The 43,430-nt window shown below is 70.9% G+C and carries 40 protein-coding genes; 9 read left to right on the forward strand and 31 right to left on the reverse strand.

What is annotated here, in order from left to right; all coding sequences use genetic code 11:
* Together ACFE76_RS17600 and thiD are read left to right on the forward strand one after the other, a co-directional pair.
* Positions 1-340: thiamine phosphate synthase (locus tag ACFE76_RS17600; RefSeq protein ID WP_375433080.1), on the forward strand; the 340-nt coding region annotated here is incomplete at its 5' end.
* A 5-nt stretch (positions 341-345) separates the two neighbouring features.
* Positions 346-1,167, forward strand: a complete 822-nt coding sequence (thiD, locus tag ACFE76_RS17605; RefSeq protein ID WP_375433081.1) for a bifunctional hydroxymethylpyrimidine kinase/phosphomethylpyrimidine kinase — start codon at positions 346-348, stop codon at positions 1,165-1,167.
* A gap of 1 nt (position 1,168) precedes the next feature.
* On the opposite strand, the gene ACFE76_RS17610 is transcribed toward thiD, so the two are convergent.
* The 3 genes from ACFE76_RS17610 to ACFE76_RS17620 are packed head-to-tail and all read right to left on the reverse strand — an operon-like array spanning position 1,169 to position 2,465.
* A complete protein-coding gene (locus tag ACFE76_RS17610) occupies positions 1,169-1,498 on the reverse strand; it encodes a 4Fe-4S binding protein (protein WP_375433082.1) in 330 nt (109 codons plus the stop codon).
* Complete coding sequence (locus ACFE76_RS17615; RefSeq protein ID WP_375433083.1) at positions 1,495-2,064, reverse strand: NADH-quinone oxidoreductase subunit C; 570 nt, start codon at positions 2,062-2,064, stop codon at positions 1,495-1,497. The genes ACFE76_RS17610 and ACFE76_RS17615 overlap by 4 nt, the downstream gene beginning before the upstream one ends.
* The gene (locus ACFE76_RS17620) at positions 2,061-2,465 is read right to left on the reverse strand and encodes an NADH-quinone oxidoreductase subunit B (RefSeq protein ID WP_375433084.1); all 405 of its coding nucleotides are present in this window, start codon (positions 2,463-2,465) and stop codon (positions 2,061-2,063) included. The genes ACFE76_RS17615 and ACFE76_RS17620 overlap by 4 nt, the downstream gene beginning before the upstream one ends.
* A gap of 227 nt (positions 2,466-2,692) precedes the next feature.
* On the opposite strand from ACFE76_RS17620, the gene ACFE76_RS17625 reads away from it, so the two are divergent.
* The 3 genes from ACFE76_RS17625 (at position 2,693) to argE (ending at position 7,222) form a co-directional block, all read left to right on the forward strand.
* A complete protein-coding gene (locus ACFE76_RS17625; RefSeq protein WP_375433085.1) occupies positions 2,693-4,603 on the forward strand; it encodes a 2-oxoacid:acceptor oxidoreductase subunit alpha in 1,911 nt (636 codons plus the stop codon).
* The gene (locus ACFE76_RS17630) at positions 4,600-5,709 is read left to right on the forward strand and encodes a 2-oxoacid:ferredoxin oxidoreductase subunit beta (protein WP_375433086.1); all 1,110 of its coding nucleotides are present in this window, start codon (positions 4,600-4,602) and stop codon (positions 5,707-5,709) included. Before ACFE76_RS17625 ends, ACFE76_RS17630 begins: the two co-directional genes overlap by 4 nt.
* 340 nt (positions 5,710-6,049) lie before the next feature.
* Positions 6,050-7,222 carry an acetylornithine deacetylase gene (gene argE, locus ACFE76_RS17635; RefSeq protein WP_375433087.1) on the forward strand — a complete coding sequence of 391 codons (1,173 nt, stop codon included), beginning with the start codon at positions 6,050-6,052 and terminating at the stop codon, positions 7,220-7,222.
* 75 nt (positions 7,223-7,297) lie between these two features.
* Here argE and ACFE76_RS17640 read toward each other — a convergent pair whose 3' ends face one another.
* On the reverse strand, positions 7,298-7,861 hold the full coding sequence (locus tag ACFE76_RS17640; RefSeq protein ID WP_375433088.1) for a cysteine hydrolase family protein: 564 nt from the start codon (positions 7,859-7,861) through the stop codon (positions 7,298-7,300).
* Entirely contained in the window at positions 7,858-9,327 is a 1,470-nt protein-coding gene (locus ACFE76_RS17645; protein ID WP_375433089.1) for a purine-cytosine permease family protein, read from the reverse strand. Before ACFE76_RS17645 ends, ACFE76_RS17640 begins: the two co-directional genes overlap by 4 nt.
* A 121-nt stretch (positions 9,328-9,448) precedes the next feature.
* Between ACFE76_RS17645 and ACFE76_RS17650 the strand changes: the two genes are divergently transcribed.
* Positions 9,449-9,799, forward strand: coding sequence for a VOC family protein (locus tag ACFE76_RS17650; RefSeq protein WP_375433090.1), 351 nt, complete (start codon positions 9,449-9,451; stop codon positions 9,797-9,799).
* Between the two features lie 104 nt (positions 9,800-9,903).
* A complete protein-coding gene (gene rarD, locus ACFE76_RS17655) occupies positions 9,904-10,818 on the forward strand; it encodes an EamA family transporter RarD (RefSeq protein WP_375433091.1) in 915 nt (304 codons plus the stop codon).
* A gap of 232 nt (positions 10,819-11,050) precedes the next feature.
* On the opposite strand, the gene ACFE76_RS17660 is transcribed toward rarD, so the two are convergent.
* The 8 genes from ACFE76_RS17660 to ACFE76_RS17695 form a co-directional block, all read right to left on the reverse strand.
* Positions 11,051-11,224 (reverse strand): hypothetical protein, encoded by a 174-nt coding sequence (locus tag ACFE76_RS17660; RefSeq protein WP_375433092.1) that lies wholly within the window; start codon positions 11,222-11,224, stop codon positions 11,051-11,053.
* Positions 11,224-11,652 (reverse strand): hypothetical protein, encoded by a 429-nt coding sequence (locus ACFE76_RS17665; protein WP_375433093.1) that lies wholly within the window; start codon positions 11,650-11,652, stop codon positions 11,224-11,226. The genes ACFE76_RS17660 and ACFE76_RS17665 overlap by 1 nt, the downstream gene beginning before the upstream one ends.
* Positions 11,653-11,665: 13 nt before the next feature.
* Complete coding sequence (locus ACFE76_RS17670) at positions 11,666-12,301, reverse strand: TetR family transcriptional regulator (protein WP_375433094.1); 636 nt, start codon at positions 12,299-12,301, stop codon at positions 11,666-11,668.
* Positions 12,302-13,555, reverse strand: a complete 1,254-nt coding sequence (locus ACFE76_RS17675; RefSeq protein WP_375433095.1) for an FAD-dependent oxidoreductase — start codon at positions 13,553-13,555, stop codon at positions 12,302-12,304.
* Between the two features lie 106 nt (positions 13,556-13,661).
* Positions 13,662-14,549 carry an ABC transporter permease gene (locus ACFE76_RS17680; protein WP_375433096.1) on the reverse strand — a complete coding sequence of 296 codons (888 nt, stop codon included), beginning with the start codon at positions 14,547-14,549 and terminating at the stop codon, positions 13,662-13,664.
* Entirely contained in the window at positions 14,546-15,406 is an 861-nt protein-coding gene (locus ACFE76_RS17685; RefSeq protein WP_375433097.1) for an ABC transporter permease, read from the reverse strand. Before ACFE76_RS17685 ends, ACFE76_RS17680 begins: the two co-directional genes overlap by 4 nt.
* Positions 15,403-16,293, reverse strand: a complete 891-nt coding sequence (locus tag ACFE76_RS17690) for an ABC transporter ATP-binding protein (RefSeq protein WP_375433098.1) — start codon at positions 16,291-16,293, stop codon at positions 15,403-15,405. Before ACFE76_RS17690 ends, ACFE76_RS17685 begins: the two co-directional genes overlap by 4 nt.
* Positions 16,294-16,296: 3 nt before the next feature.
* Positions 16,297-17,436 carry an ABC transporter substrate-binding protein gene (locus ACFE76_RS17695; protein WP_375433099.1) on the reverse strand — a complete coding sequence of 380 codons (1,140 nt, stop codon included), beginning with the start codon at positions 17,434-17,436 and terminating at the stop codon, positions 16,297-16,299.
* A 322-nt stretch (positions 17,437-17,758) separates the two neighbouring features.
* Between ACFE76_RS17695 and ACFE76_RS17700 the strand changes: the two genes are divergently transcribed.
* Positions 17,759-19,735, forward strand: coding sequence for a M13 family metallopeptidase (locus tag ACFE76_RS17700; protein ID WP_375433100.1), 1,977 nt, complete (start codon positions 17,759-17,761; stop codon positions 19,733-19,735).
* 210 nt (positions 19,736-19,945) lie between these two features.
* Here the strand turns inward: ACFE76_RS17700 and ACFE76_RS17705 are convergent, their stop codons facing one another.
* The 18 genes from ACFE76_RS17705 to ACFE76_RS17790 all read right to left on the reverse strand — a co-directional run bounded on the left by ACFE76_RS17705 (position 19,946) and on the right by ACFE76_RS17790 (position 41,676).
* Positions 19,946-20,926 carry a polyprenyl synthetase family protein gene (locus ACFE76_RS17705; protein ID WP_375433101.1) on the reverse strand — a complete coding sequence of 327 codons (981 nt, stop codon included), beginning with the start codon at positions 20,924-20,926 and terminating at the stop codon, positions 19,946-19,948.
* Between the two features lie 44 nt (positions 20,927-20,970).
* Positions 20,971-22,629 carry an NADH-quinone oxidoreductase subunit NuoN gene (nuoN, locus tag ACFE76_RS17710; RefSeq protein WP_375433102.1) on the reverse strand — a complete coding sequence of 553 codons (1,659 nt, stop codon included), beginning with the start codon at positions 22,627-22,629 and terminating at the stop codon, positions 20,971-20,973.
* On the reverse strand, positions 22,629-24,227 hold the full coding sequence (locus ACFE76_RS17715) for an NADH-quinone oxidoreductase subunit M (RefSeq protein WP_375433103.1): 1,599 nt from the start codon (positions 24,225-24,227) through the stop codon (positions 22,629-22,631). The genes nuoN and ACFE76_RS17715 overlap by 1 nt, the downstream gene beginning before the upstream one ends.
* Positions 24,228-24,238: 11 nt before the next feature.
* Positions 24,239-26,179 carry an NADH-quinone oxidoreductase subunit L gene (gene nuoL / locus ACFE76_RS17720; RefSeq protein ID WP_375433116.1) on the reverse strand — a complete coding sequence of 647 codons (1,941 nt, stop codon included), beginning with the start codon at positions 26,177-26,179 and terminating at the stop codon, positions 24,239-24,241.
* Between the two features lie 31 nt (positions 26,180-26,210).
* Positions 26,211-26,510: an NADH-quinone oxidoreductase subunit NuoK gene (nuoK, locus tag ACFE76_RS17725; RefSeq protein ID WP_375433104.1), complete on the reverse strand. Its 300-nt coding sequence runs from the start codon at positions 26,508-26,510 to the stop codon at positions 26,211-26,213.
* The gene (locus tag ACFE76_RS17730) at positions 26,507-27,292 is read right to left on the reverse strand and encodes an NADH-quinone oxidoreductase subunit J (protein WP_375433117.1); all 786 of its coding nucleotides are present in this window, start codon (positions 27,290-27,292) and stop codon (positions 26,507-26,509) included. Before ACFE76_RS17730 ends, nuoK begins: the two co-directional genes overlap by 4 nt.
* A 20-nt stretch (positions 27,293-27,312) precedes the next feature.
* On the reverse strand, positions 27,313-27,924 hold the full coding sequence (gene nuoI / locus ACFE76_RS17735) for an NADH-quinone oxidoreductase subunit NuoI (RefSeq protein ID WP_375433105.1): 612 nt from the start codon (positions 27,922-27,924) through the stop codon (positions 27,313-27,315).
* Positions 27,924-29,258, reverse strand: a complete 1,335-nt coding sequence (gene nuoH, locus ACFE76_RS17740) for an NADH-quinone oxidoreductase subunit NuoH (protein ID WP_375433118.1) — start codon at positions 29,256-29,258, stop codon at positions 27,924-27,926. The genes nuoI and nuoH overlap by 1 nt, the downstream gene beginning before the upstream one ends.
* A gap of 14 nt (positions 29,259-29,272) precedes the next feature.
* Positions 29,273-31,756, reverse strand: coding sequence for an NADH-quinone oxidoreductase subunit G (locus tag ACFE76_RS17745; protein ID WP_375433106.1), 2,484 nt, complete (start codon positions 31,754-31,756; stop codon positions 29,273-29,275).
* Complete coding sequence (nuoF, locus tag ACFE76_RS17750; protein WP_375433107.1) at positions 31,753-33,072, reverse strand: NADH-quinone oxidoreductase subunit NuoF; 1,320 nt, start codon at positions 33,070-33,072, stop codon at positions 31,753-31,755. Before nuoF ends, ACFE76_RS17745 begins: the two co-directional genes overlap by 4 nt.
* 13 nt (positions 33,073-33,085) lie before the next feature.
* Complete coding sequence (nuoE, locus tag ACFE76_RS17755) at positions 33,086-33,796, reverse strand: NADH-quinone oxidoreductase subunit NuoE (protein WP_375433119.1); 711 nt, start codon at positions 33,794-33,796, stop codon at positions 33,086-33,088.
* Between the two features lie 166 nt (positions 33,797-33,962).
* Positions 33,963-35,321, reverse strand: a complete 1,359-nt coding sequence (locus tag ACFE76_RS17760) for an NADH-quinone oxidoreductase subunit D (RefSeq protein WP_375433108.1) — start codon at positions 35,319-35,321, stop codon at positions 33,963-33,965.
* Between the two features lie 52 nt (positions 35,322-35,373).
* Complete coding sequence (locus ACFE76_RS17765) at positions 35,374-36,174, reverse strand: NADH-quinone oxidoreductase subunit C (RefSeq protein WP_375433109.1); 801 nt, start codon at positions 36,172-36,174, stop codon at positions 35,374-35,376.
* Complete coding sequence (locus ACFE76_RS17770) at positions 36,171-36,725, reverse strand: NuoB/complex I 20 kDa subunit family protein (protein WP_375433110.1); 555 nt, start codon at positions 36,723-36,725, stop codon at positions 36,171-36,173. The genes ACFE76_RS17765 and ACFE76_RS17770 overlap by 4 nt, the downstream gene beginning before the upstream one ends.
* 57 nt (positions 36,726-36,782) lie before the next feature.
* Positions 36,783-37,142 (reverse strand): NADH-quinone oxidoreductase subunit A, encoded by a 360-nt coding sequence (locus tag ACFE76_RS17775; RefSeq protein WP_375433111.1) that lies wholly within the window; start codon positions 37,140-37,142, stop codon positions 36,783-36,785.
* Between the two features lie 34 nt (positions 37,143-37,176).
* The gene (locus tag ACFE76_RS17780) at positions 37,177-38,502 is read right to left on the reverse strand and encodes a geranylgeranyl reductase family protein (RefSeq protein WP_375433112.1); all 1,326 of its coding nucleotides are present in this window, start codon (positions 38,500-38,502) and stop codon (positions 37,177-37,179) included.
* 292 nt (positions 38,503-38,794) lie between these two features.
* Positions 38,795-39,967 carry an NTP transferase domain-containing protein gene (locus ACFE76_RS17785; protein WP_375433113.1) on the reverse strand — a complete coding sequence of 391 codons (1,173 nt, stop codon included), beginning with the start codon at positions 39,965-39,967 and terminating at the stop codon, positions 38,795-38,797.
* Between the two features lie 407 nt (positions 39,968-40,374).
* Complete coding sequence (locus ACFE76_RS17790) at positions 40,375-41,676, reverse strand: isochorismate synthase MenF (RefSeq protein WP_375433114.1); 1,302 nt, start codon at positions 41,674-41,676, stop codon at positions 40,375-40,377.
* Positions 41,677-41,756: 80 nt separating this feature from the next.
* Between ACFE76_RS17790 and ACFE76_RS17795 the strand changes: the two genes are divergently transcribed.
* Positions 41,757-43,322, forward strand: coding sequence for a molybdopterin-dependent oxidoreductase (locus ACFE76_RS17795; RefSeq protein ID WP_375433115.1), 1,566 nt, complete (start codon positions 41,757-41,759; stop codon positions 43,320-43,322).
* Positions 43,323-43,430: the final 108 nt, after the last annotated feature.

A 43,430-nucleotide genomic window follows, 5' to 3' on the forward strand; every position in this document is an offset into this window, starting at 1 on the left:
CGCACGCCGGCTCGCCGGCCCGGGCTTCCTCATCGGGCTGTCGGTCTCCACCCGCGAGCAGGTCGCGCAGGCGTCCGCCCTGCCACCCGGCACGGTGGACCACCTCGGCGTCGGCCCGGTCTTCGCCACAGCCACCAAACCCGAGGCCGCATCGCCGCTCGGGCTGGCCGGGACGGCTGAGCTGGTGGGGCTGAGCCGCCTGCCCTGCGTCGCCATCGGCGGCATCCAGACAGCGAACGCGGCCGACGTCAGGACTACCGGCGTGGCCGGCATCGCCGTCGTCTCGGCCGTCTGCGCCGCCCCGGACCCCGCAGCGGCAGCGGTCGCGCTGTGTCGGTGACGGCCGTGATCCCCACCGTCCTCACCATCGCGGGAACCGACCCGAGCGGTGGAGCCGGGGTGGCGGCCGACCTCAAGACCTTCGCCGCCCTCGGCGCCTACGGCACGCTCGTGGTCACCGCGGTCACCGCTCAGAGCACCCGCGGGGTGGACGCTGTGCACCAGCTGGACGGGGCGTTCGTCGAGCAGCAGCTGGAGACGCTGCTCGCCGACGTCCGCGTCGATGCGGTGAAGATCGGGATGCTCGGCAGCGCCGGAGTGAACCGGGCCGTCGCCGCCGTGCTGCGCCGGCACCGGCTGCCCTACGTCGTCCTCGACCCCGTCATGGTGGCGACCAGCGGTGACCGGCTGCTGGACGCCGATGCTGTGGCGGCGCTGCGTGAGGAGCTGCTGCCGCTGGCGGACCTCATCACCCCCAACGTGCCCGAGGCCGCCGACCTGCTCGGCATCGCCGAGGCGCGGGACGAGGACGAGATGGCCGTCCAGGCGCGCGACCTGGCCGGACATACCACCCGCGTGCTGCTCAAGGGTGGGCACCTCGGCGGGAGCGAGAGCGTCGACCTGCTCGTCGAGGGCGACACCCTCCTCCGGCTGGCCGCGGAACGCGTCGACACCACCAGCACCCACGGCACCGGCTGCACGCTCTCGGCGGCGATCGCCGCGCTCCGACCGGGCGCACCGGACTGGGCGACCGCCGTCCGCGGCGCCAAGGACTACCTGACCGGCGCGCTCCGGGCGGCCGACCAGCTGCACATCGGGTCCGGTCACGGTCCCCTGCACCACGCCTACGCGCAGCAGGCCCACGCCCGCTGGCCGACCTCGGGCTGACTCACCGCGTCAGGTCGGCGATGCCGTGGCGCAGGATCGACGCGCTCGACGCGGCTGCGGTGTGCTGCGGCTCCCAGGCGAGGGCGTCGAAGGGGCACTCATCCACACAGATGCCGCAGTACATGCACAGGCTCCAGTCGATCTCGAACCGGTCCAGCACGTTCTGCGTACGCACCCGCGTACCGGCCGGCAGGCCGGGCACCGGCTCGGTGTGGGAGTCGATGGTGATGCACCAGCTGGGGCACTCGCGGGCGCACACTATGCAGGAGGTGCAGCTGGCCTCGATCAGCCGGATGGAGCCGTGGTCCGGCGCGAGGCTGGGCTCCGTCACGGACGCCGCCGGCGGGCCCGGCCCCCGACCACCGACTCGGCCACCTCGACCGGGGACGCGGTAGGCGTCTCGGCGTCCCGGTCTCCCCAGACCGCCGGGTCCGGTACGCCGGCGGGCACCATCCGCCGCCGCCCCGGGTTGGCGTCGCTCTCCCCCGGCTCCTTGGCGCCCGGCCACGCGAGCCCGGTCCGGGCGGCCAGCACCTCGTCCTTGCGCATCGGCGTGCCCTCGAGCTCGACGGGCAGCAGCAGCCGCCGCGGGTCGCCGCCGACGAAGTCGACCCCGAACATCTCCGCGGCCTCGCGCTCGTGCCAGCCGGCCCCGGCGTAGAGGTCGCGCACGCTGGCCAGCTGCGGTGCGTCTCGGTCGAGGTCGGTGCTGAGGGTGTAGGTCTGCTGCGGCGCGTCCAGCCGGCGCAGCACCAGCACCACCCGGATCACGTCCTGCCGGCCGATCTCGTCGACCGCCGCGAGCCACTCGAAGAAGGCGAAACCCGCCGCCCGAGCCGCCGCCACCCGCGGTCGCCAGTCCGCCGCCGGTACGGCCTCCACGCCGGGACCGGTCACGCGGCCACCCGCAGCTCGTCCAGCGCCGCCTGCAGCGCGGCCGGCGGCGGCGGGCAGCCGGGGACGTAGACGTCGACGGGCAGCAGCGCGTCCACACCTTTGGTCACCGCGTAGGAGTCCCAGTACGGGCCGCCGGACGAGGCGCAGGCGCCGAGCGAGACCACCGCGGGCGGACGTCCGGAGCGGACGGCGCAAGCGTCGACCAGCGCAACCACCGCGGGTGCGAGCCGGTCGGTGACGGTACCCGACACCACTACGGCCACCCGCGCGCCGTCGGGCAGGTCGGCGACGAGCTCGGCGCCGACCGCCCAGGCCGCGGCCTCGAGCTCGAGGACGCAGCAGGCGAGCCCGACCTCCAGGACGTGCAACGACCCGTCGCCGTACCAGTCCCGCCAGCGCATGGGGAACACCGTAGCCCCGTCCGCGGTTGGGCCAGACGTCACCGACCTTTCTCAGCCGATGGAAGATCCTGGCCGGGGGTAAGGGCAGCCTTATCATGGAGCGCTGAGGGTGGAGCCGTACGTCTCACCACGTTCAGCATCCGGCGGCGCTCCCCGCTCCGAACCATGCTCGGTCGTCGCGCTCGGTACTCACCGTGACGCCCACGTCAAGCGAAAGGCACGTTGTAGTGAAGCAGGTCCACACCCTCGACCGCGTCGTCATCCGGTTCGCCGGGGACTCCGGGGACGGGATGCAGCTGACCGGCGACCGGTTCACCGCCGACTCCGCCGTCTTCGGCAACGACATCTCGACGCTGCCGAACTTCCCGGCCGAGATCCGAGCCCCCCAGGGCACGCTGCCCGGGGTGTCGAGCTTTCAGCTGCACTTCGCCAACTACGACATCATGACCCCGGGCGACCGGCCGGACGTGCTGGTGGCCATGAACCCGGCCGCCCTCAAGGCCAACCTCGCTGACCTGCCGCGGGGCGGCGTGATCATCGCCGACACCGCCGACTTCTCCAAGCGCAACCTCGCCAAGGTCGGCTACGCCGCCAACCCGCTCGAGGACGGCTCGCTGACCGACTACCAGCTGCACGCGCTCGACCTGACCGGCATGACCGTCGAGGCGGTCAAGGAGTTCGGGCTGAGCCGCAAGGACGCCTCCCGGGCCAAGAACATGTTCGCGCTCGGCCTGCTGTCGTGGCTCTACCACCGCCCGACCGAGGGCACGCTCAGCTTCCTGACCCGCAAGTTCGCCTCCAAGCCGGCCATCCGCGACGCCAACGTGACCGCGTTCAAGACCGGTTACGCCTTCGGTGAGACGACCGAGGTGTTCGCCGTCCGCTACGAGGTGGCCCCCGCGCCGATGCCGGCCGGCCGCTACCGCCAGATCAACGGCAACCTCGCCATGGCGTACGGATTGGTCACCGCCGCCCGTAAGGCCGACCTGCCGCTGTTCCTCGGCGCATACCCGATCACGCCCGCCTCGGACGTGCTGCACGAGCTGAGCAAGCACAAGCGGTTCGGCGTGACGACCTTCCAGGCCGAGGACGAGATCGCTGGGGTCGGCGCCGCGCTGGGCGCGAGCTTTGCCGGCCACCTCGGCGTCACGACCAGCTCGGGGCCCGGGATCGCGCTCAAGGCCGAGACCATCGGGCTGGCGGTGATGACCGAGCTGCCGCTGGTCATCGTTGACGTGCAGCGTGCCGGCCCGAGCACGGGGATGCCGACCAAGACCGAGCAGTCGGACCTGCTGCAGGTGATGTTCGGCCGCAACGGCGAGGCGCCCGTCCCGGTGCTCGCCGCCCAGTCACCCTCGGACTGCTTCGACACCGCGATCGAGGGTGTCCGGATCGCCATCAAGTACCGCACGCCGGTGTTCCTGCTCTCCGACGGCTACATCGCGAACGGCGCCGAGCCCTGGCACGTACCCGACCTGAGCGCCATCCCGCCGATCGACCCCGGTTTCGCGACCGAGGCCAACGGCGTGGACGCCAAAGGTCAGCCCGTCTTCCTGCCCTACCTCCGCGATCCCGAGACCCTGGCCCGCCCGTGGGCCAAGCCCGGCACCACCGGGATGCAGCACCGGATCGGCGGCATCGAGAAGGCCAAAGACACCGGCGCCGTCTCCTACGACCCGGCCAACCACGAAGAGATGGTCCGGACCCGCCAGGCCAAGGTCGACGGCATCGTCCGCGACATCCCCGACCTGGTCGTCGACGACCCTTCCGGTGAGGCCCGCGTCCTGGTGCTCGGCTGGGGCTCCACGTACGGTCCGATCACCGCCGCGGCCCGTAGGGTGCGGACGGGCGGCCGCGCCGTCGCCCAGACCCACCTGCGTCACCTGAACCCGTTCCCAGCCAACCTGGGAGAGATCCTGCGTGGCTACGACCGGGTGATCGTCCCCGAGATGAACCTCGGTCAGCTCGCCATGCTGCTGCGGGCGAAGTACCTGGTGGACGTCCAGAGCTACAGCCGCGTCCGCGGTCTGCCCATCTCGCTCAGCGAGCTGGCGCGCGACCTCGAGTCCGAGATCGACGCCCTCGTCCCCGCCAGCACCAGCCCTGCCCTCGCTCGCCCTGAAGGAGCTCTCGCGTGACCGCCCTCGACCACTCGCCGACCGAGATCGGCAGCGCGCCTCGTTCCGGGATCGCCGGCGTGCCGCTGGCGCTGGAGCCGCTGACCCGCAAGGACTTCACCTCCGACCAGGAGGTGCGCTGGTGCCCCGGTTGCGGGGACTACGCCGTGCTGGCCGCGTTCCAGGGCTTCATGCCCGAGCTGGGCATCCGCAAGGAGAACACGGTGATCGTCTCGGGCATCGGCTGCTCGTCGCGGTTCCCGTACTACGTCGACTCCTACGGGATGCACTCGATCCACGGCCGGGCCACCGCGATCGCCACCGGGGTGGCGACGGCCCGCGAGGACGCGGCGGTGTTCGTGATCACCGGCGACGGCGACGCGTTGTCGATCGGCGGCAACCATCTCATCCACCTGCTGCGGCGCAACGTCAACGTGACGGTCCTGCTCTTCAACAACCGGATCTACGGCCTGACCAAGGGCCAGTACTCCCCCACCTCCGAGATCGGCAAGGTCACCAAGTCGACACCGCTGGGCTCGCTGGACAACCCGTTCAACCCGGTCTCGCTCGCGCTCGGCGCCGAGGCGACCTTCGTCGCGCGCACCATCGACTCCGACCGCAAGCACCTGACCGGCGTGCTGCGGGCTGCGGCAGCGCACCGCGGCACGTCGTTCGTCGAGATCTACCAGAACTGCCCGATCTTCAACGACAACGCCTTCGACGCGATGAAGGACCCGAGCACGTCCGCCGACGCGATCATCCCGCTGACGCACGGCGAGCCGATCCGCTTCGGGGCCGAGCTGGCGCCGGGAGCGGGCGGACACCTCGGGGTCGTCCGGGACTCGCGGACCGGTGAGTTCCGCGTGGTCGAGGTCGAGGAGGTCGGGGTGGACGCGCTGGTGGTGCACGACGCCCACATCGTCGACCCCTCGTACGCCTTCGGGCTGTCGCGGCTGACCGACGCCGGCGTGCTGCACCGGGCGCCCGTCGGCATCTTCCGCGACGTCGCCGCGCCGGCGTACGACGACCTTGCCCGCGATCAGGTCGCCCTGGCCAGCGCAGCGGGTGGGGACGACGCCGATCTGCAGTCGCTGATCAACGGCGGCGACACCTGGCTGGTCAACTGACAGGCAAGCGGGCGTCACGGCCAGCGAACCCCGGAAACGCACCCTGAGCAAAGGGCGCCCGTGGCGGCTGCGATGGACGACGGGGTCCGGCTGCGTCATCGGCGGACGTTCGCGGCGCAGGCCGAGCCGCACGCCGCCCACCATTCGACCTGCCCGTTGCCTCACAGCAAGGACTGCTGACCGAGATCGGCGACCTGATCACCGACCGGTACGGCGGCACGATCACCAACCGGTACCTCTTCGGGCTGGTCCTGGGCCCGGACGGTCGGCTGAGCGCCCCGGTCGTGGGTGACCTGGGTGCGACGCCCGGTCCGGCGCTCTGGTGGGAAAGACTGGGCCGGTGCCCACCCCTTCCTCGCTGCCGGCCTCGCTGCCCTGGATCGAACGGCTGGTGTCGCTGGACACCACCAGCCGCAACTCCAACCTGGTCTTGGTCGAGCTGGTCGAGGAGGAGCTGGCCCGGCTCGGCGTCACGTCCCAGCGGATCCCGAACGACGGCGGGACCAAGACCAACCTCGTCGCTACGCTGCCCGCCGCCGACGGCCGTACCGGCGGCGGCATCGTCTTGTCCGGGCACACCGACGTGGTGCCGGTGGACGGGCAGCGCTGGAGCAGCGACCCGTTCCGCCCCGAGATCCGTGACGGCCGGTTGTACGGTCGCGGCACGGCCGACATGAAGTCCTACCTCGGGGTGATACTGCACCAGCTGCCGGCCCTGGCCGCCGCGTCCCTCGCCGAGCCGGTCCACCTCGCCCTCTCCTACGACGAGGAGCTGGGCTGCCTCGGCGGCGCGCGGCTCGCCGCCGCCCTGGGCGGCTGGACCGAGCCGCCCCGGGTCTGCCTGGTCGGGGAGCCGACCGGGATGCGGGTGATCGCCGGGCACAAGTCGAGCAACCTGGTCGAGCTGGTCTTCGCCGGCCGCTCCGCGCACTCCTCGCTCACCCCGGACGGCGTGAACGCCATCGAGTACGCGGCCCGGGCCGTCACCGCCGTCCGGGCCCTGGCCGACCGCCGCCGGACGGAGGGGCCGTTCGACCAGGCCTACCGGGTGCCGTGGACCACCGCCGGAGTGAACGTGATCGACGGCGGCATCGCCACCAACACGGTGCCCGAACGGTGCCGGGTGCAGTTCGAGTTCCGGACGATCGCCGCGGACGACCCGGCCGCGGTGATCGAGGAGATCAGCGCGGTGGCCCGGGAGCTCGAGACACAGATGCAGGCCGAGCACCCGGACACCTCGGTGACGGTGGCGGTGCAGGCGGCGGTACCCAGCCTGGCCAGCCGTACCGACGGGCCGGCGTACCGGCTGGCCACCGAGCTGGGCGGAGCTCCGTCCGCGGACAAGGTCACCTACGGCACCGAGGCCGGCCAATTCTCCGACGCCGGCATCGACGCCGTGGTCTGCGGTCCGGGCGACATCGCCCAGGCCCACGCTGCCGACGAGTACGTCGAGCTCGACCAGATCAAGGCCTGCGAGCGGTTCGTCGACGCACTGCTCCGCCGGACCTTCTAGCGGTCTGACGAGCCCTCCCGCAGGAGGTTGCGCCCTGCTGCTGCGTGGTCGCGGCACCATGTCGCAACGTCTTGGTCAGCCAAGCACCTCGGCCACGGTGGTCAGCCGGATCAGCGGGACGTAGAGGGCCATCGCGTCGAGCGCCCGCTGGTGGTCAGCGTCAGTCGCCCCAGCGCAGGCGTCGGTGACGACCCGGACCGCCACGCCGGCGTCAGCGGCCGCGAGCGCGGTCGAGAGGACGCAGCAATCGGTCGACACCCCGGTGAGCACGATCTCCGGCTCAGGACCGAGCCCTTCATGATTTTGTCCAGCGATGACGGTCGCCAGCTCGGTGCCCCACTTGCCGAAGGTGGTCGCCGTGACCACCGGGTCGTCACCGGCCGGCAGCACCAGGTCGTAGAGCGAGTCGGTCGCCGGCACCAGCGCGAACGACCAGTCGCGGTAGTACGGCACCCAGGCGCCGGTGGGCGTGGTGGGCGCGACGAAGCGGGTGTGCACGGTCCGGCCCGCGAACGCCGGCCGCAGGGCCTGCGTCCCGGCGACGGCTGCGTCGAAGCGGGGCGTCGCCCAGGGACTGGTCGGCTCGCCGAAGATGGTCTGCAGGTCGATCGCGACCAGCCAGGGACCGGTCCGGATCACCGCTCTTCCTGCGCCCGGACGGCCGGACGGCTCAGCAGGGTGCCGACGAAGCCGACGAGCAGGGCCAGCAGCACCCCGAGGTTCGCGTACGCCCAAGCGCCCTCGCGGCCGCCGATCGGTCCGAGCAGGTAGCCCTGCCAGCTCAGCCAGCTCGCGAGGGTGTTGGTCACCAGGCCCCAGCCCAGGAAGGTCGCCACGACGACCAGCACGATCGGCAGCCAGCGGACGTCCCCGTAGCGGCCGCGCGCGTCGTAGAGGTCCGGCTCGTCGTAGTCGCGGCGGCGCAGCGCGAGGTCGGCCAGGAAGATCCCGCACCAGGCCGCGACCGGCACCCCGAGGGTGATCAGGAACCCCTGGAACGGACCGACGAAGCTGGGGGCGAAGAAGACCACGTAGACCGCGCCGAGCACCATCAGCACGCCGTCGACACCGGCCGCGGCGTAGCGCGGGATCCGGACGCCGCCGCTGAGCAGGGCCAGTCCGGAGGAGTAGATGTCCAGCACCGCGCCGCCGACGAGGCCGAGCACCGCCACCAGTGCGAACGGCACCAGGAACCAGGTGGGCAACAGGGTGGTCAGGGCGCCGATCGGGTCGTTCTGGACACCGTCGAACAGCTCCTGGGAGGAGCCCGCGAGGAGCAGCCCGAACACGACCAGCAGCACCGGGGCGAGCGCACCGCCGAGAGTGGTCCAGCCGAGGACGCCCGAGCTGGAGGTGCGGCGCGGCAGGTAGCGGGAGTAGTCGGCGGCGGCGTTCACCCAGCCGAGCCCGAAGCCGGTCATCATGAACACGAGCGCACCGACCACGGCCGGCGTCGCGCCGCTGGGCAGAGCGCTGACGGCGCCGAAGTTGACGTCGCCGACCACCAGGACCACGTAGACCACGGTCAGCACGCCGGTGATGATGGTGATCCAGCGCTGCAGCCGCATGATCACGCTGAAGCCGGCCACTCCCGCCGCCACGATCAGGGCCGCGACCACCACCAGGGCCACGATCTTGGTGCCCGTGCCGCCACCGGCACCCAGCCGGTCGAAGACGGTGGCGGTGCTGAGCACGGCCAGCGCGGTCAGCGCGGTCTCCCAGCCGACGGTGAGCAGCCAGGACAGCAGTGACGGCAGCCGATTGCCACGGACCCCGAAGGCCGCGCGGCTCAGCACCATGGTGGGCGCCGAGCCGCGCTTGCCGGCCAGCGCCACCAGGCCGCAGAGCAGGAACGACACCACGATGCCCACGACCGCGACGACCGTGGCCTGGACGAAGGAGATGCCGAAGCCGAGCACGAACGCGCCGTAGCTGATCCCGAGCACCGACACGTTCGCGCCGAACCACGGCCAGAACAGGTCGCGTGCTCGGCCGTGCCGCTCGCTCTCCTCGATGGTGTTCAGTCCGTTGAGCTCGATGCCGCCCCGCGGTCCCGTGGAGCCGGCGGGCGCGATCGAGGAGGCGCCGAGGTCGGTCGTGGTCATGTCCCGATCGTAGTGACGTCCACTGACATCTCGGAGGACCTCACCGGTCGGCCCGTGCCCACGGCCGATGAGTTCAGGCCTCGGGCGAGGTCTGGTCTGCATGCCGATCACCACGAGAGTCTTGAGCGTCACCCTCCCCGTCGCCGACCAGGACCGGGCGCTGCGGTTCTACACCGAGGTGCTGGGCTTCGAGGTCCGGATGGACGTCGACGTCTGGCCGGGCGCACGGATGGTCGAGGTCGTGCCGCCGAGTTCGGAGGTAGGCCTGGTCCTGCTGCCGCCCGACAGTCCGCTGCCGCTGGCGGTCCGGATGGGCACCAGCGACGCCGCGGCGGCCCACGCCCGGCTACGCGGCGCCGGCGCGACCCTGCACAACGACGAGGTGCTGCACCTGGAGGGTGCGCCGCCGATGTTCTTCTTCGCCGATCCGGACGGCAACGGCCTGGTCCTGCTCGAGGAAACCGGTAGCTGAGGGCGACTGGGAAGCGCCTCTGAGCCGGTGGTCAGACCTCTTGCGTCGCCGGGTCCAGCTGCTTCGATCGGCTAACCTCTCCGGGACGAAACAGGAGGCGGTCGGTGACCGAGCGGGATCGCGAACGCAAGGGCGTCGGCTACGGCCTGGCGGCGTACGGGCTGTGGGGCGTGGTGCCCCTGTTCTGGCCGCTGGTCCGACAGGCCGGCGCGCTCGAGCTGTTGGCCCACCGGGTGGTCTGGTCGCTGGTCATCTCGGCCGTGCTGGCGCTGGTGCTGTTGCCGAAGGGCTGGTACGCCCGGATCGCCACCCGTCGCACCCTCGCGATGCTGGGGCTCGCCGCGGCCGTGGTCTCGGTCAACTGGGGCTGCTACATCTGGGCCGTCAACTCCGGGCACGTCGTCGAGACCTCGCTCGGCTACTACATCAACCCGATCCTCTCGATCCTGATCGGCGTGGTCGTGCTCGGGGAGCGGATGGCGCCACTGCAGTGGGCGAGCGTCGGGCTGGCCGCGCTCGCAGTGGTCGTGCTGACGGTCGACTACGGCCATGTGCCCTGGATCTCGCTGGTGCTGGCGGCCACCTTTGCCACCTACGGGGTGATGAAGAAGCAGGTGAACGGCGGTGCCGTCGAGACGCTGCTGATCGAGTCCGCGCTGCTCACGCCGATCGCGCTGGGTTACCTGGTCTGGCTGCAGGCGCAGGGCGGGACGACGTTCATCACGCTCGGCTGGGCCCACAGCCTGCTGCTGGTGGCGACCGGCGCGGTGACGGTCGGCCCGCTGCTCTGCTTTGCCGCCGCGGCCACCCGGCTGCCGCTGAGCACGCTCGGGGTCTTGCAGTACCTGGCCCCGACGCTCCAGTTCGCCCTGGGCATCCTCTACTTCCACGAGCAGATGTCGCCCGGGCGCTGGGCCGGCTTCAGCCTGGTCTGGGTCGCGCTGATGATCATGACCGGCCACGGCATCCACCGGGCGGGGGTCAACCGACGGTCAGACCTGGTGGCCGAGGCGGCCTGAGCCCGGCCCCGACCGGGCACGAGAGGACGTGGCCAGAGCCCGCCCTCGGCCATGCCCCGACCGAGCGGCGGTGTCGTGCCGGACGACCAGCCGGCCGTCACCCTTGGACGGGCGCGCCCCACCGGGGTTGTCGTACTTGGTGCATCGCACGTCCGTCGTGCTTCGGGGGCCGCGCCCATCGGGCCGCCATCGGCTGTGGCTGGCCGAAGGGCGGTGGCTGCACCCAAGCGGCTCAGGACGGGGCGAGCGCCGGCCCGGAGCCGTTGCTGCTGGGGCGGGCGGCGGGCTGGGCCTCGGCGATCTTGCGGATACCGGCCGGTGTGGGCTTCTGGAGCGACTCGTTGACCCGGACCAGCAGCCGGGCGCGCTGCACGTCGGCGCTCGTCACCTTCACGACCTTCGCCATCAGGGTGCTCCTTCTCCGCGGTGAACAGCTCCAGTATCCCTCGGTGCGTCAAGCGGTCCGAGGTTCAGCCGTGGCGTCGGCAGGCCGTCGGGGTTCTCGCCGGTGCCGACGTCGAGCGCCGCGACCGCGTCCGGGTCGCTCTCCATCTCCTGCTGCAGCCGGCGGAGCCCCGCGGTGATGGCCACGGAGACGGCGTTGAGCTGCGCCTCGGTCAGGTCGCCGGCGTTCAGCAGGTACTGCAGCTGGGCGACCCCGAGCCGGCAGGTCACCGCGTCCGGCTCGAGCGCGAACGAGATGTAGCGGTCGACGTCAGACTGCTTCCGGGCCGCCGCGGCGGTCGAGGTCACGCTGCGGTAGGCGAGCAGTGGCCCGAGGAACGCGCCGACCGCCGCGATCGCCGCCGCGACGAACGTGAACCACTCGAGCATCCGGCTCCCCCCTTCAACGGTCGGTGCCCGCACCGGTCCGGGCAGCGTCGAGCGCCACCGTACCGGTCAGGTAGCGCTGCAGGGTCGGCGCAACGGCGGCCACGACCTCGGCGTGGCTGGCCGAGGCGAGCGGCTCCAGCCGCAGCACGTAGCGGGTGAGGATCAGCCCGATCACCTGGCTGGCCACCAGGTTCGCCCGCCACCGCTGCTCCTCACCCTCACCGGTCACGGCCCTCATCAGCGGCGGCAGGACCTGGCTGAGCGCGAGGTCGCGGACAAGCCCGACGGTGTCGTCGCCCTGCAGCGCCGTCCGTACGGCGGCGATGGCCCCCGCGCCGCCCGGGGAGTCCCAGATCTGCAGCAGCCGGGTCACCAGCCGGTCGGCGAGCTCCTCGGCCGGTCCGCCGAGCACGCCGGCGATCTCGGTGGCCGGGTCCAACGGGATCTCCAGGGTGGCCCGGAAGAGCGCCGCCTTCGAGCCGAAGTGGTGGCTGATCATCGCCGGGTCCACCTGGGCGGCAGCGGCGATCTGACGGACGGTCACCGCGTCGAGGCCCCGTTCCGCGAACGCCGCCCGCGCCACGTCCAGGATCAGCTGCCGGGTCCGGCTCGGCCCGGGCCGCCGGCCGGTGCTCCGTCCGGCGACCACTCAGCGGCTCACCGTCGCCGGCCGGCGGGCGAAGGCCGGCGCGTGCTCGGGCAGCGGCCCGAAGGCGATCAGCTGGGCGGGGATGCGGGTCACGGCCGGCAGCCGTCGGGCCACGGCGGCGACCAGCCGGACGGTCCGGGGCGTCCGACCAGCCAGCGCCGGGACGAAGACCAGCCGGTGCAGCACCCGCTGAGCGGTCTGGATGATCGCGGTCGGCAGCAGCCGCCGGTTCCGGACCCGGGCCAGGTCGTCGACGATCAGCCGGTGCTCCCGCAACGGCTCGGCCAGCAGGGCGGCCGCGGCGACGGCGTCCTGGACGGCGAGGTTGATGCCGACCCCACCGGCCGGCGACATCGCGTGCGCCGCGTCCCCGATCAGCAGCAGCCCGTCGACGTGCCAGCGCGGCAGCCGGTCGAGCTTGACGTCCAGCATGTGCAGCTGGTCGGTCGAGGTGAGCGCGTCGACCCGGTCGGCGAAGTCGGGCCGCAGTCGGACGACCCGCTCGCGGAACCGCTCGATCCCCTCGGTCCGCAGGGTCGCGTCCATGCCCTTGCGGTTGAAGTAGGCAACTTGGAAGTAGTCGGTGCGCGGGAAGCTGAGCAGGATCTCCTCGCCCGCGATCCGCGGCACCAGCGCGGCCTGCTCGCCCTGGTCGGACTCCAGCCGCGGCAGCCGGAACCACCAGGTGTCGAACGTGACCGGGTACTGGTGCGGCACCAGCCCGGCGGCCGCCCGCAGCACCGAGCTGCGGCCGTCCGCGCCCACCACGAGGTCGGCGTTGACGTCCTCCTTGACGCCGTCGGCGGTCAGGGTCCGGACGCCGGTGACCCGGTCCCCGTCCCGCAGCAGGTCCACCGTGGCGGTGCTCATGCGTAGCGTGAACGTCGGTTCGGACCGACCGGCCTGAGCCAGCAGGTTGAGCAGGTCCCACTGCGGCACCATGGCCACGTAGTCGTACGGCGGCGGCAGTCGGCGGAAGTCGCCGAGGGTGACCGCTGGGCCGTCGCGCTGCGGCAGCTCGAGGTTCAGCAGCCGGCTCTGCGGCAGCGCCCGGAACTCACTTCCCAGTCCCAGCTCGTCGAGCAGCCGGATGGTCGAGGCGTGCACGGTGTCGCCCCGGAAGTCCCGCAGGAAGTCCGCGTGCTTTTCCAGGACGGTCACCGCCACGCCGGCTCGGGCGAGCAGCAGACCCAGCATCATCCCGGCCGGTCCGCCGCCGGCCACCACGCACGTCGTCGTCGTCGTCGTGGACACGCTTCCTCCTGAGAATTCAACAGTTGTTGAATTCCAGGATGCACCTGGCAAGACGCCGTGTCGAGACCTCGAGCAGCGCCCAGAGCGCGTGGCTAGAGAGGCTCGGTCAGCGCTTGCCGGCGTTGGGTCCCCAGGCGGCGAGCGCGGCGGACTCGACGACGGCGGCCACCGCATAGCCGACGATGGAGGTGGCGACCGAGACGACGACGATGGCCCAGACGCCGCCGAAGTTGCCGCGGCCCTTGTAGGCGCTCAGCACCCCACCGAGACCGGTGAAGCCGGAGAGCCACTCCGCGAGCATGGCCCCGACGATCGCGCCCGGCACCGAGATCCGGACCGAGGCGAAGATGCTGGGCAGCGCGGCGGGCAGCCGCACCATCAGCATCTCCTTCATCGCACCGCCGCCGTTGACGCGGATCAGGTCCACGGCCAGCGGAGAGGCCGACCGGAGCCCGAGCACGATGTTGACCAGGGCGGGGAACAGCACGACGATCGCGGCGATGGTCGCGATCCCCAGCTTGCCCTGGCCCACGATGAGCAGCAGCACGGGCGCGAGGGCCACCAGCGGGACCGACCGCAGCAGCATGGCGATCGGCATGAACGCGAACTCGAACGGCTTGACCAGCAGGAAGCCGATCGCGATGGCGGTGGCGATCACCAGGCCGGTCACGAACCCGATCCCGGCGTCGACCAGGGTCACCAGCCAGGCCGCGCGCATGTCGGCGCGGGCCGCCTCGGCGGTGATCGAGGTGGGCCGGATGCCGCGGGCCGGGCGGTCGGTGAAGAGGTAGTGGTAGACGTCCAGCGGCGTCTTGCCGACAAAGCTGGACACGTCGAACAGCTTGAGCAGGGCCGCCCAGACCAGCGCGAGGACCACCAGGGCGAGCACGACGACGAGCAGCGAGCTGCCGAGCCGGCGCAGCACGGCGGTGGCGACGGACGCGTTCGAGGCCGTCTCCGCGACCGGAGCACCAGTGACCAGCGTGGCGCTCACGGGCGGCCTCCTTCGGTGCCGGACGACCAGGGGGTGACGAACCGGGCGACCAGCCCGATCAGCGCGTACGCGAGGCCGGCGGCCCCGCCGGAGACCAGGGCGAGATACCACAGCTGGGGCGCGTCGGAGTTGGTCTGGGCGGCGATCAGGGCCCGGCCGAGGCTCTTGTCCCCGCCGCTGCCGAGGTACTCCGCGAGCACCGAGCCGAGGAACGCCGCGGGAGCGGCGATCTTGAGGGCCGCGAACAGGTTGGGCAGGGCGGCGATCAGCTGTACCTTGCGCAGCTCGGTGAAGCGGGTCCCCCCGTACGCGCGGATCACGTCCAGGCTCGTCCGCGGTGCCGCCCGCAGCCCGAGCAGCGAGCCGACCACGGTGGTGAAGAAGACGCTCAGGGCGGCGAGCACGACCGACGCGCCCTGGGGCGCGTCCCGGCCGGAGACGATGACCAGGATCGGACCGATCGCGACCAGCGGCAGGCAGTAGGTGACGATGGCGATCTGGGTCACCACCTGCTCGAGCGCCGGCACGAGCAGCACCAGCATGGCCAGCACCAGGGCCGCGACGTTCCCGTACAGGTAGCCGCGGGCGGCCGCGCCGAGGGTGCCGCTGAGGTTGGACAGCGTCGTGGCCCAGGTCGCGGCGGAGAAGAACTTCGCCACCACCTCGGGCGGGCTGGGGATCGCGTTGCTGGCGCTGAAGAAGAGGGCCGAGGCGAGCCACCAGACGACCACGATGACCACGACGCCGACGAGACCGCCGAGCCAGGTCGGCATCCCGTCGATCCGGCTCCACAGCGAGGGACGTACCGGCGGCGTGGCCGCGAGGGCCGCGGCCGGACGGGTCTCGGTGGCGCTCACTCGGCGCCGCCGCCGCGACCGAACAGGATCTCCGACAGCCGGTCGGCGTACGCGTGGAACTCCGGCGTCCGCATCATGTCCGGGTGCCGCGGCCGCGGCAGGTCGATCGGCACCACCTCGACCACCCGACCGGGCCGCGGGCTCATCACCGCGACGACGTCGGAGAGGAACACCGCCTCGTTGATCCCGTGGGTGACCATCAGCGTGGTCGCGGGCTTTTCGGTCCAGATCCGCAGCAGCTCGACGTTCAGCCGCTGTCGGGTCATGTCGTCCAGGGCACCGAACGGCTCGTCCAGCAGCATCACCGACGGCTTGACCACCAGGCAGCGCGCGATGGCGACCCGCTGCCGCATGCCGCCGGACAGCTGGGCCGGCTTGGCCTTCTCGAAACCCTGCAGCCCGACCAGGGCGATCAGGTCGTCGATGAAGCCCGGGTCGGCCTTGATCCCGGCCACCTCGAGCGGCACCCGGATGTTGGCCGTCACCGTGCGCCACGGCAGCAGGGCCGCGTCCTGGAACGCGATCCCGAGCTCGTGCCGACGCTGCAGCTCGGTCATCGAGAGCCCGTTGACCAGTGCTGTCCCGCCGGTTGGCGCCTCCAGCCCCGCGAGGATCCGCAGGATGGTCGACTTGCCGCAGCCGGAGGGTCCGAGCAGGGACAGGAAGGAGCCCTTCGTCGTGCCCAGGTCGGTCTCCTGCAGGGCGTGCACCGACGTGCGGCCCAGGGTGAACGTCTTGCTCAGCCCCTGGATGTTCAGTCCGGTGGCCGACCCCGGCTCGCCCGCCGGGTCGCGGGTGGCGACGGGTGTCACCGTCGGGGCCGGTCCAGGGTCGCTGACCTGGGCCGGTCCGGAGCCTGCTCCCTGAGCCTGTCGGAGGGCGCTCACCCGTTACGCCTTGATCAGGTCCGGGTTGGCGGCGTAGATCTCCTTGAGCAGGCTCATGTCGAACAGGTCTTCGGCGGTGATGTCGATGCCCAGGGCCGCGATCGCCGCGATGATCTTGGTGATGTAGTCATCGGTCAGGGTGAACAGACCGTTCGCCTTGGTGTCGGCGCTGACCACGAGCTCGTTCTGGGCCTTCAGCTGCTCGACCTGGCCGTCGAGCTTGAGGCCCAGGTCCTTGCCGTAGGTGTTGACGGCGAGCTTGGCGCCGGCCTCCGGGTCGGCCACGGCGTCGTTCCAGCCCTTGATCTCGGCGGTCAGGAACGCTTTGAACTTGTCGCGGTTCTCGGCCAGCGCGGTCTTGGTGACGCAGAACGTCTCGGCCGTCAGCGGCAGCCCGTTGTCGGCGAACGGCAGGGTGACCGGGGTGAAGCCGTCGGCCTTGACGATGAACGGCTCGTTGGTCGTGTAAGCCATGAAGCCGTCGACCTTCTTCTCGGTCAGCGGCGTCGGCTCGTACTGCACGACGGTGGTCTTGAAGGTCGAGGCGTCGACGTTGTTGGCCTTGAGGAAGCCCTCGAAGATCGACTGGTTGGTCCCGGCCTGGATCCCGATGGTCTTGCCCGCGAGGTCGGCGACCGTACGGATCGGCTTGCCCTCCTCCAGGCTCAGGATGCAGAACGGGTTCTTCTGGAAGGTCGACCCGATGATGACCAGGTCGGCGCCCTGCTCGCTGATCAGCCGGGCGGTCGCGTCGGGCGCGGAGAGGCCGACGTCGACCTTGCCGGTCGCGACGAGGGTGTCGGCGCTGTCGACGGGGCCGGTGACGAGGTCGACCTTCTCGAAGCCGGCGTCGGTGTAGTAGCCCTTCGAGTCGGCGAAGTACTCACCGGCGAACTCGATGTTCTTGATCCAGGACAGCTGCAGCGACAGCGTCTTGTAGGTCCCGGGAGCGACCGAGGCCGGGCCGGAGCTCGGGGCGGCGGCCGAGGTCGACGGGGTGCTGCTCGAGCTGTTACCCCCGCAGGCGGCCAGGGCGGCCAGGCTGAGGGCGCCGATACCGGTGGAGGTCAGGAAGCCGCGGCGGCTGGTGCTGCGGAACAGCGTCCCGAGCACCGGGGAGACGGCGGGGCTGGGCTGGGTCATGGGTTTCTCCAAGGTCGGCGTGCTGCGGATCGGGCGTGCGGACGGCGATCGGGCGGGGTGTCTCTGCCCCGGGGGAAGGCCCGCCTCAGGATGCCAGCGCCGATCGGCACGGGTGTGTCACGGACGTAACGGCCGCGTTTCTGTGTTTGATGGCCTCCGCTTCGCTCCGGCTGTGGATCGCGCTCTGGCCCTCCGTCGACGTCGTCGCCGGTGAACGAAAGGCGTGTTCACCAGCTCCTCCTTTCGACGTAGGCGCGCGATCCGGTGCCGGTCGTGTTCAAGACGTTCGGTCCGCTGATCATCGAATCAGTAGGCTCGACCGGTGACCGAGCCTGCCCCTGTCCTGCCCCTGTCCGACTTCGACCCGGAGGTGCGGGTGCAGGACGACCTGTATCGCCACGTGAACGGGGGGTGGCTGGCCCGGACGAAGATCCCGGCCGACCAGCCGTTGACCGGCGCGTTCATCGACCTGCGCGACCGGGCCGAGGCGGCCGTCCGCGACATCATCACCGGTCTGGCCGACGGCGGAGCCGGGGCGGAGGCCCTGTCCGCGGGCAGCGACGAGGCGAAGATCGCTGCCCTCTACGCCTCGTTCATGGCCGAGGACGCCATCGAGCGAGCCGGCGCTGCGCCGCTGGCGCCGCTGCTCGCCGAGATCGACGCCGTCGCCCAGCCCGAGGACCTGGTGCGGCTGCTGGGCAGCTTCGCCCGCCGCGGCGTCTCCGGCCTGGTCGGACTGGAGGCCGAGTCCGACCCGGGCGACCCCAGCCGGTACGTGATGTTCCTCGGTCAGGACGGTCTGGGCCTGCCCGACGAGGCCTACTACCGCGAAGACACCTACGCCTCGATCCGGACCGCCTACCGCGAGCACGTCGCCTCCTCGTTGGCGCTGGCCGGGGTGCCGGACGCCTCCGCAGCCGCGGCGGCCGTGCTGGAGCTGGAGACCGCGATCGCCGCCCGGCACTGGGACAAGGTGAAGTCGCGCGACCTGCGGGCCATGTACAACCTGCGGACGCTCGACGACTTCACCGCCGAGGCTCCCGGCCTGCACTGGCGGACCTTCCTGGCCGGGGCCGGGGTGCCCGAGACCGCGATGGCTGAGCTGGTCGTCGCGCAGCCGTCCTTCTTCACCGACGTCGCGACGCTGTTGACGGCTGAGCGGCTCCCTGCCTGGCGGCTCTGGGCCACGTGGAACGTCATCTCCTCGCTCTCGCCCTACCTGTCGAGCGCCTTCGTGGCCCAGCGGTTCCACTTCTACGGCACCGTGCTCTCCGGCACGCCGCAGCTCAAGGAACGGTGGAAGCGCGGCGTGGCCCTGGTCGAGGGCGCGCTCGGCGAGGCCGTCGGCAAGGTGTACGTCGAGCGGCACTTCTCCCCCACCGCCAAGGGGCGGATGGACGCCCTGGTGGCCAACCTGATCGAGGCGTACCGCCGCTCGATCAGCGACCTTGACTGGATGACCGAGGAGACCAAGGCCGAAGCGCTGGTCAAGCTGGCCAAGTTCCGGCCGCACATCGGCTATCCCAGCCGGTGGCGCGACTACTCCGCGTTGGCGATCAGCGCCGACGACGTGGTCGCCAACGTGATGGCCGCAGCCTCGTTCGAGCTCGACCGCGCGGTGGCCAAGATCGGGGCACCGGTCGACCGCGAGGAGTGGCTGATGACGCCGCAGACCGTGAACGCCTACTATCACCCGTTGAAGAACGAGATCGTCTTCCCTGCGGCCATCCTGCAGCCCCCCTTCTTCCACGAGGAGGCCGACGACGCGGTCAACTACGGCGGCATCGGAGCGGTGATCGGCCACGAGATCGGGCACGGCTTCGACGACCAGGGCTCCACCTGCGACGGGGACGGCGCGCTCCGCGACTGGTGGACCGCGGCGGACCGGACGGCGTTCGAGACCCGGACCGCGGCACTGGTCGAGCAGTACGACGCGCTGTCCCCCGAGCTTGCCGACGGCCAGCACGTCAACGGCCGGCTGACCATCGGGGAGAACATCGGCGACCTGGGCGGGCTGACCATCGCCCACCTGGCGCACCGGATCGCCAGCGCGGACGCGGCCGAGCCGGTCGACGGCTACACCCCCGAGCAGCGGCTGTTCCTGAGCTGGGGCGCCATCTGGCAGAGCAAGTCCCGGCCCGAGACGGTCAAGCAGCGGCTGGCCACCGACCCGCACTCACCCCCGGAGTTCCGCTGCAACCAGATCGTCCGTAATCTCGACGCCTTCCACTCCGCCTTCGGCGTCACGCCCGACGACGGTCTCTGGCTGCCCGAGGACGAGCGCGTCAAGATCTGGTAGTCCACGCGCCCGTGGCCCTTGGGCCTCATGGGGGCGAAGCCCCACCCCCACTTCACAGGCTGGCGGGCGACCTCACCCTTGCGCGCGCCCGTGTGGGGTCGCCCGCGAGCTTGTGAAGTGGGGGACCCACCTCTGGTGGGGAGGGGGACCCACCTCTGGTGGGGAGGGGGACCCACCTCTGGTGGGGAGGGGGAGCCGCTCGGACAGGGGTCAGGACGAGCGGGTGACGACGGACTCGCAGAGCTCTTCGAGGGCGCGACGGGCGGGACCGGGCGGGAGGTCGGCGAGCAGCAGGCGGGCGATCGTGGCGCGGCGTTCGACCTCGGCGCGGGCCTGGTCGACGGCCGGGTGCCGGCGGAGCAAGTCGAGGGCTTCGGCCAGGGCGTCGTCGTCGCGCAGGTCGGAGTCGAGCAGCTGCAGCAGCCGGGCGTCGGCGGGGTCGGTCGAGCGCCGGGCGAGCAGGATCGGCAGGGTCGGGATGCCCTCGCGGAGGTCTGTACCCGGGGTCTTGCCGGTCACGTCGGAGGTGATGTCGATGATGTCGTCGCTCAGCTGGAAGACCATCCCGAGCTGCTCACCGAAGTCGGCCATCCGCTGCAGCAGCACCGGGTCGGCGTCGGCGATCATGGCCCCGAAGATCGCCGACGTCGCGATCAGCGCCGCGGTCTTGTCGGCAACCACCTGGAGGTAGTGGTCCAGCGGGTCCTGACCGGCACCCGGCCCGACGGTCTCGGCGATCTGGCCCTGGACGAGCCGGGAAAAGGTCCGGGCCTGGATCCGCACGAAGTCGGTGCCGAGCTCGGAGACGACGTCGGAGGCGCGAGCGAACAGCAGGTCCCCGACCAGGATCGCGACCGTGTTGCCCCAGCGGCTGTTGGCGCTGACCGATCCGCGGCGGATGCGGGCCTCGTCCATCACGTCGTCGTGGTAGAGGCTCGCGACGTGGGTCAGCTCGACGACGACCGCGGCCTTGATGACGTCCGCCTCGGACGCTCCGGGGACGAGGCGCGCGCTCAGGGCCACCAGCAGCGGCCGGAACCGCTTCCCGCCGGCGGCGATGATGTGCTGCGCGGCCTCGGTGACCATCGGGGTCTGCGCCTCGGCAGACTGCAGCAGCGCCGTTTCGACCAGCTCGAGCTGGGCGCGGAGCTCGGCCTCGAAGACCTCGTCCCGCGTCTGTTCTGCTAGCACTTCTCTCCTCAGGGACGCCGACGGTGCACGGTGCGGTGCAGCCGTCAGCGGATGAACTCCCCGGCGTGCTGCGCGAGGTCGAGGAGTGGTCCGGGGAACACGCCCAGAGCCACAGTAGCGACCAGCCCAACCCCGATGGCCACGTACGTGGTGATCTGCGGACGGACGGCCTGCGCCGTCCGCTCCAAGGTCAGCAGCCCGCCGGTGCCCGCACCGCTGGTCGACGCGTCGTCGGCGGCCGCCGCTTCGGGGTCGGAGAAGAACATCAAGACGATGACCCGGATGTAGAAGTACGCGGCGACGACACTGATCACCACGGCGACGGCGACGAGCCAGTGCGCGCCGCCGTTCCAGGCAGCGGCGAAGACCGTCCACTTACCGATGAAGCCGCTGGTCAGCGGGATGCCGGCGAAGCTCAGCAGGAAGATCGAGAAGACCACCGCCGCGCCCGGGGACCGCTGGCCCAGCCCGACCCAGCTCGACAACAGGGTGGCCTCGCCCGTGCTGTCGCGGACCGTGGTGACCAAGGCGAACGCGCCGATCGTGGCCGCCCCGTACGCGACCAGGTAGAACAGCACCGACGAGACGCTGGTCAGCGACCCGGCCGGGGCCCCCGTCCCGGCCTGGGAGGCCCCGACGAAGGCGGTCATGATGAAGCCGGCGTGGGCGATCGAGGAGTAGGCGAGCATCCGCTTGACGTCGGTCTGGGTGATCGCCAGCACCGACCCGAGCGCCATCGTGGCGACGGCTACGATCGACATCAGCGGCTGCCAGTCCCACCGGTCAGCGCCGAGCGCCACGTAGAAGACCCGCAGTAGCGCACCGGCCGCGGCGATCTTGGTGCAGGCGGCCATGAAACCGGTCACCGGGGTCGGCGCGCCGGCGTACACGTCCGGCGTCCAGGAGTGGAAGGGCACCGCGCCGAACTTGAACAGCAGCCCGATCCCCAGCAAGCCCATCCCGGCCAGCAGCAGACCGGAGCTCTGGGTGCCGGCCCGCAGGGTCTCATCGATCGCGGAGAGCTCGAACGAGCCGGCGTAGCCGTAGAGCAGTGCGACGCCGTACAAGAAGATGGCCGAGGAGAGCGCGCCGAGCAGGAAGTACTTGAGCGCCGACTCCTGCGACAGCAGCCGGCGACGGCGGGCGAGCCCGCAGAGCAGGTAGAGCGGCAGCGACAAGATCTCGAGCGCGACGAACATCGTCAACAGGTCGTTGCTGGCCGGGAACAGCATCATCCCGGACAGGGCGAACAGGGCCAGCGGAAAGACCTCGGTGTGCTCGACCCGGCTCTCGATGGCCTGCCGCTCGGCGAGGCTGCCCGGCACGGTCGCGGCCTGGGCGGCGAACGCGCTGCCGACCCGCTGCTCACCGAAGGTCATGATCGACACCGCCCCGAAGACGAGCAGGATCGTCCACATGAAGTAGGTCGGGCCGTCGATGGCGAGCGAGTCGACCGCCGCCAGCCCGGTCCGGCCGGCGTTCCAGTTGAGCAGGGTCGCCCCCAGGGCGCCGACGACCGTCACCGCGGTGAGCACGAGCTGGATCAGGCGCCGCATCGTCCGCGGGACCAACGCCTCGACCAGCACGCCGAGGCAGGCACCGACGAAGACCAGCAGGAACGGCGCCAGGATCTGGTAGTCGAGGTCGGGCGCGGAGATCTCGAACGGCAGGATCTCCAGCGGCATCGGGGGCGTGAGGGACATCAGCGGCCTCCCTCGGCGGTGACCCGGGGTGCGGGATCGGTGACGCCGACGTAGCTCATCGTGGCCTGGACGGCCGGGTTGATCAGGTCGAGCATCGGCTTCGGGAAGACCCCGAGGGCCAGGATCAGCAGCACGAGCGGCGCCATCGCGAGCCGCTCGCGCCCGCTCAGGTCCCGGATGCGGTCCTCACCGGTCACGTCGAGCCGGGCGGCGAGCGGCCCGGTCATCGTCCGCTGGTAGGTGATCAGGATGTACAGCGCCGCCAGCACGATCGCCAGGGTGGACACGATCGCGTAGGCCGGGTAGCGGCTGAACGTGCCCGCCAGCACCATGAACTCCGACACGAAGCTGGACAGCCCCGGCAGCGACAGGGTCGACAGCCCGGCGAAGAGCAGCAGACCGGCGAGCACAGGCGCGACCTTCTGCACCCCGCCGTACGCGGTGATGTCGCGCGACCCGCCGCGCTTGATCAGGTACCCGGCCGCGATGAACAAGGCGGCGGTGGAGAGTCCGTGGTTGAGCATGTAGAGCGTCGAGCCGGCCAGGCTCTGGGTGGTCAGGGCGAAGATGCCGAGCACGATGAAGCCGAAGTGGCTGATCGAGGTGTAGGCGATGAAGCGCATCAGGTCGAGGCTGCCGATGGCGAGCACGGCGCCGTAGATGATCGACAGGGTGGCCAGGATCAGCACGACGGGGGTGGCCCACTGGCTGGCCTCGGGGAACAGGCCGAGGCAGAACCGGATCATCCCGAAGGTGCCGATCTTGTCCATCACCCCGACCATCATCGTGGCGCCGCCGGGGCTGGACTCCTCCGCCGCGTCGGGCAGCCAGGAGTGCAGCGGCACCAGCGGGGCCTTGATCGCGAACGCGAACATGAAGCCGACGAAGAGCCAGCGACCGGTGACGGTGCCGATGTCCAGCTGGCTGAGGTCGCTGAGGAGGTAGCTCGGCGTACCGGCGGCCGCGGAGAGGCCGTACAGCCCGATCACCGAGGCGAGCATCACGAAGCCGCCGAGCAGGCCGAAGATCAGGAACTTCGCCGCCGCCGCCGACCGCTTGGCCGTCGGCCCGAAGCCGCCGATCAGGAAGTACATCGGGATCAGGATGACCTCGAAGAACACGTAGAACAGAAAGACGTCAGTGGCCAGGAACAGGAACAGCGCGCACGTCTCGACCGCCAGCACGAGGGCGAAGAAGACCTTCGAGTCGTACTTCGGCGCCAGCGCGGAACCCGCCGGAACCTGGCGGGGGGTCAGGGGGGTCGCCCCCCCTGCGGTGTCAGGGTCCAGGTCGCGCCAGCTGGCGAGGACCACGACGGGCGTCACCAGCACGACGAGCAGCACCAGGGTGAGCCCGATGCCGTCGACACCGAGCGCGTAGTAGGCGCCGAGCGGTGAGATCCAGCGGACCTGCTCGGTGTACTGCATGCCGCTGCCCGGGGTGTAGCCCACCGCGACGGCGAGCGCCAGCACCAGGGTCAGCAGCGAGACGAGGAGGGCGACGACCTTGGCGGCGTGGGCGCCGGCCAGCAGGCAGAGGACGGCGCCGACCGCCGGCAGCAGGGCGAGGATGGTCAGCCAGGGCAGGGTGCTCGTCACCGTCATCTCCTTCAGCCCAGCCGGCCGAGCACGAGGACGGCACCGACGACGGCCGCACCGGCCACCATGGTGAGGGCGTAGGAGCGGACGAACCCGTTCTGCACGCGGCGCAGCCGACTCGACAGGTCGGCGAGCGTGGCTCCGGTACCCGAAGCTGTGCCGTCGACGGCAGCGGAGTCGAAACGGGCCAGGGCGGCGGTCATCTGCTGACCCGGACGCATGAAGACCGCCTCGTTGACCACGTCCCCGAAGAGGTCTTGGCGGCCGGCGAGGGTGAACGGCGACCTGCTCGCGGGCTGGTCGGCCGGGATGGTCCTGCGTGGGCCGAAGATCAGTACGCTGACCGCGATCCCGGCGGCGACCACCACGAGGGTCGCGACGCCGACCAGCGACACGTGCAGCAGGCCGGGCTGCTCGCCGGCCGCGCGCTCGCCGCCGACGGCCGGGTCGAGCCAGCCCTCGATCCAGCCGTTCAGCACCGCGCCGCCGACCACCGAGGCGGCGGCCAGCAGTACCAGCGGGATCGTCATCACCAGCGGCGACTCGTGCGGGTGCCGGTGCACACCGCTCCCCCCGCTCTCGCCGTCGCCCTGCCAGCGCTTGGCGCTGAGAAAGGTCATCAGCATCAGCCGGGTCATGTAGAAGGCCGTGACCCCGGCGCCCACGAGGGCGAGGACGCCGATCACCGGGTTGCGCTCGAAGGCGGCCTCGATGATGTGGTCCTTGGAGAAGTAGCCGGCGAAGCCCGGGAAGCCGATGATCGCGAGGTAGCCCGCGGCGAAGGTCACGAAGGTGACCGGCATCAGCCGGGCCAGCCCGCCGTAGCGGCGCATGTTCACGTCGTCGTCCATCCCGTGCATCACCGAGCCGGCCCCGAGGAACATGTTGGCCTTGAAGAATCCGTGGGTCAGCAGGTGGAAGATCGCGAACGCGTAGCCGGCCGGGCCGATGCCGGCGGCCAGCATCATGTAGCCGATCTGGCTCATCGTGGAGCCGGCGAGCACCTTCTTGATGTCGTCCTTGGCGCAGCCGATCCAGGCACCGAAGAGCAGGGTGACGGTGCCGACGATGACGACGGCGGTGCTCGCGGCCTCGGACTCGGCGAAGACGGCATGGCTGCGGGTGATCAGGTAGACCCCGGCGGTGACCATGGTCGCGGCGTGGATCAGGGCCGACACCGGGGTCGGGCCCTCCATCGCGTCCAGCAGCCAGGACTGCAGCGGGACCTGCGCCGACTTGCCACAGGCGCCGAGCAGCAGCAGCAGCCCCATCACCAGCGCCGCGGTCGGCGGCAGCTCGGCGGCGCCGTTGTCGACGTCGAGGAAGGACGACGAGCCGAAGCAGTAGAGCATGAACATGATGGCCAGGCTCATGCCCATGTCGCCGACCCGGTTGACCACGAACGCCTTCTTGGCCGCGGTGGCCGCAGACGGCTTGTGCTGCCAGAAGCCGATCAGCAGGTACGACGCCAGGCCGACGCCCTCCCAGCCGACGAAGAGCACGAGGTAGTTGTCGGCAAGCACCAGCAGCAGCATCGAGGCGACGAAGAGGTTGAGGAAGCCGAAGAACCGGCGCCGGCGCTCGTCGTGGGCCATGTAGCCGATCGAGTACACGTGGATGAGCCCGCCGACGAAGGTGATCAGCAGCACGAAGACGATCGACAGCTGGTCGACCTGCAGCCCCACGCCGATGTTCCACCGGCCGCTGGAGATCCAGTCGTACAGGTGGAGCGAGACCGAGCGCTGACCGACGTCGCGACCCAGCAGCTGCAGGAACAGCATCAGTCCGATCACGAAGGAGGCCAGCGGCGCCAGGGTGGCGAGGAGGTGGCCCCACGCGTCGCCGGCCCGACCGATCAGCAGCAGCAGCGCCGCGCTGGCGGCCGGGATGGCGATCAGCAGCCAGGCGTAGGAGAACAACCCGGTGGCCGCCACCGGGGTCACCACGTCCATCGCGATCTTGGTCGTGAACATCGTTGTCCTGTCAGAACTTGAGGAGGTTCGCGTCGTCGACCGAGGCCGACCGGCGCGTCCGGAAGATCGTGATGATGATGGCCAGACCAACGACGACCTCAGCGGCGGCGACCACCATCACGAAGAACGCCGCGATCTGGCCGTCCAGCCGTCCGTGCACCTGCGAGAAGGTCACCAGCGCGAGGTTCGCCGCGTTGAGCATCAGCTCGACGCACATGAACGCCACGATCGCGTTCCGCCGGATCAAGAACCCGAACGCCCCGATGGTGAACAGGATCGCGCTGAGCACGATGTAGTTCTGAGGATTCACTTGTCCTCCTCACCTTGGGTGAGTGAGCGGGTGGTGTCCAGGATCGGCTTGGTCAGGTCGTCGCTGTTGAGGATGGCCCCGCGGGCGCGCAGGGTGGCCGAGACCGACAGCTCCGAGACCGAGCCGTCGGGCAGCAGCGCCGGCGTGTCCACGGCGTTGTGCCGGGCGAAGACGCCCGGAGTCGGTAGCGGGCCGGGGTGCTGACCGGTCTCGGCGTAGCGCCGCAGCCGCTCGGCGGCCAGGTCGGCCTGGGTGAGCTTGGGCGTCAGCCGTTCGCGGTGAGCGAGGACCATGGCGCCGACGGCGGCGGTGATCAGCAGCGCCGAGGTGGCCTCGAAGACGAAGACGTACCGGTTGAAGAGCAGCGCCGCGATGCCCTGGACGTTGCCGCCGTCCTCGGAGTTGGCGCCGACCAGACCGATGGGGCTGCCGACGACGGCGTTCCCGACGGCGAAGACGAGCAGCACGCCGAACCCGACACCGGCGATGACCGCGAGCGCGCGTTGGCCCTTGATCGTCTCGACCAGGGAGTCGGCGGTGTCGACGCCGACCAGCATCAGCACGAAGAGGAAGAGCATCAAGATCGCGCCGGTGTAGACGATGATCTGCACGGCGAAGAGGAACGGCGCGTCCTGGGCGGCGTACTGCACCGCCAGCGAGATCATCACCGTGGCGAGGCAGAGCGCGGAGTGCACCGGCTTGCGGGACAGGATCATCCCCAGCGCGCCGAGGATCATCACCGGGGCGAGCAGCCAGAACGCGACCGAGGCCGCGGTCAGCATGGGCAACAGCACCACGCCGCTCACCTCCCCTCACCGGCCCTGGAGGGCTCCCGGTGCTTGTTCGCATACCCCTGGTTCATCGGCTCGGGGACCGCACCCGAGATGTCGCCGGCTCGGTCGTCTGGTCGGCCGGAGCCGGGCAGCCCGAGGAAGTATGCCTGTTCGTCCTCCCCGAGTCGACGTTCGTGCGGCGCGGCTTCCATGCCGGGCAGCAGCGGCGCCAGCAGGTCGGCCTTCTCATAGATCAGCGCCGCCCGGCTGTCGTCGGCGAGCTCGAACTCGTTCGTCATGGTCAGCGCCCGGGTCGGACAGGCCTCGATGCAGAGTCCGCAGAGGATGCAGCGCAGATAGTTGATCTGGTAGACGCGGCCGTAGCGCTCCCCCGGGGAGTAGCGCTCCTCGTCGGTGTTCTGGGCGCCCTCGACGTAGATGGCGTCGGCTGGGCAGGCCCAGGCGCAGAGCTCGCAGCCGACGCACTTCTCCAGCCCGTCCGGCCAGCGGTTGAGCTGGTGCCGGCCGTGGAACCGGGGCGCGGTGACCTTGGGCTTGGTCGGGTAGTCCTCGGTGAAGGTCTTGCGGAACATCGTCCGGAAAGTGACCCCGAAGCCCGCGATGGGGTCAAAGAAACCCATCAGACCTCTCCTTCGTCTCGACGTTCCTTGGCCAGGACCTGGGGTTCACCCGGCAGCACCTGCGCCAGCTCGGGCAGCTGCTGGCCCTGGGTCGGCGGAACAGGGTAACCGCCGGCGAAGGCGTCGAAGTCACCCTGCTCCGGAACGGGCGCCGGCTGCTCCTCCTTGCCGCCGCCGAAGAAGGACAGACCGATCAGCACCGCGAAGACGACCGCCGCGATGACCCAGAAGGCCGTGGTCGCGAACCAGCCCTCCCGACGGCCGACCCGGAAGGTGGCCACCAGGAGGATCCAGCCGAGCGAGATCGGGATCAGCCAGCGCCAGCCGAAGCGCATGAACTGGTCGTAGCGCAACCGGGGCAGGGTGCCGCGGAGCCAGACGAAGAGCGACAGCATCAGCACGACCTTGAGCAGGAACCAGAGCACGCCCCACCAGCCGCTGTCCAGACCGGAGATCAGGTTGAACGGCAGCGGCGCGTGCCAGCCGCCGAGGAACAGCGTCGTGGCCAGGGCGGACACCGTGATCATGTTCATGTACTCGGCCATGAAGAACATGGCGAACCGCATCGAGGAGTACTCGGTGTGGAAGCCACCGACGAGCTCGCCCTCGGCCTCGGGCAGGTCGAACGGCGCCCGGTTGGTCTCCCCCACCATCGAGATCAGGTAGATCAGGAACGACGGGATCAGCTGGACCGCGAACCAGACCGGCAGGTCGTAGCCGAGGATCGTGACGCTCGGCTCAGCCTGCTTGGCCACGATCTCGGAGGTGGAGAGGGTGCCGGCGTAGAGGAAGACCGCGACCAGGGCCAAGCCCATCGCCACCTCGTAGCTGATCACCTGGGCGCTGGAGCGGAGCGCGCCCAGTAGCGCGTACGTCGATCCGGACGACCAGCCGGCCAGCACGATCCCGTACACCCCGATCGAGGCGACGGCCACGATGAACAGCACCGACACGGGCAGGTCGGTGACCTGCAGCGGCGTGGTGATGTCGGTGAACGGGATCCGCACCACGCCCGAGATCGGGATCACCGCGAACGCCGTGATCGCCGGTACCGCGGTGACGAACGGGGCGATCATGAACACGACCTTGTCGGCCGCAGTCGGGGTGAAGTCTTCCTTGAACATGAGCTTCATGCCGTCGGCCAGGGACTGCAGCAGACCGAACGGGCCGTTCATCGTCGGGCCCTTGCGGTGCTGCATCAGCCCGACGAGCCGGCGCTCGTACCAGATCGTGAACAGGGTGAGCAGCAGCAGCAGCACCAGGGCGAAGACCGCCTTGATGGCCACGATCCACCACCGGTCGTGGAAGAACGGGGTGAGGTCCAGCGGGATCAGGCCGGTGAGCACGGTCATGCCGCAGACTCCTCGTCGGGACCGGTGCCCGCGGTGGTGGTGGACAGCGTGCTGGTGGGTACGGGGACCGACACCTCGACGAGGTCACCGGCGCCGGCGGCGAGGTGCTCGTTGACGCCGAGCCCGGGCGCCTTGGCCGGCAGCCAGACAACCCCGAGGACCATGTCCGGGTCGAGCTCCAGCGGTAGCGTCAGCCGACCCCGCTCGTTGCTCACGGTGACCCGGTCGGTCAGTCCGGCCAGGTCGGCCGTCGCCGGGTGCATCCGGGCCACCGGCGGCCGGGCGGTCGCGAGCAGGAACGGCTCGCCGTCGACCGCACGGCGGTCGTCGATGGCCATCCGCCAGGTGGCAAGGACCAGCTTCGTCGCCGAGGCACGGGCTACCGCACCCGGTTCGACCCTCGGCTTGAGGCCGCGACGGCCCTCCCAGCGGCCGAGCTCGGCCAGCTCGGCCCGAGCCCCCTCGGCCGTCCGGAAACCGAGGTCGGTACCGAATGCCTCGGCGAGTGCGGCGAGCACCCGGACGTCTGACATCGTGTTGGGCGCGGTGAAGACCGCGTCGAAGGGGCGCTCACGACCCTCCCAGGTGACGAACGTGCCGGACCGCTCCGAGACCAGCGACACCGGGAAGACCACGTCGGCCCGTTCGGTGACGGCCGAGGCCCGGGTCTCCAGACTGACGACGAAGTCGGTCTCCTCGAGCGTCCGCAACGCCGCCTGCGGATCGGCGAGGTCGGCCGGCTCCAGGCCGGCGACCACCAGCGCGCTCAGCCGGTCGCCGAGGGCTGGGCTGAGCATCTCGTTCGCGGACCGGCCGGGAGTCGTCGGCAGGGCCTCGATCCCCCAGGTGGTCTGGGTGTCGATCCGGGCTGCGGCGTCGCCGAGCGGACGGCCGCCGGGCAGCAGGTCGGGCAGGCAGCCCGCGTCGACCGCACCGCGGTCGCCAGCCCGACGCGGCACCCAGGCAAGCCGGGCCCCCGTACGGTCAGCCAGCCGCAGACAGGCGGTCAGGGTGCCGGCCGACTGGGCGGCCCGCTCACCGACCAGGATCACCGAGCCGGCGTCCAGCGGCAGGTCGAGACTGGCCAGCACGGCCGCCTCGCTGCCGGGGACGGCGGGCACGAGAGTGGCGCCCATCTTGACCGCACCGCGGCTGAGCAGCGGGGCGACCGTCCAGGACGTCAGCCCGAACTTGCGCATCGCCTTGCGGAGCCGCAGGAAGATCGCCCCCGCCTCCTCCTCGGGCTCGAAGCAGACCATCAGCACCGACGAGGCGTGCTCGAGGTCGCCGAAGGTCACGCCCCGACCGCGGCCGCTCACCGCTGCGGCGAGGAACTGGGCCTCCTCGGCCGAGTGCGGCCGGGCGCGGAAGTCGATGGAGTTGGTGCCGAGCACCGTCCGGGCGAACTTGGCGTAGCCGTACGCGTCCTCTCCGGTCAACCGGCCGCCGGTGAGCACGCCGACCCCACGGCTCTCGTCGTCGGGCCCCTTGGCCATCGACGCCTGCAGGCCCTGGACGGCCACGTCGATCGCTTCGGGCCAGGACGCGGGCCGCAGCACGCCGTCCTCGCGGACCAGCGGCCGCCGCAGCCGGTCCTCGCCCCGCCCGTAGGCGAAGGCGAACCGGTCGACGTCGGTGATCCACTCCTCGTTGACCTCGGGGTCGTCCCCCGCCAGCCGCCGGACGACGACGCCGCGCCGGTGGTCGACCCGGATCGCCGAGCCGCACGAGTCGTGCTCGGCGACCGCCGGCGTGCTGACCAGGTCGAACGGCCGGGACCGGAACCGGTAGGCCGCGTTCGTCAGGGCCCCGACCGGGCAGATCTGGATCGTGTTGCCCGAGAAGTAGGACTGGAACGGCTCCCGCTCGTAGACGCCCACCTGCTGCAGCGCGCCGCGCTCGACGAGCGCGATGAACGGGTCACCCGCGATCTGCTCGGAGAAGCGGGTGCAGCGGGCGCAGAGCACGCACCGCTCCCGGTCGAGCAGGATGTTGGCCGAGATGTTGACCGGCTTGGGGTAGGTGCGCTTGAGGTCGGAGAAGCGGGTCTCGGCGTAGCCGTGGGACATCGCCTGGTTCTGCAGCGGGCACTCCCCGCCCTTGTCGCAGATCGGGCAGTCGAGCGGGTGGTTGACCAGCAGGAACTCCATGTTGCCGTGCTGGGCCTTGTCGGCGACCGGCGACGTGACCTGGGTCTTGACGACCATCCCCGCCGCCACCTCGAGGGTGCACGACGCCTGCGGCTTGGGGATGCCGCGGCCGTTGCCGGCGTCCGGCACCTCTACCAGGCACTGCCGGCACGCCCCGACCGGGTCGAGCAGCGGGTGGTCACAGAACCGCGGGATGTCGACCCCGATCAGCTCCGCCGCCCGGATCACCAGCGTCCCCTTCGGGACGCTGACCTCGACGTCGTCGATGGTCAGGGTGAGGAGGTCCTCGCGTTTGGCCACCTGGTCCGGTCGGTTCGACGTGACCGTCATACGGAGACTCCTACGGGCTCGCGGACGAAGATGGTGCTGCGCTCGTAGGGGAACAGCTCCCAGGCGGGGGTGTGCATGGCAGCCTCGAACTCGTCCCGGAAGTAGGCGATCGCCGAGCTGATCGGCGACGTGGCGCCGTCACCGAGGGCGCAGAACGAGCGGCCGAGGATGTTTTCGCAGAGGTCGAGCAGCTTGTCGATGTCGCCCTCCTCGCCGCGACCGGCCTCCATCCGCTTGAGGATCTGGACCAGCCACCAGGTGCCCTCGCGGCACGGGGTGCACTTGCCGCACGACTCGTGCTTGTAGAACTCGGTCCAACGCAGCACCGTGCGCACGACGGAGGTGGTCTCGTCGAAGCACTGCAACGCCTTGGTGCCGAGCATCGACTTCACGCTGGCGACGCCTTCGTAGTCGAGAGGGATGTCGAGGTGCTGCGGCGTCAGGATCGGGGTCGAGGAGCCGCCCGGGGTCCAGAACTTGAGCTCGTGCCCCGCCCGGATCCCCCCGCCCAGCGCGAGCAGCTCGCGCAGCGTGATGCCCAGCGGGGCCTCGAACTGGCCGGGGTGGGTGACGTGCCCGGACAGGGAGTAGATCGTCATGCCCTTGGACTTCTCGGTGCCCATCGAGGAGAACCAGGCCGCGCCGTTGCGCAGGATCGAGGGCACCGACGCGATGGACTCGACGTTGTTGATCACCGTCGGGCTGGCGTAGAGGCCGGCGACCGCGGGGAACGGGGGGCGTAGCCGCGGCTGACCGCGGCGGCCCTCGAGGGAGTCGAGCAGCGCGGTCTCCTCACCGCAGATGTACGCGCCCGCACCGGCGTGCACGATGATCTCGAGGTCGTACCCGGTGCCGAGCACGTTCTTCCCCGCGTAGCCGGCCGAGTAGGCCTCCCGGACGGCCTGCTGCAGCCGGCGGACGACGTGCACCACCTCGCCGCGGACGTAGATGAACGCGGTGTTCGAGCGGATCGCGTACGCCGAGATGATCACGCCTTCGACCAGCGTGTGCGGCGAGGCCATCATCAGCGGGATGTCCTTGCAGGTCCCCGGCTCGGACTCGTCGGCGTTGACCACGAGGTACTTCGGCTTGGGGTTGTCCTGCGGGATGAAGCTCCACTTCATCCCCGTCGGGAAGCCCGCGCCGCCCCGGCCGCGCAGACCGGAGTCCTTGACCGCCGTGACCACGTCGGCCGGCTCCATCCCCAGCGCGTTGCGGAGCGCCTGGTAGCCACCCTGCCGTTCGTAGTTGACGAGCTTCCAAGCCCGCTCGTCGCCCCAGTTGGCGGTGAGCACGGGAGTCAAGACGTCAGTCATGCCCTCTCCTCCATCAGACGCTGCCCTTCTGCTCGTCGTCCTCGACGGTCTCCGGCGTTACGGGCGTGGGGGCGTGCCAGCCCCGCTCGCGCGCGATCTGCAGCCCCAGCCGGGAGGCCGAACCCGAGGTCGGACCCTCATCGGCGCGACCGTCGGGAAAGCCGGCCAGCACCCGTTCGGTCTCCTGCCACGTCGCGACCCGGGCGCCGCGGGTGGCCTGCACCGGGGCGCCGGACTGCAGCGCGTCGACGACCTGCACGGCGTTGTCGGGCGTCGCGTTGTCGAAGAACTCCCAGTTGACCATCATCACCGGGGCGTAGTCGCAGGCCGCGTTGCACTCGAGGTGCTCGAGGGTGATCACGCCGTCCTCGGTGGTCTCGTCGTTGCCGACGCCGAGATGCTCCTGCAGCCGCGCGTACACCTCGTCGCCGCCCATGATCGCGCAGAGCGCGGTGGTGCAGACCCCGACGTGGTACTTCCCGACCGGGCGCCGCTTGTACATCGTGTAGAAGGTCGCGACCCCGCTGACGTCGGCGGTGCTGATGTCGAGGATCCGGGCGCAGACCTCGATCCCGGCCGGCGTCACGCGACCCTCGACGCTCTGCACCAGGTGCAGCATCGGCAGCAGGGCCGACCGCGGCTGCGGGTAGCGCGCCGCGATCAGCCGCAGCTCGTCGATCACCGCGTCGTCGATCAGCGTCTCCGGCGCGTCGAAGTCGAGCACCGGTTCGTCGAAGTGGGTGGTGAAGTGCCCGTGCGTGCCGTGCCCGGCGAGCTCTTCGCTGGCATTGTTGCCGGCGGACGACCCGGCCCGCGCCCCCGGGCCCTGGGGCTCGACCAGCGCGTTCACCGGTCCACTCTTTCCGCTGGGGTCGACCCGACTCGCAGGCTCATCGATCGACCCCGCCCATCACCGGGTCGAGGCTCGCCACGGCCACCACCACGTCGGACACCATCGAACCCTCGCACATGGCGGGCATGGCCTGGAGGTTGGTGAAGCTCGGGTCACGGAAGTGCACGCGGAAGGGTCGCGTGCCGCCGTCGGAGACGACGTGCGCGCCGAGCTCGCCGCGCGGGCTCTCGATCGGCACGTACGCCTGGCCGGGCGGCACCCGGAAGCCCTCGGTGACCAGCTTGAAGTGGTGGATCAGCGACTCCATCGACTCGCCCATGATGTGCTTGATGTGCTCGTTGGAGTTGCCCATGCCGTCGGAGCCGATGGCCAGCTGCGCGGGCCAGGCGATCTTCTTGTCGGCGACCATGATCGGGGCGCCCTTCATCTTCTCCAGCCGGGCCACGCACTGCTCGACGATCTTGAGGCTTTCCCACATCTCGTTCAGCCGGATCCGGAAGCGGCCGTACGCGTCCATCGTGTCCCAGGTCTGGACCTCGAAGTCGTAGGTCTCGTAGCCGCAGTAGGGCTGGCGCTTGCGCAGGTCCCAGTCGTAGCCGGTGGCCCGCAGCGGCGGCCCGGTGATCCCGAGCGCCAGACAGCCGGTCAGGTCGAGGTGGCCGACGCCACCGAGCCGGCCCTTGAAGATCGGGTTCTCGTTGCAGAAGGCCGCGTACTCGGGCAGGTGCTTGCGCATCCAGACGACCAGGTCGCGGACGTGCTCGAGCGCGTTGTCGGGCAGGTCCTGGGCAACCCCGCCGGGACGGATGTACGCGTGGTTCATCCGCAGACCCGTGATCAGCTCGAACGCGTCCAGCACCTTCTCGCGCTCCCGGAAGCCGATGGTCATCACCGTCAGGGCGCCGATCTCCATCCCGCCGGTGGCGATGCAGACCAGGTGGGAGGAGATCCGGTTGAGCTCCATCATCATCACCCGGATGACACTGGCCTTCTCCGGGATCTCCGCCTCGATGTCGAGCAGCCGCTCGACGCCCAGACAGTAGGTGGTCTCGTTGAACAGCGGGGCGAGGTAGTCCATCCGGGTGCAGAAGGTGACGCCCTGGGTCCAGGAGCGGTACTCCATGTTCTTCTCGATGCCGGTGTGCAGGTAGCCGATGCCGCAGCGGGCCTCGGTGACCGACTCACCCTCCATCTCCAAGATCAGTCGCAGCACGCCGTGCGTGGACGGGTGCTGCGGACCCATGTTGACCACGATCCGCTCGTCGCCGCGCTCGGCCTGCTCCGCGGCGATCGAGTCCCAGTCCTGCCCGGTGACGGTGTAGACGTGCCCCTCGTCAGGGTCGGTTCCGTCGGCACCGTCGGCGATGCCGTACGGGTCGGTGATCACACTGGCCATTAGTTGTCACACCCCTCGCCGGATGGGCTGGAGGTCGCTCCGCTCCCACTCATCAGTTGTAGCTCCTGCGCTCGTCGGGCGGCGGCACGGTGGCCCCGAGGTACTCCACGGGGATGCCGCCGAGCGGATAGTCCTTGCGTTGCGGGTGACCGGGCCAGTCATCGGGCATCAGCACCCGGGTCAGGGCGGGGTGGCCGTCGAACACGATGCCGAACATGTCGTAGGTCTCGCGCTCGTGCCAGTCCGCGGTCGGGTAGGTCGGCACCACCGACGGGATGTGCGGGTCGTCGATCGGAGTCGACACCTCGAGCCGGATCCGCCGGTTGTGGGTCATCGACTGCAAGTGGTAGACCGCGTGCAGCTCCGCCCCCCGGTCAGCCGGGTAGTGCACCCCGGAGACGCTGGAGCAGAACTCGAACCGCAGCTGGGCGTCGTCGCGCAGGTGCCGGGCCAACGTGGCCAGCGAGGCCCGGGCGACGTGGAAGGTGATCTCGCCCCGGTGGACGACGACCTTGGTGATGACGTCGCTGTAGCTACCGACCAGCTCACCGATCCGGTCGCTGACCGAGTCCCACCAGCCCCCGTACGGCGGGGCGGTCGGCGGCGGGAACTCGATCGTGCGGGACAGCCCGCCGTAGCCGGACGTGTCGCCGGTGCCGCGGACGCCGAACATGCCGCGACGGACCTCGAGCACCTCGGTCTCGTCGCTGGGCAGCGCCGGGTCGGAACCGACCAGCGACTCGGGCTTGGTGACGGCGTCGGGCTCGGACTCACCGGCCGCCAGCCCGCCCGTGACGCGGGCCTTGGCGTCGGACTCGGCGTTCACCGCACCGCCCCCGGGGGTCTCGGTCATCGCAGCAGACCCTTCTGCTCGACGGTCGACGCCGCCGCCAGCTGCGCCTGCTCCGCCTCGAGGTTCGCCGTCACGGCGTTGAGGCCGACGGGTGTGTGTGCGACCTTGTCGCGCAGCTTGAACATGGCGTCGATCAACATCTCGGGCCGCGGCGGACAGCCGGGCAGGTACATGTCGACGGGCACGACATGGTCGACGCCCTGGACGATGGCGTAGTTGTTGAACATCCCGCCGCTGCTGGCGCAGACCCCCATGGCCAGCACCCACTTGGGGTTGGGCATCTGGTCATAGATCTGGCGCAGCACGGGCGCCATCTTCTGGCTGACCCGGCCGGCCACGATCATCAGGTCGGCCTGGCGCGGCGAGGCGCGGAAGACCTCCTGGCCCCAACGGCCGGAATCGTAGCGCGGGGCGCCGTAGGTCATCATCTCGATCGCACAACACGCGAGGCCGAAGGTGGCCGGCCAGAACGAGGCGCTGCGCATGTAGCCGAACAGCCCCTCGACCGTCGTTAGCAGCACCCCGGTGGGGAGCTTTTCTTCTGCACCCATGTCAGTCCGTCCCTTGCTGTGTCTGGTCCTGCGGCGTGGTCGGCGGCCCGGCCGCGGTCAGTCCCACTCGAGCCCACCCCGCCGCAGCACGTAGAGGTAGGCGATGAAGACGGTGACGATGAACAGGACCATCTCCATCAGGGCGAAGGTGCCCATCTGGTCGAACGAGACCGCCCACGGGTAGAGGAAGACGATCTCGATGTCGAAGACGATGAACAGCATCGCGGTGATGTAGTACTTCACCGGGAAGCGGCCGCCGCCCACCGGCTGCGGCGTCGGCTCGATCCCGCACTCGTAGGAGTCGTACTTGGCCCGGTTGTAGCGGCCCGGCCCCACGATCAGGGACGTCACGATGGTGAGCGCGACGAAGCCGGCAGCCAGGCCCAGCAGGATCACGATGCCGAGGTAGCCGTTCACGCGTCTCCCCTGTGGTCGGTCAAGCATGTGTTGGTCATGCGGCCGGCGCGATCCGCGACGCGACGTTGATCAGCTTGTCCATGGCGTCCCCGTCCCGGCTGTCGGTCAGGTTGGCCAGCAGCTTGAGCGTGAACTTCATCAGCGTCTTGCGCGGCAGCCCGTAGCGCGTGCAGGCCTGCATCACGTGGGGGTTGCCGATCAGCTTCACGAAGGCGCGGCCGAGGGTGTAGTACCCCCCGAGCTCGGCCTTGAGCTTGAGCGGGTACGACTCCAGCGCCCGCTCGGCGCTGGCCGTGCCGGTGCCGCGGTAGTGCGCCTCGGCCATGGCGTCGGCGGCGATCTCACCGGACTCCATCGCGTAGGCGATGCCTTCGCCGTTGAACGGGTTGACCATGCCGCCGGCGTCCCCGACAAGCAGCAGGCCGCGGCTGTAGTGGGGCTGCCGGTTGAACCCCATCGGCAGCGCCGCCCCGCGGACCGGACCGGTCATGTTCTCGTCGCGGAACCCCCACTCCTCCGGGGTGTTGTCCAGCCAGCGCTTGAGCAGGTCCTTGTAGTCGGTCTTGCCGAACGCGCTCGAGGTGTTGAGGATGCCGAGGCCGACGTTGCAGGTGCCGTCGCCCATGCCGAAGATCCAGCCGTAGCCGGGCAGCAGCGCGCTCTCGCCCGGCTTGCCGTCCCACAGCTCCAGCCAGGACTCCATGTAGTCGTCGTCGTGCCGGGGGCTCGTGTAGTAGGTGCGCACCGCGACGCCCATCGGCCGGTCGTCACGCCGGTTGAGGCCCATGGCCAGGCTCAGCCGGGTCGAGTTGCCGTCGGCCGCCACCACCATCGGTGCGGAGAAGCAACGGCCGTCCTTGGTGCGGACGCCGACGATCCTCGTCGTGCGGTCGTCGAGCACCGGAGCGACCACGTTCGCCTGCTCGTACAGCGTGACCCCGGACGCCTCGGCGTTGCGGACCAGCAGGTCGTCGAGGTCGGCGCGCGGGCGGACCAGCCCGTACGGCGGGAAGTCGGCGAGGTCGGGCCACTCGAGCTGGAACGGCCGGTCACCGCCGTAGATGCGGAGCCCCTTGTTGTGCAGCCAGCCGGCCGCCTCGGAGGTGTCGATGCCCAGTCGGATCAGCTGTCGGGTCGCGCGGGGGGTGAGCCCGTCACCGCAGACCTTCTCGCGCGGGAACGAGGTCTTCTCCAGCAGGGTGACGCTCAGGCCGCGCCGCGCCAGGTGGGTGGCCGTCGCCGAGCCCGCCGGACCAGCGCCGACGACGATCACGTCGGACTCGATCGGGGCCCCGGAGCTCGTGACCGGGGACACGGAGGCACCCGCCGCCGGGCCCCGCCCGTGGGAGGTGACTGACATCGAGACTCCTGCTCCTGACCGCCGTGCACACCGCTGTGACTTGCGCTCGTGAAAACCTTCACGAGCTCACGCGGAGTCTACGACCCCCCACCGACACTTCCCAATGCAGTAGCGGCTACGCGCCGGTTCCGCCCATCAGCCTTCCGACCAGGGGCGATGCCGCGAATTACGTCCCGTCGGCGTGACCTAAACAATGGCCCGCGCGCAGCTCCGCCGAGTGCTGACAAGCAACCTGACTTCTGCCAGCAGACCTTGCCCCTCCTCAGCAGCTGCTGCGGCGAACGGGCACCCCTCAGCCGAGGACGAGGTCAACGTCGGCGGCGGTCCGCACGTGCGTGAAGTAGTGACGCTCGGCGCGCTCCCACAGCCCGGCCCAGCGCGGGTCGTCCCCACGAGCGGCTAACCGAGCCGCGCGCTCGATCTCCTCGGCCCGGACCAGGACGGACGCGGTGACCAGGTCGGCGAGCTCGGGTCGGGCGGCGTACACGCCGTCGAGCACGACCAGCGGAGCCGGTGGCAGGCTCCGTGCGGCGCCCAGTCGTCCAGGTCCGGCGGTGCCGGTCCAGTCGAAGGGCCGGTACCGCGCCGGCCGGCCGGCGGCCAGCGGTACCAGCGCCTCAGCCCGCAGCCGGGCCCAGTCGAAGACCCGGTCGGCGAGCTCCCCGTCGTCGAGCCGGCCCAGCTCCTCCAGATCGGACTCGGCGAAGGCCACCGCGTAGAAGTCGTCCCCCGGCAGCACGGTGGCACCGGTCCGCAGCCGGAGCGCCGCGGCCAGCGTCGACTTGCCCGCCCCGCTGGGCCCGTCGAGGGCCAGCACCACCGGCCGGTCTCCGGCCGAGGACCGCTCGGCCAGCGCGACCAGAGCAGCCACCTGCGGCGAGGTCTGGGCCGCCCAGGCGGCGAGCTGTGCGGGGGTGTCCACGTCGAAGAGGCTGCTCGGGGGCAGTGGCACCCGGCGAAGGTCAGGTCCGAGAGCCGCGAGCAGCAGCCGGCGGGCAGAGGCACCCTGGCCGCCGTCGGCGGCGGACGCCACGAGCGCCTCGGCCGCCGGCCGGCGCAACGCGAGCTGCAGCGGCTGGTAACGGCCCTCGTCGTCCACCGCCACCAACGCCGACGCCGACGGGTCGTCGCGCAGCAGCCCGAGCAGCGCGACCGCGGCGCGACCCCCGGCCGGTGCGTCACCGGGCAGCACCGCAAGCAGAGTGGCGGGTCCGGTCAGCGCCAGTCGCAGACCGGCGACCAGCGCCGCGGCCGGCCCCCCGCCGGGCGGGTCTTCCCGGACCAGGTGCACCGACCGGGCCGTCGGCCGTGCCGGACCCACCAGCACCACGTCAGCGTCGCCCGGCAGGGCCGCCAGCGCAGCGTCGAGCAGGGGGCTGCCGTCGACCGGCGCCGTCAGCTTGTCGCTGCCGAACCGGCGGGACGTCCCTCCGGCCAGCACCACTACCGCGGTCGTCGCCTCCATCGGCCGCCGGTCAGTTCCCGTAGCCGTCGGGCACCACGAGCTCGCCGTCGCGGTACTCACCGCTCGTGCTCTTCACGGGCGGCACCACGGTGACCAGCTTGCTGATGGACCGGATCGGGTCGAAGTCGGCCTCGTACGGGGACGTGACGGAGCGGCCGGGCCCCGGCGAGCGTACGACGGCGGGCTCGCCGCCCCGACCTGCACCAGCCCGACCAGGATCAAGCCGGACAACGTGCAGCGTGCACTTCTCATCAGAGGGTCCCTCGTGCGGTTCGGCGGACGTGGTTCAGGCCCGAGCTCCGGAGTCGGAAAATCTACCTGCCCATCCCGTGCGGGACCGCGCCGAGCGGACGCCGCAGCGTCACGATCACGGTGCAACGTGCGATCCGGACGACCGAGGGCCGAGCTCAGTCGAGGGCGAGCGCCTCGCGCATCGGCACCAGCTTGGCGTTGGACTCCGCCAGCTCAGCTGCCGCGTCGGAGCCGGCGACGATGCCGCAGCCGGCGAAGATCCGGATCCGGCGCGGGTCGGCCTCGTCGACGAGACCGCAGCGCAGCGCGATCCCCCACTCGCCGTCCCCGGCGGCGTCCACCCAGCCGACCGGGCCGGCGTAGCGCTCGCGGTCAAGCTGCTCGAGCTCGGCGATCAGGCCGCGCGCGGTGTCGGTAGGCGTGCCGCAGACCGCGGCGCTGGGGTGCAGCGCTGCGGCGAGGGTCAGCGAGCTCGCGCCGGGCCGGACCCGGCCGGAGACGTCGGTCGCGAGGTGCAGCACGTTCGGCAGCTCGAGGACGTACGGCTCGTCGGGAACCTCGAGGACCGAGCAGTAGGGGCGCAGCGCCTCGGCGACCGAGGCAACGGCGTAGCCGTGCTCCTCGAGGTCCTTGCTCGAGTCGGCCAGGGCGGCGCCGAGAGACCGGTCCGTACGGGTGCTCCGCTGGCGGTCGAGCCCCCCGTGCCTGCGGCCGAGCGGGGCTGTGGTGTCGGGACGTCGGACCGTCCCGGCCAGCACCCGGGAGGAGACGACGCCCGCCTCGCTCCGGACGAGCAGCTCGGGAGTGGCGCCCACCAGCCCGTCGACGAGGTAGGTCCAACAGCTCGGGTAGCGCTCGGCCAGCCGGCCGACCAGCCACCGGAGGTCGAGCTCGGTGCTGGAGGTGGCGACCAGGTCACGGGCCAGGACCACCTTGTCCAGCTCGCCGGCACCGATCCGGCGAACGGCCTCGCTGACCGCGTCCTGCCAGCGCTCGACCGAGAGCGACCCCTCGGCGTAGCGGAGACCGGTCGGCGGTCGGGGCGCTGAGGTGGGCCGGATCGCCGGCTGGTCGCCCAGCTCGGTGCCCACCTGGGTCACCCAGGCGCGACCGCCGCGCCGGCCCACCACCAGCGACGGCACGACCAGAGCCGAGCCGGCGGCGGAGTCAGGGTCGAAGACGAAGCTGCCGAACGCCAGCAGCCCCGACCCGGGCGGCGGGTCGGCGAGCTCGGCCTCGACCACGACGGAACCGGCGAGGTCGGACCACCAGTCCTCGGCATCGCAGATGCTGTCGGGCTTGTGCCGGGCCGCCTCGCCCCAGCCGACGAGGCCCTCACCGTGCCGGAGCCAGGTGTACGCGCCCTCGACTGGCAGCAGGGCCGCCAGCGTGCCCGGGTCGTCGATCTCGACCGTCCGAACCCGCAGCCGCGGTGGCGTCGGATCGGTCGCGGTCACCTCACCACAGTAGTTGGGGGCCGCACACCCACCGGTCAGGCTGACCAATCTGGCCGAGGTCGCGGTGACGAACTCCCCACGTGACCACAGTCGAACCCCCCGCGGCGCCTCGCGCCACCCTCCGGATGGCTGCCGGGGTGGTCGCCGCCGCCGTGGCCGTGGGGGTCGGACACCTGGTCGCCTCGTTCATCGACCCGGTCACCTCGCCGCTGCTCGCCGTCGGCTCCGCCCTGATCGACGCCGCGCCGACGCCGGCGAAGGAGCTCGCGGTCCGCACGCTCGGCACCAACGACAAGCCGGTGCTGCTGACCACCGTCGCCCTGGTGCTGCTGGTCTTCGCCGCCGCGCTCGGCCTGGTCGCCTGGCGGCACCCCCGGATCGCGTACGCCGGCATCGCCCTGCTCGGCGTCGCCGGCATCGTCGCCGCCCTCCTGCGCGGCGGCCTGGTCGACACCGTCCCCTCGATCGCGGCCGGTGTCGCCGGAGTGCTGGCGATGCGCCTCCTGGTCAGCCGCGGGTCCGGCCCTCCAGCAGCGGCCGACGAGGCCCCGGCTGCCTCGGCCATCGACGCCGCCGCCGGTCGTTCGCGCCGCGGCTTCCTGCTGGCGCTGGGCGGGACGGCCGCCGTAGCCGCTCTCGCCGGTGGTGGCGGGATCGTGGTCGGCAAGGTGAAGGCCGCCAGCTCCGCGGCCCGTCGCGCGCTGGGGCTGCCCGCCCCCACCTCGCCGGCTCCGCCGCTGCCGGACGGCGTCCAGGTGTCCGGCGTCCAGCCCTACATCACCGCGAACGACGACTTCTACCGGGTCGACATCAGCCTGGTCACCCCGCACGTGGACGCCAGCAGCTGGAAGCTGACCATCGACGGCATGGTCGACAACACCCTCGAGCTCAGCTACGACGACCTGCTCGCGATGCCGCTGATCGAGCGCAACATCACGCTGACCTGCGTCTCCAACGAGGTCGGCGGCAACTACGTCAGCACCACCAAGTGGCTGGGGGTGCCGTTCAGCGAGATCATCAAGCGCGCTGGCGTCCAGCCCGGGGTCGACCAGGTCTATTCCTACTCCTCCGACTCCGGCTACACCTGCTCGACGCCGTTCCAGGCGGTCAACGACGGCCGGGACGCGATGATCGTGGTCGGGATGAACGGTGAGGTGCTGCCCGACGCCCACGGCTATCCCGCCCGGATGCTGGTGCCCGGACTGTTCGGCTTCGTCTCGGCGACCAAGTGGCTGGAGCGGATCGAGTTCACGACCTACGCCAAGCGGACCGCGTACTGGACCGAGCGCAAGTGGGCCACCGACGCCCCCATCCTGACCCAGACCAAGATCGAGGTGCCGAAGTCGCTCGGCACCCTGCCCAAGGACAAGTCGGTCATCGCTGGCGTCGCCTGGGCGCAGCACCGGGGCATCGAGAAGGTGGAGATCCGGATCGACGGCGGCGAGTGGAAGAACGTCACGCTCGCGGCCGACGGCGGCATCGACCTGTGGCGCCAGTGGTCCTACCCCTACGACGGCCCGGCCGGCCTGCACAGCGCCGAGGTGCGGGCGACCGACCTGGACGGCAAGACCCAGCCCGAGGAACGCACCAAGGTCTTCCCCGACGGCGCCCGCGGCTGGCACCAGATCCAGTTCACGTCGGAGTGATCCCTACCCACCCCTGAAAATCGACCCCGAGACGGACCAAACGCGTCCGAACAGCCCTTGGATTCAAGCTGTCGATGCAACAGGTTCGGTTGGCTCGGATAGTAGCCG

This window comes from uncultured Friedmanniella sp., from assembly GCF_964244005.1.
Lineage (GTDB): Bacteria > Actinomycetota > Actinomycetes > Propionibacteriales > Propionibacteriaceae > Microlunatus.

Coding starts and splice junctions, on each gene's coding strand:
- ACFE76_RS17620 (WP_375433084.1), bottom strand. CDS start 2,465: ATGCGCTGGCGGGACTGGTACGGCGACGGGTCGTTGCACGTCCTGGAG.
- ACFE76_RS17645 (WP_375433089.1), bottom strand. CDS start 9,327: ATGACCACGACCGACCTCGGCGCCTCCTCGATCGCGCCCGCCGGCTCC.
- ACFE76_RS17660 (WP_375433092.1), bottom strand. CDS start 11,224: ATGGCGAAGGTCGTGAAGGTGACGAGCGCCGACGTGCAGCGCGCCCGG.
- ACFE76_RS17665 (WP_375433093.1), bottom strand. CDS start 11,652: ATGCTCGAGTGGTTCACGTTCGTCGCGGCGGCGATCGCGGCGGTCGGC.
- ACFE76_RS17695 (WP_375433099.1), bottom strand. CDS start 17,436: ATGACCCAGCCCAGCCCCGCCGTCTCCCCGGTGCTCGGGACGCTGTTC.
- nuoN (WP_375433102.1), bottom strand. CDS start 22,629: ATGTCCCTCACGCCCCCGATGCCGCTGGAGATCCTGCCGTTCGAGATC.
- nuoL (WP_375433116.1), bottom strand. CDS start 26,179: ATGGACGTGGTGACCCCGGTGGCGGCCACCGGGTTGTTCTCCTACGCC.
- ACFE76_RS17730 (WP_375433117.1), bottom strand. CDS start 27,292: ATGCTGACCGCGGCCTCGGTCGCGTTCTGGCTGCTCGCCCCGGTGATG.
- nuoI (WP_375433105.1), bottom strand. CDS start 27,924: ATGGGTTTCTTTGACCCCATCGCGGGCTTCGGGGTCACTTTCCGGACG.
- ACFE76_RS17745 (WP_375433106.1), bottom strand. CDS start 31,756: ATGACGGTCACGTCGAACCGACCGGACCAGGTGGCCAAACGCGAGGAC.
- nuoF (WP_375433107.1), bottom strand. CDS start 33,072: ATGACTGACGTCTTGACTCCCGTGCTCACCGCCAACTGGGGCGACGAG.
- ACFE76_RS17760 (WP_375433108.1), bottom strand. CDS start 35,321: ATGGCCAGTGTGATCACCGACCCGTACGGCATCGCCGACGGTGCCGAC.
- ACFE76_RS17765 (WP_375433109.1), bottom strand. CDS start 36,174: ATGACCGAGACCCCCGGGGGCGGTGCGGTGAACGCCGAGTCCGACGCC.
- ACFE76_RS17770 (WP_375433110.1), bottom strand. CDS start 36,725: ATGGGTGCAGAAGAAAAGCTCCCCACCGGGGTGCTGCTAACGACGGTC.
- ACFE76_RS17780 (WP_375433112.1), bottom strand. CDS start 38,502: ATGTCAGTCACCTCCCACGGGCGGGGCCCGGCGGCGGGTGCCTCCGTG.
- ACFE76_RS17785 (WP_375433113.1), bottom strand. CDS start 39,967: ATGGAGGCGACGACCGCGGTAGTGGTGCTGGCCGGAGGGACGTCCCGC.